At 31.5% G+C, this 57,671-nt stretch carries 60 protein-coding genes, 1 pseudogene and 3 riboswitches (2 of these 64 running past the window's edge); of the genes and pseudogenes, 21 read left to right on the forward strand and 40 right to left on the reverse strand.

Annotation, left to right across the window (positions count from 1 at the left end; all coding sequences use genetic code 11):
• A protein-coding gene (locus tag KVH43_RS03545) for a DUF2156 domain-containing protein (RefSeq protein WP_218283502.1) crosses the window boundary here: on the forward strand, positions 1 to 372 show its end. 549 nt of this gene lie to the left of the window's left edge; only the last 372 of its 921 coding nucleotides appear in the window; its start codon lies beyond the left edge, outside the window; its stop codon occupies positions 370 to 372.
• A 14-nt stretch (positions 373 to 386) separates the two neighbouring features.
• Positions 387 to 1,580, forward strand: a complete 1,194-nt coding sequence (locus KVH43_RS03550) for a GNAT family N-acetyltransferase (RefSeq protein WP_218283503.1) — start codon at positions 387 to 389, stop codon at positions 1,578 to 1,580.
• Positions 1,581 to 1,609: 29 nt separating this feature from the next.
• On the opposite strand, the gene KVH43_RS03555 is transcribed toward KVH43_RS03550, so the two are convergent.
• On the reverse strand, positions 1,610 to 2,779 hold the full coding sequence (locus KVH43_RS03555; protein WP_218283504.1) for a dicarboxylate/amino acid:cation symporter: 1,170 nt from the start codon (positions 2,777 to 2,779) through the stop codon (positions 1,610 to 1,612).
• A 156-nt stretch (positions 2,780 to 2,935) separates the two neighbouring features.
• Between KVH43_RS03555 and KVH43_RS03560 the strand changes: the two genes are divergently transcribed.
• On the forward strand, positions 2,936 to 4,369 hold the full coding sequence (locus KVH43_RS03560; protein WP_218283505.1) for a transposase: 1,434 nt from the start codon (positions 2,936 to 2,938) through the stop codon (positions 4,367 to 4,369).
• Positions 4,370 to 4,528: 159 nt separating this feature from the next.
• On the opposite strand, the gene KVH43_RS03565 is transcribed toward KVH43_RS03560, so the two are convergent.
• Positions 4,529 to 5,479 carry an L-threonine 3-dehydrogenase gene (locus KVH43_RS03565; RefSeq protein WP_218283506.1) on the reverse strand — a complete coding sequence of 317 codons (951 nt, stop codon included), beginning with the start codon at positions 5,477 to 5,479 and terminating at the stop codon, positions 4,529 to 4,531.
• A 44-nt stretch (positions 5,480 to 5,523) separates the two neighbouring features.
• The gene (locus KVH43_RS03570) at positions 5,524 to 6,714 is read right to left on the reverse strand and encodes a glycine C-acetyltransferase (RefSeq protein ID WP_218283507.1); all 1,191 of its coding nucleotides are present in this window, start codon (positions 6,712 to 6,714) and stop codon (positions 5,524 to 5,526) included.
• Positions 6,715 to 7,147: 433 nt separating this feature from the next.
• Positions 7,148 to 7,265, forward strand: a riboswitch (FMN riboswitch).
• A 114-nt stretch (positions 7,266 to 7,379) separates the two neighbouring features.
• Between KVH43_RS03570 and ribD the strand changes: the two genes are divergently transcribed.
• Genes ribD through ribH form a run of 4 tightly spaced genes read left to right on the forward strand, consistent with a single transcriptional unit; the run spans position 7,380 to position 10,836 of the window.
• Complete coding sequence (gene ribD / locus KVH43_RS03575; protein ID WP_218283508.1) at positions 7,380 to 8,480, forward strand: bifunctional diaminohydroxyphosphoribosylaminopyrimidine deaminase/5-amino-6-(5-phosphoribosylamino)uracil reductase RibD; 1,101 nt, start codon at positions 7,380 to 7,382, stop codon at positions 8,478 to 8,480.
• A gap of 1 nt (position 8,481) precedes the next feature.
• The gene (ribE, locus tag KVH43_RS03580; protein WP_218283509.1) at positions 8,482 to 9,132 is read left to right on the forward strand and encodes a riboflavin synthase; all 651 of its coding nucleotides are present in this window, start codon (positions 8,482 to 8,484) and stop codon (positions 9,130 to 9,132) included.
• 31 nt (positions 9,133 to 9,163) lie between these two features.
• Positions 9,164 to 10,372: a bifunctional 3,4-dihydroxy-2-butanone-4-phosphate synthase/GTP cyclohydrolase II gene (locus KVH43_RS03585; protein WP_218283510.1), complete on the forward strand. Its 1,209-nt coding sequence runs from the start codon at positions 9,164 to 9,166 to the stop codon at positions 10,370 to 10,372.
• A 2-nt stretch (positions 10,373 to 10,374) separates the two neighbouring features.
• A complete protein-coding gene (ribH, locus tag KVH43_RS03590; RefSeq protein ID WP_218283511.1) occupies positions 10,375 to 10,836 on the forward strand; it encodes a 6,7-dimethyl-8-ribityllumazine synthase in 462 nt (153 codons plus the stop codon).
• Positions 10,837 to 10,858: 22 nt separating this feature from the next.
• Here the strand turns inward: ribH and KVH43_RS03595 are convergent, their stop codons facing one another.
• The 3 genes and pseudogenes from KVH43_RS03595 to KVH43_RS03605 all read right to left on the reverse strand — a co-directional run bounded on the left by KVH43_RS03595 (position 10,859) and on the right by KVH43_RS03605 (position 13,930).
• Positions 10,859 to 11,191, reverse strand: a complete 333-nt coding sequence (locus KVH43_RS03595; protein WP_218283512.1) for a metal-sensitive transcriptional regulator — start codon at positions 11,189 to 11,191, stop codon at positions 10,859 to 10,861.
• 53 nt (positions 11,192 to 11,244) lie between these two features.
• Complete coding sequence (locus tag KVH43_RS03600; RefSeq protein WP_218283513.1) at positions 11,245 to 11,460, reverse strand: heavy-metal-associated domain-containing protein; 216 nt, start codon at positions 11,458 to 11,460, stop codon at positions 11,245 to 11,247.
• Positions 11,461 to 11,479: 19 nt separating this feature from the next.
• Positions 11,480 to 13,930 (reverse strand): annotated as a pseudogene (locus tag KVH43_RS03605) (heavy metal translocating P-type ATPase).
• Positions 13,931 to 14,143: 213 nt separating this feature from the next.
• Between KVH43_RS03605 and KVH43_RS03610 the strand changes: the two are divergent.
• Positions 14,144 to 14,461 (forward strand): hypothetical protein, encoded by a 318-nt coding sequence (locus KVH43_RS03610; RefSeq protein WP_218283514.1) that lies wholly within the window; start codon positions 14,144 to 14,146, stop codon positions 14,459 to 14,461.
• A gap of 35 nt (positions 14,462 to 14,496) precedes the next feature.
• On the opposite strand, the gene KVH43_RS03615 is transcribed toward KVH43_RS03610, so the two are convergent.
• From KVH43_RS03615 to KVH43_RS03630, 4 genes are all read right to left on the reverse strand, one after another.
• Positions 14,497 to 15,009 carry a YhcN/YlaJ family sporulation lipoprotein gene (locus KVH43_RS03615; RefSeq protein ID WP_218283515.1) on the reverse strand — a complete coding sequence of 171 codons (513 nt, stop codon included), beginning with the start codon at positions 15,007 to 15,009 and terminating at the stop codon, positions 14,497 to 14,499.
• 144 nt (positions 15,010 to 15,153) lie between these two features.
• Positions 15,154 to 16,350 (reverse strand): serine protease HtrA, encoded by a 1,197-nt coding sequence (gene htrA / locus KVH43_RS03620; protein ID WP_255547803.1) that lies wholly within the window; start codon positions 16,348 to 16,350, stop codon positions 15,154 to 15,156.
• Between the two features lie 303 nt (positions 16,351 to 16,653).
• Positions 16,654 to 18,069: a sensor histidine kinase gene (locus KVH43_RS03625; RefSeq protein WP_218283516.1), complete on the reverse strand. Its 1,416-nt coding sequence runs from the start codon at positions 18,067 to 18,069 to the stop codon at positions 16,654 to 16,656.
• The gene (locus tag KVH43_RS03630) at positions 18,062 to 18,754 is read right to left on the reverse strand and encodes a response regulator transcription factor (protein WP_218283517.1); all 693 of its coding nucleotides are present in this window, start codon (positions 18,752 to 18,754) and stop codon (positions 18,062 to 18,064) included. Before KVH43_RS03630 ends, KVH43_RS03625 begins: the two co-directional genes overlap by 8 nt.
• 191 nt (positions 18,755 to 18,945) lie before the next feature.
• Between KVH43_RS03630 and KVH43_RS03635 the strand changes: the two genes are divergently transcribed.
• A complete protein-coding gene (locus KVH43_RS03635) occupies positions 18,946 to 19,212 on the forward strand; it encodes a cysteine-rich small domain-containing protein (RefSeq protein ID WP_218283518.1) in 267 nt (88 codons plus the stop codon).
• Positions 19,213 to 19,230: 18 nt separating this feature from the next.
• Here KVH43_RS03635 and KVH43_RS03640 read toward each other — a convergent pair whose 3' ends face one another.
• Positions 19,231 to 19,572 (reverse strand): hypothetical protein, encoded by a 342-nt coding sequence (locus tag KVH43_RS03640; protein ID WP_218283519.1) that lies wholly within the window; start codon positions 19,570 to 19,572, stop codon positions 19,231 to 19,233.
• Positions 19,573 to 19,916: 344 nt separating this feature from the next.
• Here KVH43_RS03640 and KVH43_RS03645 point away from each other — a divergent pair, with 344 nt between their 5' ends.
• Positions 19,917 to 20,087: an aspartyl-phosphate phosphatase Spo0E family protein gene (locus KVH43_RS03645; protein ID WP_218283520.1), complete on the forward strand. Its 171-nt coding sequence runs from the start codon at positions 19,917 to 19,919 to the stop codon at positions 20,085 to 20,087.
• Between the two features lie 284 nt (positions 20,088 to 20,371).
• Positions 20,372 to 22,399, forward strand: a complete 2,028-nt coding sequence (locus tag KVH43_RS03650) for a methyl-accepting chemotaxis protein (RefSeq protein WP_218283521.1) — start codon at positions 20,372 to 20,374, stop codon at positions 22,397 to 22,399.
• Between the two features lie 29 nt (positions 22,400 to 22,428).
• Here KVH43_RS03650 and KVH43_RS03655 read toward each other — a convergent pair whose 3' ends face one another.
• The 4 genes from KVH43_RS03655 to KVH43_RS03670 form a co-directional block, all read right to left on the reverse strand.
• Complete coding sequence (locus KVH43_RS03655; protein ID WP_218283522.1) at positions 22,429 to 23,913, reverse strand: hypothetical protein; 1,485 nt, start codon at positions 23,911 to 23,913, stop codon at positions 22,429 to 22,431.
• A gap of 130 nt (positions 23,914 to 24,043) precedes the next feature.
• Entirely contained in the window at positions 24,044 to 25,153 is a 1,110-nt protein-coding gene (locus KVH43_RS03660) for a M20/M25/M40 family metallo-hydrolase (protein WP_218283523.1), read from the reverse strand.
• A gap of 82 nt (positions 25,154 to 25,235) precedes the next feature.
• Complete coding sequence (locus KVH43_RS03665; RefSeq protein ID WP_218283524.1) at positions 25,236 to 26,792, reverse strand: AbgT family transporter; 1,557 nt, start codon at positions 26,790 to 26,792, stop codon at positions 25,236 to 25,238.
• Between the two features lie 252 nt (positions 26,793 to 27,044).
• Positions 27,045 to 28,178 (reverse strand): YibE/F family protein, encoded by a 1,134-nt coding sequence (locus KVH43_RS03670; protein ID WP_218283525.1) that lies wholly within the window; start codon positions 28,176 to 28,178, stop codon positions 27,045 to 27,047.
• 169 nt (positions 28,179 to 28,347) lie between these two features.
• A riboswitch (cobalamin riboswitch) is annotated at positions 28,348 to 28,547 on the forward strand.
• 155 nt (positions 28,548 to 28,702) lie between these two features.
• Between KVH43_RS03670 and KVH43_RS03675 the strand changes: the two genes are divergently transcribed.
• Both KVH43_RS03675 and KVH43_RS03680 read left to right on the forward strand, forming a co-directional pair.
• On the forward strand, positions 28,703 to 29,935 hold the full coding sequence (locus tag KVH43_RS03675; RefSeq protein WP_218283526.1) for an aspartate-alanine antiporter-like transporter: 1,233 nt from the start codon (positions 28,703 to 28,705) through the stop codon (positions 29,933 to 29,935).
• Positions 29,936 to 30,004: 69 nt separating this feature from the next.
• On the forward strand, positions 30,005 to 31,369 hold the full coding sequence (locus tag KVH43_RS03680) for an aldehyde dehydrogenase family protein (protein ID WP_218283527.1): 1,365 nt from the start codon (positions 30,005 to 30,007) through the stop codon (positions 31,367 to 31,369).
• 143 nt (positions 31,370 to 31,512) lie between these two features.
• Here the strand turns inward: KVH43_RS03680 and KVH43_RS03685 are convergent, their stop codons facing one another.
• The 8 genes from KVH43_RS03685 to KVH43_RS03720 all read right to left on the reverse strand — a co-directional run bounded on the left by KVH43_RS03685 (position 31,513) and on the right by KVH43_RS03720 (position 36,303).
• Positions 31,513 to 31,833 (reverse strand): hypothetical protein, encoded by a 321-nt coding sequence (locus KVH43_RS03685; protein WP_218283528.1) that lies wholly within the window; start codon positions 31,831 to 31,833, stop codon positions 31,513 to 31,515.
• 63 nt (positions 31,834 to 31,896) lie between these two features.
• Entirely contained in the window at positions 31,897 to 32,133 is a 237-nt protein-coding gene (locus KVH43_RS13405; RefSeq protein WP_218283529.1) for a DUF2651 family protein, read from the reverse strand.
• 254 nt (positions 32,134 to 32,387) lie between these two features.
• Positions 32,388 to 32,537, reverse strand: coding sequence for a FeoB-associated Cys-rich membrane protein (locus KVH43_RS03695; protein ID WP_218283530.1), 150 nt, complete (start codon positions 32,535 to 32,537; stop codon positions 32,388 to 32,390).
• Between the two features lie 12 nt (positions 32,538 to 32,549).
• Positions 32,550 to 34,592: a ferrous iron transport protein B gene (gene feoB, locus KVH43_RS03700; RefSeq protein WP_218283531.1), complete on the reverse strand. Its 2,043-nt coding sequence runs from the start codon at positions 34,590 to 34,592 to the stop codon at positions 32,550 to 32,552.
• A gap of 93 nt (positions 34,593 to 34,685) precedes the next feature.
• Complete coding sequence (locus tag KVH43_RS03705; protein ID WP_218283532.1) at positions 34,686 to 34,910, reverse strand: FeoA family protein; 225 nt, start codon at positions 34,908 to 34,910, stop codon at positions 34,686 to 34,688.
• Positions 34,911 to 34,936: 26 nt separating this feature from the next.
• On the reverse strand, positions 34,937 to 35,158 hold the full coding sequence (locus tag KVH43_RS03710) for a FeoA family protein (protein ID WP_218283533.1): 222 nt from the start codon (positions 35,156 to 35,158) through the stop codon (positions 34,937 to 34,939).
• A 38-nt stretch (positions 35,159 to 35,196) separates the two neighbouring features.
• Positions 35,197 to 35,685 carry a Fur family transcriptional regulator gene (locus KVH43_RS03715; protein ID WP_218283534.1) on the reverse strand — a complete coding sequence of 163 codons (489 nt, stop codon included), beginning with the start codon at positions 35,683 to 35,685 and terminating at the stop codon, positions 35,197 to 35,199.
• Between the two features lie 9 nt (positions 35,686 to 35,694).
• Positions 35,695 to 36,303, reverse strand: a complete 609-nt coding sequence (locus tag KVH43_RS03720) for an HD-GYP domain-containing protein (protein ID WP_218283535.1) — start codon at positions 36,301 to 36,303, stop codon at positions 35,695 to 35,697.
• A 197-nt stretch (positions 36,304 to 36,500) separates the two neighbouring features.
• On the opposite strand from KVH43_RS03720, the gene KVH43_RS03725 reads away from it, so the two are divergent.
• Positions 36,501 to 37,604: a GGDEF domain-containing protein gene (locus KVH43_RS03725; RefSeq protein WP_218283536.1), complete on the forward strand. Its 1,104-nt coding sequence runs from the start codon at positions 36,501 to 36,503 to the stop codon at positions 37,602 to 37,604.
• Between the two features lie 60 nt (positions 37,605 to 37,664).
• On the opposite strand, the gene KVH43_RS03730 is transcribed toward KVH43_RS03725, so the two are convergent.
• Positions 37,665 to 37,964, reverse strand: coding sequence for a DUF2325 domain-containing protein (locus KVH43_RS03730; RefSeq protein ID WP_218283537.1), 300 nt, complete (start codon positions 37,962 to 37,964; stop codon positions 37,665 to 37,667).
• A gap of 180 nt (positions 37,965 to 38,144) precedes the next feature.
• On the opposite strand from KVH43_RS03730, the gene KVH43_RS03735 reads away from it, so the two are divergent.
• Positions 38,145 to 39,308 carry a M20 family metallopeptidase gene (locus KVH43_RS03735; RefSeq protein ID WP_218283538.1) on the forward strand — a complete coding sequence of 388 codons (1,164 nt, stop codon included), beginning with the start codon at positions 38,145 to 38,147 and terminating at the stop codon, positions 39,306 to 39,308.
• Between the two features lie 8 nt (positions 39,309 to 39,316).
• On the opposite strand, the gene KVH43_RS03740 is transcribed toward KVH43_RS03735, so the two are convergent.
• The 9 genes from KVH43_RS03740 to KVH43_RS03780 all read right to left on the reverse strand — a co-directional run bounded on the left by KVH43_RS03740 (position 39,317) and on the right by KVH43_RS03780 (position 47,831).
• Positions 39,317 to 40,282 carry a YeiH family protein gene (locus tag KVH43_RS03740; protein ID WP_218283539.1) on the reverse strand — a complete coding sequence of 322 codons (966 nt, stop codon included), beginning with the start codon at positions 40,280 to 40,282 and terminating at the stop codon, positions 39,317 to 39,319.
• Between the two features lie 148 nt (positions 40,283 to 40,430).
• Positions 40,431 to 41,315, reverse strand: a complete 885-nt coding sequence (locus KVH43_RS03745; RefSeq protein WP_218283540.1) for a LysR family transcriptional regulator — start codon at positions 41,313 to 41,315, stop codon at positions 40,431 to 40,433.
• A gap of 2 nt (positions 41,316 to 41,317) precedes the next feature.
• On the reverse strand, positions 41,318 to 42,775 hold the full coding sequence (locus tag KVH43_RS03750; protein ID WP_218283541.1) for a sensor histidine kinase: 1,458 nt from the start codon (positions 42,773 to 42,775) through the stop codon (positions 41,318 to 41,320).
• Positions 42,772 to 43,446, reverse strand: a complete 675-nt coding sequence (locus KVH43_RS03755; RefSeq protein WP_218283542.1) for a response regulator transcription factor — start codon at positions 43,444 to 43,446, stop codon at positions 42,772 to 42,774. The genes KVH43_RS03750 and KVH43_RS03755 overlap by 4 nt, the downstream gene beginning before the upstream one ends.
• Before the next feature lie 118 nt (positions 43,447 to 43,564).
• Complete coding sequence (locus tag KVH43_RS03760; protein ID WP_218283543.1) at positions 43,565 to 43,966, reverse strand: hypothetical protein; 402 nt, start codon at positions 43,964 to 43,966, stop codon at positions 43,565 to 43,567.
• 106 nt (positions 43,967 to 44,072) lie between these two features.
• Complete coding sequence (locus KVH43_RS03765; RefSeq protein ID WP_218283544.1) at positions 44,073 to 44,747, reverse strand: TMEM165/GDT1 family protein; 675 nt, start codon at positions 44,745 to 44,747, stop codon at positions 44,073 to 44,075.
• 251 nt (positions 44,748 to 44,998) lie between these two features.
• The gene (locus tag KVH43_RS03770; protein ID WP_218283545.1) at positions 44,999 to 45,790 is read right to left on the reverse strand and encodes a heme ABC transporter ATP-binding protein; all 792 of its coding nucleotides are present in this window, start codon (positions 45,788 to 45,790) and stop codon (positions 44,999 to 45,001) included.
• Positions 45,787 to 46,845 (reverse strand): FecCD family ABC transporter permease, encoded by a 1,059-nt coding sequence (locus tag KVH43_RS03775; RefSeq protein WP_218283546.1) that lies wholly within the window; start codon positions 46,843 to 46,845, stop codon positions 45,787 to 45,789. The genes KVH43_RS03770 and KVH43_RS03775 overlap by 4 nt, the downstream gene beginning before the upstream one ends.
• 47 nt (positions 46,846 to 46,892) lie before the next feature.
• On the reverse strand, positions 46,893 to 47,831 hold the full coding sequence (locus tag KVH43_RS03780) for an ABC transporter substrate-binding protein (RefSeq protein ID WP_476695946.1): 939 nt from the start codon (positions 47,829 to 47,831) through the stop codon (positions 46,893 to 46,895).
• 127 nt (positions 47,832 to 47,958) lie between these two features.
• Between KVH43_RS03780 and KVH43_RS03785 the strand changes: the two genes are divergently transcribed.
• A complete protein-coding gene (locus KVH43_RS03785) occupies positions 47,959 to 48,207 on the forward strand; it encodes a hypothetical protein (protein ID WP_218283547.1) in 249 nt (82 codons plus the stop codon).
• A 30-nt stretch (positions 48,208 to 48,237) separates the two neighbouring features.
• Here KVH43_RS03785 and KVH43_RS03790 read toward each other — a convergent pair whose 3' ends face one another.
• The 4 genes from KVH43_RS03790 to KVH43_RS03805 all read right to left on the reverse strand — a co-directional run bounded on the left by KVH43_RS03790 (position 48,238) and on the right by KVH43_RS03805 (position 51,385).
• Positions 48,238 to 48,444 carry a hypothetical protein gene (locus KVH43_RS03790; protein ID WP_218283548.1) on the reverse strand — a complete coding sequence of 69 codons (207 nt, stop codon included), beginning with the start codon at positions 48,442 to 48,444 and terminating at the stop codon, positions 48,238 to 48,240.
• 296 nt (positions 48,445 to 48,740) lie between these two features.
• Positions 48,741 to 48,923, reverse strand: a riboswitch (cobalamin riboswitch).
• A gap of 21 nt (positions 48,924 to 48,944) precedes the next feature.
• A complete protein-coding gene (locus KVH43_RS03795) occupies positions 48,945 to 49,670 on the reverse strand; it encodes an ABC transporter ATP-binding protein (protein WP_218283549.1) in 726 nt (241 codons plus the stop codon).
• Between the two features lies 1 nt (position 49,671).
• The gene (locus KVH43_RS03800) at positions 49,672 to 50,427 is read right to left on the reverse strand and encodes an ABC transporter permease (RefSeq protein ID WP_218283550.1); all 756 of its coding nucleotides are present in this window, start codon (positions 50,425 to 50,427) and stop codon (positions 49,672 to 49,674) included.
• A complete protein-coding gene (locus KVH43_RS03805) occupies positions 50,402 to 51,385 on the reverse strand; it encodes an ABC transporter substrate-binding protein (RefSeq protein WP_218283551.1) in 984 nt (327 codons plus the stop codon). Before KVH43_RS03805 ends, KVH43_RS03800 begins: the two co-directional genes overlap by 26 nt.
• Before the next feature lie 274 nt (positions 51,386 to 51,659).
• Here KVH43_RS03805 and KVH43_RS03810 point away from each other — a divergent pair, with 274 nt between their 5' ends.
• The 3 genes from KVH43_RS03810 to KVH43_RS03820 all read left to right on the forward strand — a co-directional run bounded on the left by KVH43_RS03810 (position 51,660) and on the right by KVH43_RS03820 (position 53,395).
• Positions 51,660 to 52,256: a DUF3793 family protein gene (locus tag KVH43_RS03810; protein WP_218283552.1), complete on the forward strand. Its 597-nt coding sequence runs from the start codon at positions 51,660 to 51,662 to the stop codon at positions 52,254 to 52,256.
• 114 nt (positions 52,257 to 52,370) lie between these two features.
• The gene (locus tag KVH43_RS03815) at positions 52,371 to 52,787 is read left to right on the forward strand and encodes a flavodoxin (protein WP_218283553.1); all 417 of its coding nucleotides are present in this window, start codon (positions 52,371 to 52,373) and stop codon (positions 52,785 to 52,787) included.
• Positions 52,788 to 52,930: 143 nt separating this feature from the next.
• On the forward strand, positions 52,931 to 53,395 hold the full coding sequence (locus KVH43_RS03820; protein ID WP_420829646.1) for a DUF3189 family protein: 465 nt from the start codon (positions 52,931 to 52,933) through the stop codon (positions 53,393 to 53,395).
• 12 nt (positions 53,396 to 53,407) lie between these two features.
• Here KVH43_RS03820 and KVH43_RS03825 read toward each other — a convergent pair whose 3' ends face one another.
• Both KVH43_RS03825 and KVH43_RS03830 read right to left on the reverse strand, forming a co-directional pair.
• Positions 53,408 to 53,683, reverse strand: coding sequence for a metal-sensitive transcriptional regulator (locus KVH43_RS03825; protein WP_218283555.1), 276 nt, complete (start codon positions 53,681 to 53,683; stop codon positions 53,408 to 53,410).
• 129 nt (positions 53,684 to 53,812) lie between these two features.
• Positions 53,813 to 55,504 (reverse strand): FAD-dependent oxidoreductase, encoded by a 1,692-nt coding sequence (locus tag KVH43_RS03830; RefSeq protein WP_218283556.1) that lies wholly within the window; start codon positions 55,502 to 55,504, stop codon positions 53,813 to 53,815.
• A 188-nt stretch (positions 55,505 to 55,692) separates the two neighbouring features.
• Between KVH43_RS03830 and KVH43_RS03835 the strand changes: the two genes are divergently transcribed.
• Entirely contained in the window at positions 55,693 to 56,103 is a 411-nt protein-coding gene (locus KVH43_RS03835) for a DUF3842 family protein (protein WP_218283557.1), read from the forward strand.
• Between the two features lie 138 nt (positions 56,104 to 56,241).
• On the forward strand, positions 56,242 to 56,676 hold the full coding sequence (locus tag KVH43_RS03840) for a rhodanese-like domain-containing protein (RefSeq protein ID WP_218283558.1): 435 nt from the start codon (positions 56,242 to 56,244) through the stop codon (positions 56,674 to 56,676).
• A 54-nt stretch (positions 56,677 to 56,730) separates the two neighbouring features.
• On the opposite strand, the gene KVH43_RS03845 is transcribed toward KVH43_RS03840, so the two are convergent.
• On the reverse strand, positions 56,731 to 57,671 hold the 3' portion of the coding sequence (locus tag KVH43_RS03845; RefSeq protein ID WP_218283559.1) for a DUF7922 domain-containing protein. Its footprint extends 337 nt past the window's final position; the window shows 941 of its 1,278 coding nt (coding positions 338-1,278); its start codon lies beyond the right edge, outside the window; it ends in the stop codon at positions 56,731 to 56,733.

The raw sequence follows: 57,671 nt of genomic DNA on the forward strand, positions 1-57,671 counted from the left end.
GAAGCTAAGACTTATAGCACATTAGAAGCTCATTTGATTGATTTAGAGCAAATGGCAGTTTATGAAGCACTCAAAAATATGAAAGCATTAGATGCTCGTGGTGGTGCAATTTTAATAAATGACAAGGTTGAAGCCTTTACTTTAGGTGCAAAGCTAGATGCAGAAACAATGGTTGTCCACATTGAAAAAGCCAATACAAATTATAGAGGCTTATATCAAGCTATCAATCAGCAATTTTGTAAAAATGCTTGTTTAGATGTAAAATATATAAATCGTGAAGAGGATATGGGTATTCCAAATTTAAGGAAGGCAAAAGAATCATATCGTCCTATAAAAATGATTGAAAAGTATGATGCAACCTTTCATAAATAGGTAGGAGGAAAAAAATGATTGCAAAATTATTAACAAAAAAAGATATCCCTGCTGCAAAAAAATTATGGGGATATGCTTTTGAAACAGATGAACCATTTTACAGCTGGTATTTTGAAGAGGTTTTTAGCCCTAAAAATGCTGTAGGTATTTTTAACAAAGGTCAGCTTATTAGTTATTTGCAATTGAACCCTTATACAATTTACCTTAATGGAGCATCCTTTGAAGCCTCTTATGTAGTAGGTGTTATTACTAGCCCTGAGTATAGAAACAAAGGACTAATGAAAATATTGCTCCCAAAAGCAATAGAAGAAATAAATAAAAGAAATCATAGCGTTTCTATCCTAATGCCCTTTGATACTACCTTTTATAGTCCTTATGGGTGGGAGCTATGTTATCGTCAATTAAAATATACTGTTCCTATTGATATAGTAGGTCATTTTGCTTCTGGAGAAAAGTATGGAAATTTCCATAAAATAGATATAAATAAAGACTTTGAAGCTTTAAACATTGTCTATGATTCCTTTTTAAAAAATTATCACGGATATGTAAAAAGAAATAGAAAAAATTGGGATTATATTTTAAAGGACCTTCAATACTATGGTGGATATGCTTGTCTTTTAAGAGATCAAAAAAACAATCCAATCGGCTATATTCTTTATTTTTTAAAGGACAAAAAATTTATTGCAAAGGAAATTGCTTATACGAATATAAAGGCACAAAAATCTATATTTAGCTTTATATATAGTCACAAATCTCAAGCAGTAGCTGTGCAGTGGTCTGCACCTTACAATGATCCTACACAGCTATTTTTAAGAGATACAATTCAACCAGAGCCAACAAATAATCTAAGAATTTATCCATTTATGTGTGGTAGGATCATCAACTTTAAAGATGCTATTGAAAACAGTTCTTTCTCAAAGGATATAAATTTTTCATTTTCAATAAGAATAAAAGATTCATACGCTCAGTGGAATAATAATACCTTTATAATAAAAATATCAAACGGAAAAGCTTCTGTAAAAAAAAGCAATACAGCTTCTGCTGATATGGTATGTGATATTAATATTTTTACACAGCTTTTCTTTGGTGCTATATCTATTGATCAAGCTGTTTTTTTAGAAAAAGTCACCATTAACAATCAGGCTATATTAAAAAATTTCTCTAAAAGTTTTCATTTTAAAAATAATTATATAAATGAATTTTTTTAAAAAAAGAGAATCTAATTTAGATTCTCTTTTTAAGCTTTTAATTTTTTGCCTGAAATTCTATTGACCATAATAGCAATAGCTCCATCTCCAGTTACATTACATGCAGTTCCAAAACTATCTTGCGCAAGATATAGAGCAATCATTAAGGATGTTAAGGTAGGAGAGAAATGAAGCATTGACTCTAATAGTCCTAATGCTGCCATCACCGCTCCACCAGGCACCCCTGGAGCTGCAACCATGGTAACCCCTAGCATCATAATAAATGGAAATATTACTCCAAAAGAGCTTTCCATACCATTTAACATCATTACAGCCATAGCACAGCTTGTAAGGGTGATGGTACTTCCAGATAGATGGATTGTTGCACATAAAGGTATTACAAATTCTGCTACGCCATCATCTACCCCATTTTCTTTTGTCTGATTTAAGGTAACTGGAATAGTAGCTGCTGAAGATTGTGTACCAATAGCTGTAAAATATGCAGGAATCATTGTTCTAATTAATCTAATAGGATTTCTTCCTGCAATAGTTCCTGCAATAAAATATTGCACAAGGATAATAACAATATGAAGAATAATAATCATTAAAAATACTTTAGCAAATACAGACATAATAGTTGCAACTTGTCCTGCATAAGTCATATTTGCAAATATCCCCAATATATGTAGTGGTAATAACGGAATAATAATATTTGAAATAAGTTTTTCAATAATGCTTTGAAATTCTCCCATAAATTTTCTAATCGTATCTCCATTGATAGATGCTATACCTAGTCCAAATATAAACGCAATTAAAAGAGCTGTCATAACACCCATAATAGGAGGCATATCAACTCTAAAAAATGGTGCTACCAAACCTTCTTCTGGATTTGTTGCATTCATCGCCAAACTCCCTACTTGTAAAAAATTCGGAAGTACAATGCTACTTGTAAAGTATGCTAATGATCCTGCAATAATGGTAGATACATATGCAATCCCTGCTGTAATTGCAAGTAATTTTCCTGCACCCTTTCCTAACTCTCCAATACCAGGTGCCACAAAACCAATAATAATCAATGGAATAGCGAAACCTAAGAAGTTTCCAAAAATTCCATTAAATGTTGCAAAGCATTTTACGATTCCCTCTGATCCACTCTTACCAATTAGAATACCCAAAATGATCGCAATAATCAACTTTGGCAACAATCCTATTTTTTTCACTTTGTTATCCCCCTTTACTTTCTTATCTTAGCTCGTTGCAGAATACTACAACTCGCATAAATACTACATTTAAATCTATTGAAATGGCTAAGTTTCCCCCATTTTGGGTATATATACAGTAGATAATTGTTAATAACTCAAAGAAAGGAGAAACCTATGCCAATTTCAACTAAACAGTTACACTTTCATGATATTTCATCTGATTTTAATGATTTTTTTGATCAAAATCAAAGTAATTTACTTTCTTTACTAAATGAATTTATTGATATCTCTGAGTTCATTCCTTTTTCTTTTTCTCAAAAGTATTATTCTAATCTAGGTACTAATAGGAATTTTTCTCTTGAATCAATGCTCTTGGCTTTTATTCTAAAAAATATTTTATCTATCCCTACTATTGACCTTCTCATTTCTTTACTACATATTTCTCTTGAAATGCGTAGCTTTTGTGGTTTTCTTAGGGTTCCTAACAAATCTCAATTTTCAAGGTTTAAATCAAACTTCTCTGATGAGTTAAGGGATATGTTCCATCATCTTGTTGATGTTACTGAAGAATTAGCTAAGGAGGTTAATCCTTTTCTTTCTTCTATCTTGATTACTGATACTACTGGCTTTGAACTCTATGTGACTGAAAACAATCCTAAGTTCTATCAGTCCCAACTTCGCAAAGCGAAGGCTTATGCTAAAACTCTTAAGAAAGAAGATCCTAATTCCACTTTTGATATAGAAAAATATGCTCAGAGTAAGATGCCTAAATATGCTTCTTCTAATAATGATGCTAAGCTCTGCTACCTTAATGGTCATTTTGGCTATTTTCAAAAATCAGTTATTTCAACTAATGGTTTCGGTCTTATTAGAGATGTTAATTTCTATGATTCTGATAATAATCTATCCTTTGACCTAACACCACAGGAAACCAAGGATTTATATGATGCTAAATCTTTAATTCCTACTCTTGAAACTTTCTTTAGCATTCATCCCGATTTTGAATATAAATACTTTCTTGGTGATGCTGGTCTTGATGCTGATGATAACTATGCTTATCTACATGGAAAAAACATTATGCCTATTATTAGCTTGAATCCTAGAAACTCTTCTGATTTACCTCAACCTGATTTTAATGAAGTTGGTGTTCCTCTTTGCCCTTTAGACCCTTCTTTGCCTATGGTTTATGATGGTATTTCTAGAGAAAAGGGACGTGCTGATAGAATTAAGTATATCTGCCCTAAGGTAAAGAAAACCATTGTGAAGGGCAAAACTACTTATATTCTTAATTGCGATAATCCTTGCACTAAGTCAAAGTGTGGCCGAATTAAACAGCTTACTGTTCACCATAATTTTAGATTCAACACTTCTTTTCCTCGTAACAGTTTGAAATGGATATTGCTTTTCAAACAAAGAACTATTATTGAAAGATCTATCTCACAAATTAAGAATTTTATTCAAATTAAAGCTTCTAAGGTTAGAAGTACCGTATCTTTGAAATCCGATATTTTCTTAGCCTGTATATCTCAATTAGTAGCTTTTATACTTTTGTTTAAATCTCAAGAAAAACATAATAATCCTCTGGCAATAAAATCTTTAATAGCATAATTAAAGTACAATCAAATATTGATAAAATTTAGGGTTTAACTAACCTTCGGTTTGTTATGCCTTTTTTTATGTGTATTTCTCTATGCTATCGCATTTTTATCCTGTTTTTCCTGTGGATAAATTGAAATTATATTTTGCAACTACCTATTTCTTATCTTTTTATATCCCTTTTTCCTTTAATTTTATTAGCATATCCTCTGTCATTTTAGCTAAATCGTATTCAGCCTTAAAACCCCATTCCTCTACTGCTGCTGTTGAATCAATTGAATTTGGCCAACTTTCAGCAATAGCTTGTCTTACAGGATCTACATCATAATCCATTTTAAAATCTTTTATATGCTTTCTGATTTCAGCAGCAATTTGTTCTGGTTCAAAGCTCATAGCAGTAATGTTAAAGGCATTTCTATGCTTTAGCTTTGAAGGATCTGCTTCCATCAATTTGATGATTGCATTAAGTGCATCCGGCATGTACATCATATCCATATATGTTCCCTTTGCAATATAAGAAGTATATTTTCCACTCTTTAATGCCTCATAGTAAATATCTACTGCATAATCAGTTGTTCCACCACCTGGAGGAGTCACATATGAAATAAGCCCTGGAAATCTAACCCCTCTTGTATCTAATCCAAATTTGTGGAAATAATAATCGCACAACAGCTCCCCAGAAACTTTATTTACACCATACATAGTTGTAGGTCTTTGTATTGTATCCTGTGGTGTATTATCCTTTGGCGTTGATGGTCCAAAGGCTCCAATAGAACTTGGAGTGAAAAATTTACAATCTAGACTTCTTGCTGTCTCTAATGCATTTACAAGACCACCCATATTTATATTCCAAGCAAGCATTGGATTTTTCTCTGCAGTTGCTGAAAGCAATGCTGCTAGATGAATAATAGTATCTGCTTTATGTTTCTGGGCAAGCTCATGCATTTTTTTTCCGTCAGTTACATCTAATATTTCAAAAGGACCTGATTGTACAACTTCATGATCCTCCACCCTTCTTATGTCTGTTGCTACTACATTATTATTTCCATATACATCTCTCATTTTCATAACTAGCTCTGAACCGATTTGTCCTAATGCACCAGTAACAAATATTTTTTTCATTGAATATACCTCCATTTAAAAAACTTATATTCCCTTATTAAAATTTAAATTATTCCCATTTCTTTTCCGACTTTTTCATATATTGCTAATGCTTTATCCAACATTTCCTTTGTATGTCCTGCTGTTGGCATATTTCTCACTCTTCCTGTACCTCTTGGAACAGTTGGGAATACTATTGACTTTGCATATACTCCTTCTTCGTTCAATCTCCTACTGAATTCTTGTGTTTTTGTTTCTTCTCCTATGATACATGGTGTAATCGGTGTTTCACTCTCTCCAATATCAAAGCCTAAAGCTTTTAACCCTTTCTTTAAATAATCTCCATTTTCCCACAGCTTATCATGTAGCTCTGTACTTTCAGTTAATATATTAATAGCTTCAATACATGCAGCAGCAGCTCCCGGTGTTAGAGAAGTTGAGAAAAGGAAAGGTCTAGCTCTAACCTTTAACCAATCTATTAAATCCTTTTTCCCTGCCACATATCCGCCAACAACTCCTATTGCTTTTGATAAAGTTCCTATTTGAAAATCAACCTTATCAGATAATCCAAAATGCTTCACAGTCCCTGCACCTTTCCCTAACACTCCTGAACCATGTGCATCATCTACATATGTGATCAGATCAAATTCTTCAGCGATTTCTATTATTTCAGGCAATTTAGCAATATCTCCATCCATTGAAAATACTCCATCTGTAATAACCATTATTTTATTGTATTTTCCTGATTCCTTAGCAGCTTTAGCTTTTTCTCTTAAATCATCCATGTCCGAATGCTTGTATCTTATAATTTCTGCCTTTGATAATCTGCATCCATCAATAATAGATGCATGGTTTAATTCATCAGATAAAATAGCATCATTTTTATCCATTACTGCACCAATGGCACCCATGTTGCAGTTAAAGCCAGATTGGAAAACGATTGCAGCTTCTGTGTGTTTAAATTCTGCTAATTTTTTTTCTAGCTCAATATGAATATCTAATGTTCCATTTATAGTTCTAACAGCTCCCGCTCCCACTCCATATTTTTTTGTCGCTTTAACAGCAGCTTCTATTAATCTTTCATTAGTAGCCAGCCCTAAATAGTTATTTGATGATAAATTGATCAATTCTCTTCCAGAAATTTTTATAATAGCACCATTTGCTCCTTGTAGCGGGTCAATTACATTATAAAGCCCTCTACTTTTTAAATCCTGTAAATTTTCTTTGAGAAATTTTTCCAAATTTTTACTTGCCATTTTCATACCCCCTAAAATATATTAATAATTTTTGTACGCTATACAAATACATTTGTTTTGCTTGTGAAAAATATAAAGCATATTATAAAATAGCTTTTGCCTCTTCATAAACTTTTATTTTACAAAATAGTTAACTTCTTTTAAAAATAAATTACTATTTATAATTGCCCGCATTCTACGGACAGTATATCACTATATACTTCATATTTCAATATAATTTCTGAATATTTCTTACTTTTTTGAATCATTTTCCAAATTATAAATATTCTTTAATAGAGAATATATATAACATGAAAAATATGTTAGTAGCCTTCATTGTTTGAACGAAGTAATCTTTGAAGTTGTTTACCTATATATTATAATTCTACATTTTATTATTTAATTTAATATTGACATATAAAAAAAACAATGTTAAGATATCCATAAAATTACATAGTATCTTCGGGGCAGGGTGAAATTCCCGACCGGCGGTATAGTCCGCGAGCCACAAATGTGGTTGACTTGGTGAAATTCCAAGACCGACAGTAAAGTCTGGATGGTAGAAGATAAAAGGTATAGTCATATTATGATATGTCTAGTTTTTGGCGTATTATAACATAGAATTCAACAGCCCTGAAAATAATATTTTCAGGGCTTTTTATTTTACCTAAAATGGAGATGAAAAAATGGATATAAAATACATGAAAAGAGCATTAACACTTGCAAAAAAAGGAATAGGATATACAAACCCTAATCCTTTAGTTGGTTCAGTTATAGTAAAAAACAATAAAATCATTGGAGAAGGATACCATAAGGTATACGGAGGATCACATGCAGAAATCAACGCTTTTAATAATGCAACAGAAGACGTTACAGGCGCTACCATGTATATCACATTAGAACCCTGCTCTCACTATGGCAAAACACCTCCTTGTGCTTATACCATTGTAAAAAAGAAAATAAAAAGAGTTGTCATTGCAATGAAGGACCCTAATCCATTAGTTGCTGGAAAAGGCATAAAAATCCTTAAAAGCAATGGGATAGAAGTCGTTACAGGTGTTTTAGAAAAAGAAGCAAAAAAGCTAAATGAGATTTTTATAAAATATATTACTACAAAGCTTCCATTTTGTATATTAAAAACTGCCATGACACTAGATGGAAAAATCGCTACCCATACAGGTGATTCAAAATGGATTAGTAATGAAGGTTCTAGAAGAATTGTTCATAAACTGAGACATCAGGTATCTGGTATTATGGTTGGAATAGGCACAGTTCTTGCGGATAATCCAATGCTTACTACAAGACTTGATAATAAAAAAGGAATTAATCCAACAAGAATTATTGTAGATACTCGTGCAAGCATTCCTTTAAATTCCAATGTCCTGAAGGATTGTAAAAACATAAAAACAATTATTGCTACAACAAAGCTTGCAGAAACAAAAAATATAAAAGCTATTAAAGAGAAAGGAGCTGAGGTAATCATTACCCCACTTAAAGAAAACTTAGTAGATTTACCTTTCCTAATGCATTATTTGGGAGACAAAAAAATAGACAGTATTTTATTAGAAGGAGGCGGAGCCCTTAACTATTCAGCTTTAAAGGAAAATATAGTTGATAAGATAATATCTTTTATCGCTCCTAAAATAATCGGTGGAATAGATGCTAAAAGCCCTGTAGGAGGAAAAGGAATAGCATTTATGAAAAATGCGATTCTATTAAAAGAAATGCAAGTATCTACTATTGGAGATAATCTAATGGTTGAAGCCTATTTGAGAAAGGAGGGTTAATATGTTTACTGGCCTTATAGAAGAAATCGGTGTGATCCAGTCCGTCTTAAAAGGTCCAAAATCAGCAAAAATTGTTATAAAGGCAAATAAAGTTTTAAAAGGAGTTGCTTTGGGAGATAGTATTGCTACAAACGGCGTATGCCTTACTGTAACAGAATTTACAACAAACACATTCTCTGGAGATGTAATGGCTGAAACCATTAGAAAAAGCAACTTAAAAGCTTTAGTCCCAGGAAGCAAAGTAAATCTTGAACGAGCTTTAAAATTAGGAGATCGCTTAGGAGGTCACTTAGTAAGCGGTCATATAGATGGAACAGGTATCATTAAGGATTTTAAAAAAGAAGACAATGCCATATGGGTATCAATTTCTACATCATCCAATATTTTAAAATACATCGTTCAAAAAGGTTCAATTGCCATCGATGGCATCAGCTTAACAGTTGCTTATGTAGATTCTACCAGCTTCAAGGTTTCAATCATCCCCCACACAAAAGCTAATACAACTCTTTTGATTAAAAATATTGGAGATAAGGTTAATCTTGAATGCGATATTATTGGAAAATATGTTGAAAAACTTTTATCTTTTAAAGAAAAATCTATAACTGAAAGCCATATTGATATGAATTTTTTAAAACAACATGGCTTTGCTTAAAAAACATACCCTATTAACAAGAGGTGATAATATGTATAAATTTAACACCATAGAAGAAGCTATGGATGATGTAAAAAATGGAAAAATCATAGTGATTGTAGATGATGAGGATCGAGAAAATGAAGGAGATTTATTCATGGCTGCCGAAAAGGTAACGCCTGAAGCTATAAACTTTATGGCTAAATATGGTCGTGGCTTAATTTGTATGCCCGTTACAAAAGAAAGATTGAAAGAACTAAATATGCCTCAAATGGTTGCTCATAATACAGACAATCATCAAACTGCCTTTACTGTATCTATTGATGCAACAGATACAACTACAGGAATTTCAGCTTTTGAAAGAGCTCATACAATAAAGAAGGTATTAGATCCGTCTTCAAAGCCAGATGATTTTAGAAAACCAGGGCATATATTTCCTCTAGCAGCAAGGTCAGGTGGAGTATTAAAAAGAGCAGGTCATACAGAAGCCGCTGTAGATTTAGCTAAGCTTTCAGGACTTTATCCAGCTGGAGTTATCTGTGAAATAATGAATGAAGATGGAACAATGGCAAGAATACCTCAATTGATGGAATACGTAAAAAAACATAATTTAAAAATCATTACCATTGCAGATTTAATAACCTATAGAAGAAAAAATGAATTCCTTGTAGAGAAAATAACATCAGCAAATATGCCTACAAAATATGGAAATTTCAAAATTATAGGTTATCAAAACAAGCTAAATGGCGAACACCATGTTGCATTAGTAAAGGGAAATGTGAAGAGTGGCGAACCTATTTTAGTCCGTGTTCATTCAGAATGCTTGACTGGTGATTGCTTTGGTTCCCTTCGCTGCGACTGTGGAGATCAATTAGCTACAGCTTTAAAAAATATAGAAAAAGAGGGAAGAGGAGTACTTTTATATATGCGTCAAGAGGGAAGAGGCATTGGGCTTATCAATAAATTAAAAGCTTATGCCCTTCAAGATAAAGGAATGGATACAGTAGAAGCTAATTTGGCTCTAGGTTTCCCTGAAGATCTAAGAGATTATGGAATAGGTGCACAAATTCTTTATGACCTAGGAATAAAAAAAATAAAGCTTATGACCAATAATCCAAAGAAGCTATCTGGTCTTTCAGGCTATGGACTTGAAATTGTTGAAAGAGTACCTATTCAAATAGATTATAATGATCAAAATGAGTTTTATTTAAAAACAAAGCAAAAAAAAATGGGACATATGCTAAACTTTGAGGAGGAATAAATATGAAAATTTATGAAGGTAAATTAATTGCAGAAGGTTTAAAATTTGGTATTATCGTAGGAAGATTTAACGAGTTTATTGGTGGAAAGTTATTATCTGGTGCATTAGACGCTTTAAAGCGCCACGGTGTTGAAGAAGAAAATATTGAAATAATCTGGGTTCCTGGTGCTTTTGAAATTCCACTAGTTGCAAAAAAAATGGCAAAATCAAAAAAATATGATGGAGTTATTTGCTTAGGTGCTGTTATAAAAGGTGCTACCCCTCACTTTGATTATGTATCTAATGAAGTTTCAAAGGGTATTGCGCATGTATCATTAGAAACTGAAGTTCCTGTAATATTTGGCGTACTTACAACAGATACTATCGAACAAGCAATCGAGCGTGCTGGTACAAAATCTGGAAACAAGGGGTATGATGCAGCTGTTACAGCTATTGAGATGGCAAATTTATTAAAAGCATTTTAAAAAGGTGGGAACTTCCCACCTTTTATTTAATCATTCTATCAATAGTTTTTAAAAATTCATCTACTACATCTTCATCTCCTGATTTAATTTTACTTACAATACAGGTATGCATATGACTTTCTAGCAATAATTTTGCGACGCCCTTCATAGCAGATTGTACTGCAGCTATCTGAATAAGGATATCATCACAATATACATTTCTTTCAATCATTCCTTTAATCCCTCTTACCTGTCCTTCAATTCTATTAAGTCTTTTGATTAATGCACCATTTACTTTTTCTGGTCGGTCTACATGTCTTTCATTTAGCTTTTTTTCACAATGCTTGTCTACTGGATTTCTTTCAATTTTACCCATTTCGCTCCTCCTTATAAGAAAAGTCTTAGAGAATCTCTAAGACTTTTTTGACACTAAATAACTTTTATTTCTGCAACATCATAGCCTGCTTCTTCTACAGCCTCTTTTAATGCTTTATCTTCAACCTCTTGCTTTAATTCTACCACAGCATTTTTTCCTTGTAAATCTACAGTTGCTGTCTTTACTCCCTCTAATTCCTCTAGTGCATTTTTCACATGATTTACGCAGTGCATACAGCTCATACCTTCGATTATCATTAGCTTTTTCATTCTATTTCCTCCTCTTATTTTATGGTTTAAATCTTTTTAATCTAAGTGCATTTGTAACAACAGATACAGAGCTTAATGACATAGCAGCTCCTGCAAACATTGGATTAAGCTTAGGACCTCCGAATGCATAAAACAATCCTGCTGCTAACGGAATTCCTAATGAATTATAAAAAAACGCCCAAAATAGATTTTGTTTTATATTTCTAATGGTACTTTTACTCAACTTTATTGCAGTAACTACATCTAGCAAATCACTCTTCATCAATACAATATCTGCTGATTCTATGGCAACATCTGTGCCTGACCCTATAGCTATACCAATATCTGCTGAAGCTAATGCAGGTGCATCATTAATACCATCACCTACCATCGCTACAACTTTCCCTTCTTTTTGTAGCTTTTTTATATTTTCTGCTTTATGCTCTGGAAGCACTTCTGCAAGAACTCTATCTATACCCACTTGCTTTGCTATACTCTCTGCTGTTCTTTTATTGTCTCCTGTAATCATAACTACCTCTATACCCATTTCATGAAGCTTCATAATAGCTTCTTTGCTGCTCTTCTTAACAATATCTGCTACAGCAATAATCCCTGCAAGCTCATTGTCTACTGCTATATACATAGGCGTTTTTCCTTCAGCTGCAAGTCTATTTGAAGCTTCTTCTAATATAGATAAATCTATACCTTTATCCTTCATTAACTTATTATTTCCCAATAATACATTTTTATTTTCTACTGTTACTTCTATTCCATGCCCGGGAATAGCATAAAAGCTTTCTACTTTTAATATTTCAATATTTTCTTTTTCTGCACCTCTTACAATAGCCTCTCCTAAAGGATGTTCAGAACCCTTCTCCGCAGAAGCTGCGATTTGAAGCAGCTGATTTTTATCTATTTTTCCAGTAGTTATAATATCTGTAATCTCTGGTCTTCCCTCTGTAATCGTTCCTGTTTTATCAAATACTATAGTCTGTATTTTATGTGCTCCTTCTAGAGCTTCTCCTCCCTTGATTAAAACTCCATATTCTGCACCCTTTCCTGTTCCAACCATAATAGCTGTTGGTGTAGCAAGTCCTAATGCACATGGACAAGCAATCACCATCACAGCAATGAATATAGTTAAAGAAAATACTGGTGTAGCACCACTTATATACCAAATTAGTGCAGAAAGTAGCGCAATACCAAAAACTACAGGTACAAAATAAGCTGAAACAATATCTGCCATTTTTGCAATCGGTGCTTTTGATCCTTGTGCTTCCTCTACCAATTTTATAATCTGAGCAAGGGCCGTATCACTTCCTACCTTTGTTGCTTTAAACATAATCGCTCCTTGCTTATTAATACTTCCTCCTACAACTCTATCTCCTATCCTCTTTTCTACAGGAATACTCTCTCCTGTAAGCATTGATTCATCTACTGAAGTATGTCCTTCTACAACCTCTCCATCTACAGGGATCTTCATTCCCGGTTTTACAACAATCATATCCCCAACGTCTACTTCTTCTATTGGGATTTCTATTTCTCTACCATTCTTCATTACAATAGCTGTCTTTGGTGCTAATCCCATCAATTTTTTTATGGCTTCAGATGTTTTTCCCTTGCTGACAGCTTCTAAGTATTTTCCTAATAAAATCAGAGTAATAATCACCCCTGCTGATTCAAAATACAAATCATGAGCATAGGAAACATCTCCAGTAAAAATTCTATAAGCTGCATAAAAACCATAAATAACCGCCGCTCCAGTTCCCATAGCTACTAAGGAATCCATAGTTGGACTTTTTCTAAAGATAGCACTAATTCCTTTAGTATAAAACTTATTTCCTGCAAACAGTACAGGCAATACCAAAAGTATCTGCACCAACGCAAAGTTCAATGGATTTTTCATTGGATCTATGCTTTCTGGCAAGCTTAATCCAATCATAGGTCCCATAGCAATATACAATAAGGGCACTGCAAATATGAAAGACAGTATAAATTTTTTCTTTAAAGTATACATTTCTTTTTCTTGAGTTTCTTTGTTTTTATCCTTCATATCCTTTTTTTCAATTTCAGCTGGAGTATAACCTGCTTTTTTTATTGCTCCCTTTATATCTGATATTCTCACCTTGCTCGCATCATAAACTACAACCGCCTTGTTTGTAGCAATATTTACATTTACAGACTTTATTCCATCTAATTTGTTGATTGCCCGATCAACAGCTCCTACACAAGCCGCTCAGGTCATTCCTTCTATTCCTATAATGATTTCCTTTGTATCTTCCTCATCTGTTGCTTCATATCCTGCTTTTTTTACAGCACTTTTTATATCCTCTAGCTGTATTTTTGTCTCATCGTATGTGACAACCAACTTTTCTGTAGCAAAGTTTACATTCGCATCTGTCACACCCTCTAGCTTTTTCACAGCTCTTTCAGCTGCTTTTGCACACGCTGCACAACTCATTCCCTCTATTTTAAGTATTTTTAACAACATCTCGCACCTCCTTATACTATACCCCCCTACGGTACATATTCATATTATAATTCTTTTTTTGGTTTGTCAAGTAGAATTAACACTTTTAGTTTTTCCAAAACTAATTTACTTATGTAACCCACTTTTCATTTTTGTTGTAGCACAACACTTTTACATTGCATATGTTATAACTGAGAGAACAAAAATAATCTAAAATTACAAGGGGGAAATACAATGTCTAGATGTGATGATTATATGAAGGATTATGATAAGGATTACGGCAATGATTATGAATGTCCAATGTATCCTCAGATGCCTATGATGGGTGGTATGCCTTGTCCTCAAATGCCTATGATGGGCGGAATGCCTTATCCTCAAATGCCCATGATGGGTGGTATGCCTTATCCTCAGATGCCTATGTGCCCTCCTATGATGGGAGAAGAAGACATGAAGGATTTATGCTGTGCAGAACACATGAATGAATATATGGCTTATATGTGCAAGGCTGAAGCTTGCAAAATACGCGCTATGCAATGTATGTATAAAAAATAATCGAAAAGGTTTCTCATAATCGAGAAACCTTTTTTCTAGAATAAAGCTTTTATTTGATTTACAAATTCTCTAACATCTCTTCCATTCATAATACTAGTTCTAAAGCCTCTTAATCTTTTTACTCTATCTTCCTCCGATGTAACATATACTCTTACTATACTAGGCATTTTTTCTCTTACTTTACTTGCAATTCTAGTTTGCATCGCCTTCATATTCTCAATAGGCACTCCAGTATCAGTATCTACTCCTACATAACAAGTATCCCTATCTAAAATAACTACTGCATCTTCTATTCCTGACATTCTTTCAATTTCTCTTTCTAAAGCTACATTTTCACCTTTCTTATTAACAGCATAATCTCTCATCCTATTTGGGATATTATCATAAGTTAAATTTCTTTGATCATTATATCTTTCTGGAACTACTTTATTTTTATATCTATCTACTTCTGGAACAGGTCTTCTAGCTGGTGTACAGCCTAAAGCCAAAAATGCTGCAAAAATAGAAATCACTGCGATTACAAAAATACATTTTATCCTTTTGCTCAAAGCAATTCTCCTTTCTATTTTTATTATTCTACATTATTATTTTCTGTCTTTTTTCTTTTTATATGGCTTGAAACTTTAACTAATATTTGTATTATTTCTCAAATATAAAAAACACAAAAAAAATAAGCCAGCATTTTTACTGGCTTAATAATTTTTTGGTATTCTTTCTAATTTTATTTTTAAAGTCTTTTCTTCATCATTTCTCATAATTTTAATATTTGCAGTATCGCCTGGTCTATATTTATATAACTCTTTTACCAATTGAGTCATGCTATTTATTTTCTTGTCCTCTATACCAATGATTACATCACCTGTCCTTAAACCTCCCTTTGCTGCTGGAGAACCTTTATATACCCTTGCTATATATATTCCTTCATCCGTAATCAAATCTATTCCTGTACTTCTTTCAAATATATCTACATTTATCCCCTGAATACCCATATATACCTTTCTGAATTCTCCTTTTTCTATAAACTGATCTACAATAGGTTTTGCTATATTGATTGGAATAGCAAAGCCTAATCCTTCTCCAGATTTGATTTTAGCTGTATTGATTCCAATAACTTCTCCTTTGCTGTTGAGAAGTGGTCCTCCACTATTTCCTGGATTAATAGAAGCATCTGTTTGGATTAAATTTTCAATTCTTTCATTTTCATTTATTTCTACACTTCTATTTAGTCCACTAATAATTCCTGATGTAACTGTTTTTTCAAACTCCATTCCTAAAGGATTACCTATAGCAATAGCAATCTCTCCAACCTGCAAATCATCAGAGTTTCCTAAATCTGCTGGGACTACCTTGACACCATCTACCTTTATCACTGCTAAATCTAATGCAGCATCGCTCCAAAGTATTTTTGCATCTTTTTTCTTTCCATTATCAAATAATACCTTTAACTCTTCAACATTTCCATTATGCACCACATGTGCATTTGTAAGTATATAGCCTCTTTTATCTACTATAACACCTGTTCCTAATCCTTTTGCTGTTCGTGGTCCAAAGAAAAAATCTCTTTCAATACTTGTTGTTGTAATCCCTACAACAGATGGCATAGCCTTTTTGGCTACAGCAGATACTAAAAACTCTGTACTCTTAGGATTTACATGAATTACTTGCTTTATATCTGGACCAAAATAATTTTGTGGATAAGGAATCAACTTTCCAAATACATATACAGGCATTACATAGCTTGAAATGACTCCCCCTATAAGTGCTGAAATCAAAATAACCACCACAAGGCTTAAATTTCTTCGTTTTCTAGGCTTTTTTTCCACTTTGTCTTCTACATAAGTAATTACAGGTACATCAATAATTTCTTGCTCTCTTTGTCTATTTTCCATAAAATCACCACCTCGTATAATATAGATAAACAACATCAACATTAAAAAGAAATATATAAAGATAAGTGAATGACTTCGATAACTTTTGTAAAAAAACTTACTGAAATTTCATGAAAAATACGTTAAGAACCTTCATTGTTTGAACGAAGTGAGTTTTGAAGGTTTAGTATTTTTCATGGAATGAAGTTTAGTTTTTTCAAAAGTTATCTGGAATGAACTGTTCTTTATATTTCGTTTTGATATCGTCCATCTTTATTTTAAAAAAAGGTTATGAACAAAATATGAATAAATTGTGAACAAAAACTAATTTTCCTTTACTGCTACAGAAAATGTAAAGGTTGTTCCTAATCCCAGCTCACTTTCAACCTTTATTGTTTCTTTATGACGATCGATTATTTTCTTTACAATATATAATCCTAACCCTGTACCTTTTTCATTTCTATCTCTTGATTGATCTGCTTTATAAAATTGGTCCCATATCCTTTGCTGTACTTCTTTTTTCATACCTATTCCGTTATCTTGAATTTCCACCCATACTTTATTATTAAGAAAATATGTTTTTATATTTAGTTTTCCAGCTTCCTTCATAAACTTCATCGCATTATCCAGCAAATTGATGAGTACCTGCTCATAAGCATCTTTATCTGCAAAAACCATTTGTTTCTCTTTTTGAAGATCAATATTTACCTCTATTCCTTTTTTATTGATCTCCTCTTCATATTTTATAAGTGTTCTTACAATAAGCTCATTTATATCAAATATCTGAGGATATATTGGATACTTATCAGACTCCATTTTTTGTATATCTAATAAATTAGCTATTAATTGATTCAGTCTCTTTGTTTCTCTTAAAATAATATTCAAATACTTCTCTTGTTCATTCTCTTTTATAGTTCCATCTACCATTCCCTGTACAAAGCCTTTTATTAATGTTAGAGGAGATCTCAATTCATGTGCAACCGAAGATATAAAGCTTCTTCTATTTTCTTCTATTTTCTCTAATTTATCTGCCATAGCATTAAAAGTCTTTGTAACCTTACCAATCTCATCATCATTTTCATAGCTTTTAACCCTTTGGCTAAAATCACCCTCTGCCAGTTTTTGAGCTACTTGTCCCATTGCTCTTATCGGTGCTGATAATTTTCTTGAAACAATATATAATATAATAAAGGATATAAAAAATGAAACCATCATAGCAGTCCATATAATTTTATGGACTTCTCTTATAGCTTTTGTAATTTCATACAAAGGCGAATGCATAATGATTGCATTATCCACTCTTCCATTTACAAATATGGGTACACCAACGGTTAACATAGGAGTTTTTCCAATCTCTTCATAAGTTCCTTTTTTTACAATAGTATGTCCTTTTAATACCTCTAGCATGTCTTTTGTTGTAATCTGTTTTCCAATCCATTTTTCTTCATCGCTAGAAACCCCGTAAATAATTCCACGTTTGTCAATAATCCATATTCGAGTATTTAAAAAACGCTCTACTGCTTGTAGCTCTAGGTTTAATCTTTCTTGACTAATATATCCATTTAGATAATCGATTACTAGATCATTTATCTTGTTGCCTTCTTCAATTAATAATCGCTCAGTTTTATTGAAGAAATAACTTCCAAAAAGCTGCGAAAAAAGCAATCCTAAAAGCAAAAAAGTTATCACAATAATGACAAAATACGTGCTTAAAAGTTTCTTAAAAACAGTATTAAACATTCCCTTTCACCTCAAATTTATATCCTACCCCCCATACAGTCTTTATTTCATACTGATCTTTTAAGATCTCTAATTTTTTACGTAATCTTTTAATATGTACATCTATAGTTCTATTGTCTCCATCAAAATCAAAGCCCCATATATTTTCAATAAGCTGTTCTCTTGTAAAAACTCTATTTCGATTTTTGACAAGAAAATATAAAAGCTCCATCTCTTTTGGAGGCAATGAAAAGGTCTTATCTTGTATTTTTACTACATAAAGATCCATATCAATGAAAAGATTAGGTAAAATAATCTGTCTTTCAGCCAAGCTTTGGTTGTTTGTTCTTCTTAAAACAGCTTCCACTCTTGCAACTAATTCACGTGCATCAAATGGCTTTACCATATAATCATCAGCACCTAATCTTAGTCCTAAAACCTTGTCAAATGTATCTCCCTTTGCAGTAAGCATAATAATAGGTACATTGCTTATTCTTTTTAACTCCCTGCAAACATCCCATCCATCCATTTTAGGTAGCATAATATCTAGAATGACAAAATCAGGTGTCTCTTCTTTAAATGTTTTTATTGCAGCTAGTCCATTATGAACACTGATTACCTTATACCCTTCTTTTTTTAAGTAAAGCTCTATTAATTCACAAATATTATGATCATCATCTACTATAAGTATTTTTTTATCAGACATACCTCTCCCTCCTCTATATGATTTTATTATATCACTTATAGGAGCTCTTATATTTTTATCCTATGTTAAATAACAACCTGTGCTTATTCCTAAGTTCATTCCAATATGTTACAATTATAATTGAGACAATACAAAGCTATAATTTTTAATCATTATAAAATAACTAAAAATCTATTTAAGGAGATGAGCCTATGAGCGAAAATTTTAAATTCTATCAAAACAGTAAATGTGAATATTTTCCCTGTCACAAAGTAAAAGATGAAAAAAGCTTCAATTGTCTGTTCTGCTTCTGTCCGCTATATATGTTAAAAGATAAATGTGGTGGCAATTTCACTTATACAAATGGTGTAAAGGATTGCAGCAATTGTTTGATTCCTCATAGCAAAGGAGCTTATGATTACATTATGTCTAAAATGAATGAAGTCATTCGTATTGGTAGTGAACGTGATGAAGAATAACAGGTAGAAAATTACCTGTTATTCTATTTTTTCATCAATAATATATTCATCTAATATTTCCATTAACTCTTCCATACATTCATCCCATATCTCAAAATCTAAGTCATAGGAATATTCCTCCCAATTAGAAGAAAGGATAATTGTAGCATTTGTTACATTTTCTAAGTTTTCTGTATTCACAATCATCATTCTTTGTGATTTTCCCCTTGAATAAAATTTTTCAAAAACGACACTTCCAAATCCAATATTTTCTTTAATTTGATGATATTCGTAATGTATCAAGTCCCCATCTATTTCCCCCATTAAAAGCTCTAACGCTTCTTTCGGAGTTATTGATAGAGATACTATTCTGATACACATAATATACCCTCCCTAAACGCTTTATTTTATCTATATTCAAAAAAACACAAAAGTTTCAATGAAATTAAAATGTTTTAGTATTTTTCATCGTGTAAAGGGATGCCTCAAAATCAATAATTCATAAATAGTACAAAAAATTTAAAATACTCCTGTATTTTCAGTTTCTATTCTGCCACATATAAACAACAATCAACAAGGAAATTATTCATAATAGAATAATTTTTTGAAATTATTTACAAAATCCAAAAAAAGTAGTATCATATATATAGTAGATATTAAGAAAATTTGTTTGATTGCGCACTACATTTTGTATAATGTCATTTTAAGGGAAAAGGGATGGGATTATGGAAAAAACAAAAGAAATGAGGCGAAAAATAGAAGATTTACGCAGAAGCTTATATGATTTAATCGGACAAAACAATAAATTAGTTGCAGCAGAAGTAGTTTTTGTCAGTCAAGAATTAGACAAGGTGTTAAATGAATATGATATGATTATAAAAACACAGATCGCATAAAAGCTATCAATTTTTTCCTTTTTCAATTTAGCATTCGTTGTATTGAGGGATTAAACATTAATTTAGAAGATGTATTTAAATAATAAACCAGGTGGGAATACCTACCTGGTTTGTTTTTTTATAAAAGTTATCAAAGTCATTCACTTATATTTATATATTTCTTTTTTACTGTTAATGTTGTTTATCTATAAAAGAATGTAAATTTATAGAGGAAACAAATAAATTCCATAGAATATTATTATTATATTTTTTATAATATTCAGATTTCAAGGAGGTGCATAGAAATGCAATGTGAAAAAAATAACAATATGTTCAAAAGAATTATGATCCTTATTTGTTTTTCTTTAATTCTAGCAATTTGTAGTATATCCTTCATTTCTATCAAAATATCCACTAATGCTTTGTACTCCCAAATGCATAAAAATGGAAATGAGATTGCAAATATTATTTTAGCACAAGTAAAAAACACAAATTCTATAGAAAAAGATGTTGAACATATATTAGACACTTATCTATATGATATAGCTACTGTAATTGGTAATCAAAATAACTTCAATAATGAAATGCTCGTAGCTTTAGCTGAACAAACAAATTTAGCAGAAATCAATATTATCGATGAAAACGGAAAAATTATTTTTTCAAATTTACCTGCTAATATCGGTTATATCTATGGAGAAAACCATGCTATGCAAAAAATTTTCAAAGGTCATACAGAAAAAATTGCAGAAGCTATAAGAAAAAGTGAAGTAGATGGTCTCCTTTACAAATACGGCGGTATAAAATTAAACAAAGGCTACATGCAAATCGGTTTTCCTGCAAACACAGTAAAACAAATGAAAAAAACACTAAATATACAAAATTATTTAGAAAAGCTCGCAGCATCTGATAATATTGTATATGCATCTATTTTAAATAAAAACTATGAAGCCATTGCACATAGTGATGCTCAAAAAATCGGTACTGTTTATACTAATCCAGCTATGCAATCTGCAATCTCAAAAGGAGAAACATATTCTTACACAACTACTAATCCAAATGGAAAATTTGAAATTTATACAGTCAACGTTCCTTTAACAAATACTAAAAATGAAATCATTGGAGTCGTTCAAGTAGGTCTATCTACAATGCCTTTAATCACTGCACGTAATCACTTGATCTTTCAAGGGATTTTCATATCAATCATTGTACTTCTTATTATTACTATATTTATATACTTATTTGTAAAACACAGTATTACCAATCCTATTAACAAATTGTTAATACTAATTGACAAAACATCTAACTTTGATTTAGTAGATAATTCGTCCATACATTTAAAAAAGAATAAGGATGAAATTACTATTATGGCAATATCTATTGAGCATATGAGAAAAGCTTTAAAGGATATGGTAAATAATATAAAAGATGTATCTAGCAAAATAGGTCATTATGCTGAAAGTCTATCCAACACAACAAATGAAGTATCTATGTCTATTGAAGGCGTAGCCTCCGCTACCGATGAACTCGCTCAAGGAGCTGCTGATCAAAATAAAACTACACAAGAAGGAGTTGAAAAGCTAAATCATCTTGCTAAAACTATAAACATCGCTGTCAATCATTCAGAAAATATTAGAGAAAATATCCAAAACGTCATCGCAGCCAATAAGGATGGAACAGAATCTATCAATAGATTAAAAAATTCCTTTAAAGAAAATAATGAAATTACTAAAAAAATCACATCTCAAATAGGCATATTAGATACAAAATCAACTTCAATAGTTGCAATTAGCAATACCATTTCCTCTATTGCAGAAAAAACAAATCTTTTAGCGCTAAATGCCGCTATCGAAGCAGCCCGAGCAGGAGATGCAGGGCGAGGATTTGCAGTAGTTGCAGATGAAATAAGAAAACTAGCAGAACAGGTTACTTTCAATGCTAAAGAAATAGAAGCAACCATAAATGATATGGTAAAAGAAATGAGTTATGCAAAGCTTCAAATGGATACTGCAAGCACAATTGTAGGAAAAAGTAATGATGAATTAATCCATACAGAGCAAAGCTTTAAAAAAATTAATGAATCCATTGAGAATACCATCGCAAAAATAGAAGAGCTAATCACAAACATAGAAAAAATTCATCAAGATAAGCAGAGTGTTACAACCGCTATAAAAGAAATAGCATCTATTACAGAACTATCTGCTGCTTCTACTGAAGAAGTTGCTGCCTCTATAGAAGAGCAAAGTTCAATGATGGTTGAAATTTCAGATAAAACTCATGAACTAAATGCAATATCAGCAAAGCTTGAAAAAATTATAGATCAGTTTAATGTATAAATAAATGCCCTCCTGTACTAAGAGGGCATTTATTTATATGTAGCAAATTCTATATCATCTAACCATACCATTGATGCATCATTCAATATAATAATTTTCACTTCATCTACCTGCTCCATATCATCATCAATACGCAGCAAATCCCATGTATTTACTTTGCTAGGCTCATAAACTACTGATTTTGTAAATCGTAATTTTTCATTTTTATATGCTTCTATTTTTATCTGCACAGGCTCAGTAGCATCAGACATAAGCCACATAGACATCACATTTGATATATCCAATTTTAAATCTTTAATACAAATAGCATTTTCCTCATCCTTCATCTTTGCAACCTTTATAGAATATTCTCCATTTCTAAACAAATCATAATCCTTTATGATATTATCTTCATATACAATATTCAAGCTTTCCAACTTTTCATCTGAAGGAATATATACAGCTTCTTCTATTTTTTCATTTTCTTGTGGTTTTGTAATATTTACTTTTTCAATATATTCCTTACTCCATTGATTTTTCTGATCCTGCACTTTTAAGACAATATTATATTCACCAGGCTCTTTAATATCTACTATTAAATCCTTTACGGAATATGTCTTAACTGTTTTATTTCCTTTCCTAACCTCCCATATATACTTCTTAATACCTTCTCCTTTACTCTTATTAATAAACTGCCACTGATTTTTCATTTTTATTTTTTCAAAATAAGCTGTAGGACTATCATCTGCCTTTCTTCCTATAAACCATTGATGCATAAAATTTGCATATGCTAAAGTGCCAATTGCTATAATAACTAATCCTATAGTAACCTTTGAAAATAACCTTAGGTAATTTTTTCCTCTGATTTTTGTATTAGCTTTACGCTCATTATATAAATATAAACCTTTAAAATCATTATAAATTTCTTCTAGATTTTTATATTCTCTCTTGCCTCTCTCGAGTTCATAAACAAATTTTAATATGTTCTCATCTATATTTTTTTGATCAGCTTCATCCAATATAGGATAAAGTAATATTTTTTTAACTACTCTTCCAACTTCCTTTGCAACTTGCTGAAAATCATCTATATTGGTAAAAAGCTTATCTATTATAAGCAGTTCATTTAATGATAATCTCCCTTTTTGTACAACAATCTGAGATTCATTAATCAAATTATTTTTAAACCCATGCTCTAATACATCGTATCTTTTAATGTTTTTTAAATACTGAAAAACCATGCTTAATCGATTTTCTACATTTATATTTTCTTCTTCAAGATAAGCTTCTAATGGTATCCCTTCTTGTGTTTTTGTAACAACAACAAGATCTCCATCTAATTTTTCTATATGCTTTAAAGTTTTTAATGCTTTTTTAAATTTTCCCATATAGGTTCTTATACTTTTTATGTTATGTAATATATTTATAGTCACTAATTCTTCTGGATGATCTTTTAATGACCCCATAAAAATATTTTGATCAGTATTCGTCTGCAATGTTTGAATAATATTAAATTTGTCGACATACGATTGATTCATTGACAGGACCTTCCTTATATGTGCTATTTTAAGAATATTTTACCATATAAAGCAAAAATATAAAATTCCCTTTTCTTCTATACAGCAAAAAAGAGACTACTTAAAATAGCCTCTTTATCCTATTAAATCTTTATACAGTCCTAATAATTTCTACTACAAGTCTTGCACTATTTACCAAATCTTCTATTTTTAAATGTTCTTCTAAAGTATGTGGCTTTTTCTCTCCAATGCCTAAATTTACAGCCTTAATACCATGACCATTTAAAATATTGGTGTCACTGCCACCTCCAGAAGCTTGAGTAAATGGCTTTAATCCTATATTTTCACAAGCCTTTCTTACTATATTTACAATTTCATCATCTTCGTCAATGCTAAAAGCACTGTACATTCTCTTTGTATCAATTTCAACCTCTGCTTTAAATTCCTTTGCAGCTTCTTCTAAGCACTTCACCATATGAGCTGTCTGTTTATCTAATTTTTCATTATTTAAGCTTCTTGCTTCTGCTTTTATTTCTACTTCTGGACAAACAATATTTGTTACTTTTCCTCCTTGAATAACACCAACATTTGCCGTTGTTTCTTCATCAATTCTAAGCAAATTCATACTGCTTATTGCTCTTGCAGCAACTTGGATAGCACTGATCCCTTCTTCTGGACATACTCCTGCGTGTGCTGGCTTTCCAATGATTTTTGCATTTATTTTATCCTGCGCAGGTCCCTTTATGATTATTTGTCCTGGATCTCCACCACTATCTAATACAAATGCACGTTTAGATTGAATTTTGGTATAATCCAAGTTTTTAGCCCCGAATAATCCACCTTCTTCGTAGATACTAAACACCACTTCAATTGGACCATGTTCTATATTTTTTTCTTTTATCACCTTTAGCGCCTCTACAACAGCAGCAATACCTGCTTTGTCATCTCCTCCAAGCACTGTTGTTCCATCACTATAAATCACACCATCTTTTACTACTGGTTTGATCCCCTCTCCAGGACTTACTGTATCCATATGACAGCTGAATAAAATTGGTTCAATGTCTTTGCTTCCTTCAAGTCTTGCAATAACATTCCCTGTATCTGAACCTACCTTCTCTCCTGCATTATCTATATGTACCTCAAGACCTATATTTTTTAGTTCCTTCGCAATAAAATTTGCAAATTGTCCTTCTCTTTTTGTAGGACTGTCAATTTGTACATATTTTAAAAATTCATTTACAATCCTTTCTTTGTTTATCATTTTACCCCTCCTAAATGAGCGAGAATCCTTTTTGATCTAAAAAGAATTCTCGCTTTGTTTTGTCTATATCTAGAAAAGTTCTCTACATAGCCAAATGGATAAATGCATCTGGTCCAATAGGTGCTCCTACAAGATACCAAACAATCATCAGTGCTGTCCATCCTAATAAGAATGCTATAGAATATGGAAGCATTGTAGAAATTAACGTACCAATTCCAGTATCTTTATCATATTTTTGTGCAAATACTACTATTACCGCAAAGTATGACATTAGTGGTGAAATAATGTTTGTACAGGAATCTCCTATACGATATGCAAGCTGAGTAAATTCTGGTGTAAATCCTAATTGATACATCATTGGTATAAATACAGGTGCCATGATTCCCCATTTAGCAGATGCAGAACCAATGAATAAGTTAATAAATCCAGCAACTACAATAAATGCAAGGATTAATGGTAATCCTGTAAATCCAATAGCTTTTAAGAAGTTTGCACCACTTACAGCTAATATAATTCCTAAGTTTGTGTATGAGAAATATTTAATAAACTGAGCAGCAAAGAAACATAATACTAGATATCCTCCTAAACCACTCATAGCCTTGCTCATAGCTTTGATTACATCTTTATCGTTCTTAATTGTTCCTGCAACAATACCATAAACCAAACCCGGTACTAAGAAAAATAACATGATTGTTGGAACTAATCCATTATATATAAATTGCTTTAATGGGTTTTCTGCTTCTGGTACTTTTAATGCTGCATTTTCAGGTAATGTTAAGAAGATCATCACTGCAACAAAAATTAGTAGAGAAATACCCGCAGCAACTAAACCTTTTTTTTCTACTTCTGTAACTTCCATACTATCATCTGCTTTATATTCACCTTTGTATTCGCCTAATCTTGGTTCTACAATTTTTTCAGTTACATATGTTCCTATAAAAGTAATTAAAAATGTAGATGCCATCATGAAATACATATTAGCTGTTGGCAATATACTTAACTCAATTCCACCAGCAGTCAAAGCCTCATTTGTAATACCTGCTAGTAGTGGGTCTAATGTTCCTAATAAAAGGTTCGCTGAAAATCCACCTGATACACCTGCAAAAGCAGCTGCCATACCAGCAAGTGGATGACGTTTAAAGCTTAAAAAAACAATAGCGCCTAATGGAACTAATACTACATACCCTGCATCTGATGCTATGTTTGACATAACTCCAGCAAATACAACTACAGCAGTAATTAATCTTTTAGGTGTACTAAGTACCAATTTCTTAAGTGCTGAATTGATTAGTCCTGTTCCTTCAGCAATACCTACTCCAAGCATAGCAACTAAAACAGTCCCTAATGGATGGAATCCAGTAAAGTTTTTTGTTGCTGTATTAATCATATACCTTAATCCTTCAGCATTTAATAGAGAAATTGCTTCAACAGTTTTTTCCGTTTTATACTTAGCATCATAAAAATTAACTGCTAATCCTGCACGAGATGCAATTTCTGAAATAACAATTACAGCAACTGCTAACAGTAAAAATATCGTAACTGGATGCGGTAGTTTATTCCCTACTGTTTCAATGACATTAAGAAATTTGTTAAACAATCCTTTTTTTGACGGTTGAGAAGATTTTGAAACGCTTGCCATATTATTCCTCCTTTTTAAATAGTTCTTTTAGTTTTATAATTCTGACAATTCTGCGTATAGATACAATTCATGATTATTTTTTATAATTGCATAAATATAATTTGTCATATTAGGAAAATGTTATCATATGTCTATACGCATCATTCATGATAACATATTTTCGTTGATAAATGTTTTAAATTTTTGTAATATGTAAATATGAGTGAATGACTTTGATAACTTTTGTAAAAAAATACATAAAAATAGAGATGCTTATTCTGCATCCCTATTTTTATTCTTTTTCATTAGCATACTTGCTACAAAAGCTGTTAATGGAATTGTCAATACTAATCCAATACTTCCTGCTAATGATCGAATAACCTCCGTAGCAATAATATCTAGATTTAATATTTTAATAATGGAGGTTTCATGAGCCATAAACAATAAAAGCAATGGAATAGAGCTTCCTGTATAAGCAAGGATCAGGGTATTTGTCATTGTTCCCATAACATCCTTTCCTACATTCATTCCTGCAGAAAACAACTCTTTTCTTGTAAGTGATGGATTAGCATTATTTATTTCTTCTATAGCAGAAGAAATAGACATTCCTATATCCATAACTGCTCCTAATGCCCCCATTATAATTCCAGAGAATAGAAGACTTTTAAAGTCAAAGGAAACTTTTTGAGGAATATTCATAAGCATAACCGCTTCTTCGCTACTAAGTCCTGTTAATTTGACCATACTTCCAATATAATAAGCAATGACCCCTGCAATAATTACACCACCAGTGGTTCCAATAATACCTGCAATACTTTTACTATTAATACCTCCAATAACAAGCATAGTCATTATTGTAATAGCTACAGAAATCGCTATAGTAATAGGAATAGGATTCATTCCCTTTAAAATAGCTGGTAAAAGTATTTTTAGAATTGCAAACAAAGTAAGAGAAAGAGTTACAACAGCCTTTATACCTTTCATCTTTCCAATAATTATAATCAATACAATAAACAATATATATAAATATATTATATAATGCTGTCGCATGTAATCTGTTATAGCTACATCTAATCTTCCATCAGTATATTCATCAATATTGATTACAATTTTATCATCTTTCTTTACTTCAATAGCAAACGCAGAATTACATGGTATATTATTCTCTATTTCTAAAACCTTTCCTTTATATTTTCCACTAGTAATTTTCAATTTTACATGCTGCTCTTTTTCTTTAAAGTCCCCGTATTCTTGAACAATTTTTGCCTTACTTGCTTCTAAAACCACTCCTGTTTCTGTATAACTCGTATAATCTTCATATACATTTAACGGATCTTCTTGTTCTCCATAAACACTAAAAGAACATAAAAATATAAATAAAATTGTCATCCATAATATTTTTTTCATAATTGCCTCCATATAATACTTTTTGTCCATAGTATACCATTTTTTGCGCTTTTTGAAAACATAAATACTTTTGCAGCATTTTCTAAATATTCTTTCAAAATAAAAACTATTACAACATTTTGTATATTCATTGACATTGTTTCAGCAGTTTAATACAATGTGTTTGAAAAGTTAATCACTTCAACATGGTGTTGTTAACAATAGATTAACAGCTTAAAAGGGAAGCTCGGTGAAAATCCGACACGGTCCCGCCACTGTAACGAGGAATGCAGCTATATATATACCACTGTTTTCATTTAATGGGAATGGGAAGGTGATAGCTGTGTAATGAATCGAAGTCAGGAGACCTGCCATGCTTGATGATACCGTTATCACTTACGCGGATAAGGAGGTGTTATTGATTCGCAAAGAGCATTACTGTCTCATTGCTTTTCAATATACTTATTGTTAAGATCGAGCACCTTTTTATACAAAGGTGCTTTTTATTTAAAAGGTTCTATAACAAAATGAAAGAAGGAATAAAGATGCATTTTAATTTTACAACCTTTATAACCAACTATTTTGTACTAATCTTCTTTTCTGTTGTAACAGGATTATTCATCGGAAGAATTGAATTTGGAAAAATCAAGCTAGGTACTTCTGGAGGCTTATTTACAGGTCTTGTTATCGGCTGGTATATCTATGGGAAATATGCTCTTCCTTATAAAAATACAGAAAACCTACCTTCATATGCAGAAAGAATACTAACTGAGGGCATCATTCCAAATGAACTTTTCCTATTTAGTCTTATACTATTTGTAGCTGCTGTAGGTCTTTTAGCCTCTAAAGATCTAGGCAAAGTATTAAAAAAATATGGATTAAAATTTGTGTTGTTAGGCTTTGTTATTACTTTTACAGGAGCTGCAATTTGCTACATCATGACAATGCTCAGTAAAGGGCAAAATCCATATGCTGTTTCAGGTGTTTATACAGGTGCTTTAACTAGTTCCCCAGGACTAGCAGCTGCATTAGAAGCTGTTACTTCATATGGTAACGAAGCAGAAAGTATGGTTGGCTTTGGCTATGCTGTAGCATACGTTCCTGGTGTACTTATCGTCATTGTCTTAATGCAATTTTTACCATTGATTTTTAAAATAGATCTAGAAGCAGAAAAAGAATTATTTAAACAAGAGATGTCTTCCCCAGAAGACCCTGTCATGAATTTCGAAGTAAAGTTTGACCTTATTGCATTTGTCTTCGCCTGTTTGATTGGGTTGCTATTAGGTAAAATGAAAATTTATTTAGGTTCTATAATAGGATATTTTAGTCTTGGTTCAACAGGTGGTATTCTTATAGCATCTCTTATATTAGGTTATATAGGAAAGCTCGGGCCAATGCATTTTAGAATGAGTCCTAAAATTTTAGGCACAATACAAGAACTAGCTCTTGCATTCTTTCTTTCTATGGTCGGTTTAAAATATGGATACACAACTATTCATTCAATAACTCACTCGGGTGCTTACTTAGTATGCATATCCTTTCTATGTGGATTCTCTGCTCTATTAGCAGGCTTTATCATCGGAAGGTATGTCTTTAAAATAAATTGGATTATGCTTTCTGGCGCACTTTGCGGTGGAATGACTAGTACACCAGGACTAGGTGCTGCCATAGAAGCTACAAAAAGTGATGGTGTTGCAGCAGGTTATGGAGCTACTTATCCATTTGCCCTTCTTGGGATGATTCTATTTACTATACTGCTGTATCGAGTACCAGTATAAATTTGTTAAAAGAATCTTTTCATACTAGAAAAGATACTTAAATTATAAATATAAATGGAGGGATTGAGTATGGAAGCAAAGGCTTATATTGATGCTTTAGTTGAAAAATCAAGAATTGCTCAAAAGGAATTTGAGAATTTCACACAAGAACAAGTTGATGCAATTGTAAAAGAAGTTGGTAAGGTAGTATATGACAACGCAGAAGAATTAGCAAAAATGGCTGTTGAAGAAACAGGCATGGGTGTTTATGAGCATAAAGTACTTAAAAATAAAGGAAAGTCAAAAACTATTTGGAACAGCTTAAAAGGAAAAAAATCTGTTGGCATTATAAATAGAGATGAAGAAACAGGAATCGTTGAAATTGCAAAACCAATGGGAGTTGTTGGAGCTGTTACACCTACTACAAACCCAATCGTAACACCAATGTGTAATGCAATGTTTGCATTAAAGGGAAGAAACTCTATTATTATAGCACCTCATCCAAGAGCAAAAAAATGTAGTGCAGAAACTGTAAAAAGAATTAACGAAGCACTAAAAAAACATAATGCTCCAGAAAATTTAATTCAAATCATTGAAGAACCATCTATTGAAAAAACAAATCTACTAATGAACGCTGTTGACGTAGTTGTAGCTACAGGTGGTATGGGAATGGTAAAAGCTGCATACAGCAGTGGAAAGCCAGCTTATGGTGTTGGTGCAGGAAATGTACAAGTTATTGTAGATAGAGATGTAGATTTTGATGATGCTGCGAAAAAAATTATTGCAGGAAGAACATTTGATAATGGTATCATCTGTTCTGGAGAGCAAACTGTTATTGCTCATGAAGATGATTATGATAAAGTTATCAAAGCTTTTGAAAACAATGGAGCATACTATGTAAATGATCCAGAAACAAAAGAAAAATTCAGAAAAGCTATTTTTGTAAATGGTACAATTAATAGAGACGTAGTAGGACAATCTCCACAAAAGGTTGCAGAGTTAGCAGGTGTTGAAATTCCAGCAGATACAAAGGTAATCCTTATCGAAGCAGATGGTATTGGTGCAGAGGATGTACTTTGCAAGGAAAAGATGTGTCCAGTAATGGCTACGTTTAGATATAAAACCTTTGAAGAAGGAGTAAAAATTGCACAAACAAACCTAGAGCTTGAAGGAAAAGGACATAGTGCTGCAATTCACTCAAATAACAATGAACATATCGACTATGCAGGAGAGAATTTAACAGTAAGTAGATTAGTTGTAAACCAACCATCTTCAACTACTGCAGGAGGAAGCTTCTTCAATGGCTTTGCACCTACAACTACATTAGGTTGTGGATCATGGGGAAATAACAGTATTTCTGAAAACTTTACTTACAAGCATATGATTAACATTTCAAGAATCGGTCATTATATGGCAGATAGAGTAGTTCCTTCTGATGAGGAATTATGGGCATAATTTCATTTGATTAACAAAAAAGAGGCTGTCGGTAAATCATTAAATTGATTAACCGATAGTTTTTTTTCAAAAAAAACAACTTGATTTTTCTAGAATAGCTTAAATTTTTTAGTGAGAAATCTATAATTATGTTCATATAATAATTATTTGCTTTTTATATTTAATAATAATTTACCTAAAACAATAATGATACCTACACTCATTCCCATATACTTGTTTATATATTTAAAAGCATGCGGGACATATACACCAAAAGTTAAAAAAATCATTGTATACCCTATAATTTTAACATATATAGCTTCTCTATTAGTTAAATATCCAGCTATAAAAATAACTAACAATATAGCACATGAGAATATAACGGATTTTAAAATAGAATTATGAAAAGAAAATAAGATTGACATACTAATTATACTTATTAACAAAAGAGAAATTAATAGTATTTTATTTTTATCAATATACATAAATTTAATTCTCCTTACTATACTTAAAATTAGAGTAATTAGAAAAATATACAATCAGCTAAATTATTTAAAATCATTATTTCTTCTTGATCTAACAGTTAAACTAATAATTAAAGAGAAAATGGTATAAATTATTACCCAAATAAAGAATGAGCCTCCGAATAGAGTTAGTGTTAATATAGTCAAAATTGTAAAAACTATTAAAGGAATTACATAACATTTACTAAACCATATGTATCCAAAAACTGATATGATCAGTATACTTAAAGGACAAATTAAAAAAATAAAAACAAATTCCAAGATATCACCACTTTCTATACTATCTAATTATATTATTTTGAATAAATGAATCTTTGGATATACTAATCATATCAGATGCATCCTAAGGTATTGTTCTTCATAAAATTAATATTCCTAGGATTGAAGTGTCTTATTTTGTTATTTATTAGTTACATTTTATCATATAACTAAAAAAAGGACTCATCTCTTTTTTGAGATTTGTCCTTTTTTCTTTTTTAAAGGGCTAATTTTTATTTCCCGACAGCCCCTTTTTTCTATTCCTTTCTAGAAGGACAGCTATATTCACTGCAACCACTACAGCTACTGCAACCACCTTTAACTTCGTTTTTTACACCTTTTATCAGACAATATGCTCCAAATCCAATGATTGGTATCCCTATTATCCACGTAAGCAAACTACCCACAAAATCATCTCCTTAAAATCCAAGTAATCCTCCTATTTGATATACAAGGAAAGCAACTACCCATGCAACAACAAAAGTATATACAACAGAAAATCCTGTCCATTTCCATGAATTTGTTTCTCTCTTAATTACACCAATTACTGCAAGACAAGGTATATAAAGGAGTGAAAATACCATAAATGATATTGCACTAAGACTAGTAAAACCAGCAGCCTTTAATGCACTAGCAAATCCTAAAACGTCTCCATCCATAGCAGCTTCACCTACTGCTTCTCCTAATCCATATATTACAGCCATACTACTTACAACAACTTCCTTCGCCATAAGTCCTGTAATAAGAGATAATGCAGCTTGCCAAGAACCAAAGCCTAATGGTTTAAATATTGGTGCCATAGCTCTACCAATACCAGCCCCTATACTATCTACCATATCCACAGAACCTGAGAAATTAAAGCCTAATATAAACCAAATTAAAATAGAAGCTGAAAAAATAATTGTACCTGCTCGTAAAATGTACGCTTTTACTCTTTCCCATACAGCAATTCCTGTACCCCTGAAGGTTGGAAATCTATATGGTGGAAGCTCCATAACAAATGGTGTCTGATCTCCTTTGAATAAAGTTTTCTTAAAGATTAATGCACAAATAATTGCTACAATGATCCCTAAAATATATAAAGCAAATATAATATTGCTTTCATTTCCCGGGAAGAAGACTCCGGCAAACAAAATATAAATAGGCGCTCTAGCACCACAAGACATAAATGGAACTACCATAATAGATGTTAATCTATCCTTTTCATTTTCAAGAGTTCTTGTTCCCATTACAGCTGGAACAGAACAACCAAAGCCTATAATCATTGGAATAAACGCCTTACCACTAAGTCCAATTTTTCTCATAGCTCTATCCATAATAAATGCTACCCTTGCCATATATCCGCTATCCTCAAGGATTGAAATGGCAACAAACAAAAATGCAATCTGCGGTAAGAATGTTAACACACCACCAACCCCACCAATAATACCATCAGCTACTAAAGATACTAACCAATCTGCTGCACCTACTCCTTCTAATGAAGCTGCAGCCATCTCTCCCAAAGTACCAAACCATCCATCAATCATGTCTAAGAATACTTCTCCAAAAGTAATAGCAAACCAAAATACAAAATACATAAGTCCAGCAAATATAGGAAGTCCTAGCCATTTGTTTGTAAGTACTTTATCAATCTTATCAGAAGTAGTAAGCCCCTGATCTTTTGGTTTTTTTACTGCTTTTGAAATAATATTTGCAACATAAGTATATTTCTTATCTGCTATAAAGCTTTCATAATCATCTTCTAGTGAAATTTCATCTGTAGCTGCAATCTCATCATTTTGCAACTGAGGCGCAATACCCAACAAGTCTAAAACTGCCTCATCTTCTTCAATAACCTTTAATGCTAACCATCTTAGATTGAATTTTGAAGCTTTTTTATTTTCTCTTAACATTTCTATGGTCTCTTCTATTTTTTTCTCTAAATCTTTTCCATAGTTTACTTGATTTGGATTATACGAAACCTTCCCAAAAACAATGTCCAAAGCAGTATCTAGTAGCTTTTCAATACCCTTTTTTTGTGTTGCAATAATAGGAACTACTGGCACTCCTAATGCTTCCGATAATTTTTTCTCATCAATCCTATAGCCTCTTCTTTCTGCTACATCCATCATGTTTAAAGCAATGATCACAGGCTTTCCAAGCTCGATTAATTGAGTAGACAAATATAAGTTTCTTTCAATATTAGAAGCATCTACAATATTCACTACCACATCAGGAGCTTCATCAACAATATAATTTCTAGCAATCATTTCTTCTATTGAATAAGGTGATAAACTATACGTTCCCGGTAAATCAACTGCTATAATGTCATTCTCTTTATATTTAAGCATTCCTTCCTTTTTCTCCACTGTAACACCAGGCCAGTTTCCCACAGAATGCCTAGCACCAGTCAGAGCATTAAACAATGTAGTTTTACCACTATTGGGGTTTCCCGCCAAAGCGATGGTAATATTTTTTGACATTGATATTCCTCCTTATTTGAATATGCAAATCATTATCGTTTTATGTGTAAAAAAAAAATGAAATTAAAACTCATTATCAATTATTAAGCATGATTATTCTATAATAATCCTTTCTGCATCTTCTTTTCTTAAAGTAAGACTATATCCCTTTATTTTTACTTCAATAGGATCTCCAAGAGGTGCTTTTTTCTCTACATAAACCTCTGTCCCTCTAATAACCCCCATATCCATCAATCTTCTTTTTAATGCACCCGTTCCCATTATCTTAATAATCTTTCCACCTGTCTTTGGTTTTAATTCTTTTAGTGTTCTTTCCATACTTTTACCCCCTAATTCCAAATATATTATGCTAAATCAACCATGATCTGTTGTGTTACAACACCACCTAAAACCAATCTAGAACCCCTTACGTTTATTATAAATGCCCCATTTGTATTATTAGATATAACATTAATTTCAACACCTGGAGTTAAACCCATATCTTGCAATTTTTTCTTTAGCTTAGGACCCCAACGAATACTATTTAAAATAGCATTCTGTCCTGGATTTACCATAGATAACGGCATACAATACCCTCCTAACATTATTTAAATGTAAATTTATATTATTTGTTTATATGTAGTAATTGATTGCAATTATCAATATCAACGATATTATATGCTAATTGATTATAATTGTCAATAACTTTTGTAGTTTTTTCCATGCATTTTTTACAAAGTCCATAAAGCTTTATCCAGCCACCAGTTATTTTAACCTTTTCATCTCGTCGATTTAGTTGCTTCCATTTACATATATCATCAATATTTATAACTTTTATAGCTGCACATTTTTTACAAACCAACAAACAATGATTCTGTTCAATCAATTCAAAGCTTCTCATTCCCTTATACATATCACTACAATAAATTTTCCCTATATTCATCAATGCTTTAAGAATTCTATATACTGTTCTTTTACTGATTTTTTTATCTTTTTCATTTATCAATTTCATAATCTCTTTTATATTTAGTTTTTGATATGAATTTTCTTTAAAAATTTGATAAACAATTAATTGATTTTTAGACAATTTATCTTCTATTTTCATGTCTATCATTTTCCTCTCCTAAAAGCATAATCTTATAAACAATCCTACTAATTCTTGATCAAACTGACTCCCTGCTCCTAGCCTTAACCTTTCTAAAGCCTCTTGCTTTGATAATGCAACTTTATAAGGTCTATCTCCTGTCATAGCCTCATATGCATCACAAATGCTAAACAATCTCACTTTATATGGTATTTCTCTTTCTCTTAATCCTAAAGGATATCCTTTTCCATCTATTCTTTCATGATGATATAAAACATAAGGCAAAAGACTTCTTGGAGCCTTCATTTCCTTTAAAATTTTATATCCTGCCAAAGAATGTCTTTTCATGATCTCATATTCATTATTTATCAACTTTGATTTTTTCAATAAAATTTCATCTGGAATAATTATTTTTCCTATATCATGAACAATCCCTGCATATTCTAATTCCTGTAAATCATCTGAAGAAAAACCTAATTTCTCTCCAAATTTTTTTGCATATACTCCGACCATAATAGAATGATTTTTAGTAATATCATCTTTTTCTTTTAACATATTGATAATCGTATTTATGTCAAATTCATTTTTTGATATGCTTAATTTTTGTTGCATTGTATTCATATGGATTCTTTTTAAGGGCAATGCCATTAATGAGCCTCCCCTCTTTTTGTAATATAATTGCTAACGATATTCATTATCAATTATATTACCATAATATTCTTTTAATGTAAAATGAAATTTAGAACTCTTTTTGATAACCTTTTTCCTTGACAGGTATAATATGGTATTCTAAAATATAAATGATAATTATTTTCAATTATATTGAAAAGGAGCTTGATTTGCATATGTTGGATATTAAAAATTCCAGAATGAAAATATTAGAAGAACTCTATCTAGGAATACAACTCATCATATTATTGTTCGGCATTTTAACTTCACATATTTTCACAACATCTGACTCTTACTTTCATATAAAAGCTTTCTTATTGATTTATGGTTTGTATTTATTAGTTTTACTTATATATTTTATCAGAAAAACATATTTTCAAAATGTTTATACCTTTCATCCTAATTTATATCTATCTTTTATAGATGGCATATTTTTAACAATATTTTTATATCTATCAAATGATATTTTTCATCCTGTATTCCATTTATTTTATATTTATATCACACTACAAACAATTCGATTTGACCATAAAAGCTCTTCCCTTTTCAGTTCTTTTATTACTATATGCTATACGATTGTTACTATCATGAGGCATCCAAAGGACATAATTTCTTTAGAATTTATTATGAACGTCTTTTCTTTTTATCTGCTTAGCTATATTTTATCTTCTGTTATGAAAGAAATTTATAGATTAGAAACACAGATTTACTTTATGCTCGAAGAAATCAAAAAGAAAAATGCTGTTTTAAAAGAAATTTCTTCAAAAGATTATCTGACCAATATGTATAATCACAAAAGCTTCTACAAATATCTAAAAGATGTTATTGAAGCTTCAGAGAAAAAAAATACACCTTTTTGTTTGACCATAATGGATATCGATAATTTTAAAAAAGTAAATGATACTTATGGGCACTTGGTAGGAGATGCTATTTTAAAAGAAATTTCTTCAATAATACATGATCACATAAGGAAAACAGATATTGGAGCTAGATACGGCGGTGAAGAATTTGCAATCATCTTTCCTAATGCATCTATAGAAGAAGCTAAGAAAATTTGTGAACGCATAAGAAAAGCAATTGAAAACCATACCTTTGATGTAAATAATCAAAAAATAAAAATTACAATCAGTGGAGGAATAGGAAGTGCGATTATCAAACCTTCTTCTTCAAACCAGCATAATTTTGTAGCATTTGTGGACAATCTCTTATATGAAGCAAAACGCTTAGGAAAAAATCAGCTTCAATGCTCTAAAGAAATAATATATTTAGATTCATATTGATAAAAATAATGAGGAAAATGATCAATCATTTTCCTCATCATTTTTAATACATAAATGCTACTATGTACAACATCTTCTACAATATTTGCAAACATCTAACTTCATAGCCAAATCACTTCCTGCTCTTTTTGCAAATATGCAAGGCACCTCCATACTTTTAGCTTCTTTTTTTATAATATTTGTTAGATTATGCTCTATAAAATCATACAAAACGATAATCATATCAATATTTGTAGGGATCGTTTTATTTCTCATTCCCTTTTTTCGTCCTGTCCAATGTATATAGTTTTCAATTCCTCTTTCGTTTAATACTTGTGGTATACTTCCTAACCGATCTCCTCCCACGATCAATGCAGTCAATTTTATCCCTCCTCTTTAAATGATATTGATTATCATTATTATATAGACTATTAATTTTCTTGTCAACCCTAACTACTGAGCATAGATGAATTTTTGAATAAATATAAATTATATATGTAAAAAAATTCACAAAAGTAGTATAATAGAAAAAAAATAGATCAAAATAGGAGGCTTTTACAAATGCTCAAAAAAGTATTACATCTTGTAGAAGAGATAAAGGATGAATTGATTATACTGAATGAATATATTCTAAACAATCCTGAATTAGGAAATAAAGAGATAAAAGCTTGCAAAGCTCATATTGATTTGTTAAAAAAACATGGATTTGCTGTTGAAGAAAAATATCTAAACATAAAAACAGCCTTTCGTGCTGTATTTAAAAGTTCAAAGCCAGGTCCTACAATAGCATACTTAGCAGAATATGATGCACTACCTGAAATCGGTCATGGCTGTGGTCATAATATTTTGGGAACAACAAGCACAGGCGCTGGTATTGTTTTAAGTAAAATCCTATCAACCATAGGAGGAAATGTAGTTGTATTTGGAACTCCTGCTGAAGAAACATGCGGTGCAAAGGTAGACATGGCAAACAAAGGTGCTTTTGATGATATTACTGTTGCAATGATATCACATCCAGCAGATAAACATTATAAAAGCGGAAAATCCTTAGCAATGGAAGCTATAGAATTTACCTTCAAAGGGCGTACTGCCCATGCAGCAGCATGTCCAGAGAAAGGAATCAATGCACTAGATGCTGTAATCAATACTTTCAATAATATTAATGCATTAAGAGAGCATATAAAATCAGATGCTAGAGTTCATGGTATCATTAAAGAAGGTGGAAAAGCTGCAAATATTGTTCCAGATCTCGCTATTGCTCAGTTTTATGTAAGAGCAACAACCAAAAGCTATTTAAAGGAACTAGTAGAAAAAGTAAAGAATTGCGCAAAGGGAGCATCTATAGCCACTGGCACAGAGCTTGAAATCCGTAATTATGAATATAGCTATGATAATTTAGTTACTAATCAAAAATTGTCTGAAGCTTATTGTAAAAGGCTCAAGGATATGGGTATAGAAAAAATTTATGAGCCAAAAGAAAGCTTTGGCTCATTAGATACAGGAAACGTAAGTCATATATGTCCTACAATTCATCCTTATTTTAGTATAAGCAAAACCCCTATTGCTTCACATACAAAAGAATTTAGAGATGCTACCAATAAACCTTTTGCTTATAATCAAATGTTTAAAACAATTGGCGCTTTAGTACTTACGGGTATTGATGTCATAGAAAATCATGACCTTTTACATAATATACAAAAAGAATTCACATGTGCAAAAAAATAAAGCTTTATTTAGAAAAATTTTAAAATAATAAAATACGTTGAAACAGATAATATTGAAAATAAAGTACTTCCCAAAAAAACAACTTTTATTCCTTTATCCTTAATAGCTTTGAATTTTACCATCAGTCCCATACTAATCATAGCCATAAGAATAAACCAACTGCTAAGCTTTGTAAACAACATTATTAAAACTGGTGGTAAAATTCCTAAGGATGACACTATACCCGCTACAATAAAATACAATACATACATTGGAAAGCTTGCTCTTTTTCCTTCTCCTGAACTATTAAAAATAAATCCTAACACAATAGACACAGGCACTAGCATAAGTACTCTCGCCATTTTTACAAAGGTACCAATCTCTCCTGATCCTTCTCTTGCAAAGGCTGCTGCCAGTGCATGTGCTACTCCCTGAAGTGAAACTCCAGACCAAATACCGTATTGAATATCTGTCATAGGGGATACTACAGCAATAGCAGAATAAACTAAAACCCCTATTGCTCCTAATAAAGATATTATGGATACAGCTAGTACAGAATCTTCTTCTTTTGCATCTATACAAGGCGTTAGTGCAACAATGGCAGATGCCCCACAAATACTTGAACCTACTCCAATTAAAGTAGCTAGCTTTGTATCTATCTTAAATACTTTCCCCAATAAATTTACTAAAACCAAAGCAATGCACACAAAAGAAACCACCATTAATAAAACGCTAGGTCCTAAGTTAGCTATAGCAGAAAAGTTCAATTTAAACCCTAAAAGTACAATTCCTACCTTTAGTAATTTTTTAAGAGAAAATTTTACTCCTGGATTTAAGCTCTCATTCACCCCAAAGGTATTCTTAATCAGCATCCCTAGCACAATACCAATAGTTAATGCTTCTAATTGAATGCTATGAGACAGCCATTCATTAAGTAATTTTGATAACGCACCAATCAAAAAAACAAAAATAAGTCCTGGTATATATTTTTTCAATATCTCCACCTCCTTATCTTAGGATAACAAAAATTATGTATTATTAAAAATTATTAATTATAATGTTTATATAATATAACATTATATATTCGTCTTGTTTTAAATTCCTAAAATAAAAACCACATACACAACAATCTATATAAGACTGCTATAAAGTTGAAATAGAAAACTTTATAAAATCTTCAATAAAACTACTTTTTTCCCCTTTTCTCCAAACAAAATTAAATTCTCTTTCAATCATAAGACCCTCGACTTCTATAATGCATAAGCTTTTCTCTTCTATCTCTTTTTTTATAGCTTCTCTAGAAATAATACTATAGCCTAGATTCCATTTAACTAAAGACTTTATAGCAGTAATATCTCCTATTTCCATGAATATCTTGTACCTATCCTTGTTATATCCTTTTGTTTTCAAATAGTTTTCTGTAATGGTTCTCGTTCCTGAGCCTAATTCTCGAATAATCAAATTTTCATTTAATACGTCTCCTAATTTTACTTTTTTTCTTCTTGCAAAAGGATGACAAGCTGAAAAAACAGGTACTAATTCATCCTTTTTTAACAATTTATAATCATATTTTTCTTTCTTAAAAAGTCCCTCTACCAAAGCCAAATCTAATTCTCCATCTTCTAACTTATTTAATATATTTTCTGTATTTCCAACCTCTAAGATAACTTCTTGATTTGAAAACTTCATTTTATATTTCCCTAAAATATCTGGGATCAAATAAGCACCAATCGTTTTTGTCGCTCCAAGCCTATATCTTTTAATAATATTGCTTTGGTTTTTTAAAATATTAGTAATTTGCCTTTCCATAGCTAATATCTTTTTAATATGTTCATAAAGAAATTTTCCTTCTTCTGTTAAAAATATTTTTCTGCCTTCTTTTTTAATCAATGAAACTCCATACATTTCCTCTAAATATTTAATATGCTGTGAAACTGCCGGCTGGGTAATATTAAGCTTCTCTGCTGTTTTTGTAAAGCTTCTCAACTGTGCTAAAATATAAAAAGTATTTTTTCTACTGCTAAACATAACTAATCTCCTTTTCTCAATTCAAACCAAAATTCTACACCATTTTCCCTATTCAAAACACCAAAATCACTATTATGCAGCTTAAGAATACCTCTTACAATAGATAATCCTAACCCTGTTCCTCCATATTCTCTATTTCTAGCTTTATCAAGCTTATAAAAGCTGTCCCAAATTCTTTGAAGTTCTTTTTCCGGTATATGCTCTCCTGTATTGTATACTGATATTCTTACTTTTTCATTATCCCCTTTGATACTAAGCTTTATATTTCTTTCTCCTCCTATATGATTTATTCCATTATTTATAAAATTAATCAGCACTTGTTCTATTTTAGAGGATTCTCCTATAACCTTTAAATCTTCATCACATTTTTCTAGTATCCCATGAATATTTTCCTCTTCAAAAATAGGCTTGTATTTGTTATAAACCTTTTCAACAAGTTCATATATATCAAAAGTTTCCATATCGATGGTAATATTTCCAGACTCCATTTTTGATAATTCTAACAAATCCTTTACCATTTTTCCCATTTTCTCTGCCTCATCAATAATCACTTCACAGTAAAAATCTTTACTTTGTTCATCTGCTACATTCTCCTTGAGTCCTTCCGCATATCCTTGTATAAGTGCTATTGGTGTTTTCAGTTCGTGAGAAACACTAGATATGAATTCTTTTCGCATAAGATCTATTTTTCTTTCTCTCTCAATATCTTCTTGAAGCTTTTTATTTGCTCTATTCAACTCCGATATAGTGTGGTCTAATCTGTCTGATAAATAATTCATAGTTTCTCCAAGCTGAGCTATTTCATCTTTGCCTTTTACATTATATTTTTTGCTAAAGTCCAGCTTTGCCATATATTTTGCAACCCTGTTTAACTCTACAATTGGTTTTGTAAATCTTTTTGAAAACCAATGAGCAAGTATTGTTCCTAATACCAAAGCAATCATTCCTATATAAACATAAAAATCCTTTGCAATTTCTACACTTTCTTTGATAGCACCAACAGAGGTTTCAAGTATCAAAATTTTATTTCCTTCAAGAGGTACTGCATGTACTAAAAATTTCATCTTAAATTTTGGATGTACGAAGGTTTCTAATACCTTATTCCCAGCTAATACCTCTTCTATTCCCCTACTTGACAACAGCATCCTTATTCCCATTTTGCCAAAGCCATTTCCGCCTCTATGAAAAGATGAATAATACAGCGTTGATCCATCTGCTGAAAATATAATAATATTTCCACCTAATGTATTTTCTATTCTTCCCAATTCGCTATTTATATCCTCTACATTATCCTTAACCATGTTTTTGATCTCTTTGCCATATTTAATAAGGGTTTCCTCTTTCTTCTCCAAATAATATTTTTCTAAATATTTAGTGTTTAATGTCCAAGATAAGCCCACAATCATAAATGTAAAAAATATAAGCGCCATGAACAATTTTATTCTTATAGAGTTTTTCATTTTTTCACCTCAAATCGATACCCAACTCCCCTTACAGTCTGAATAATATCATTTTTATCCTTAAGCTTTATTCTAAGCCTTTTAATATGTGTATCCACCGTTCTTAAATCTCCATAATAATCATATCCCCATACACCATCTAAAATCTGCTCTCTACTTAATGCCTTCCCTTGATTATTTGCCATATAAACTAAAAGTTCATATTCCTTAGGAGTCATATCTATTTCTTCTCCATTAATAATTACTCTGTGTGCATCCATATCTATCTCTAATCCATCAAAAATAATTGTTTTTTCAATATTCATGCTTCTCCTCTTTAGCAAAGCTTTTACTCTTGCTACTAAAATCTTTGGTCGAAAGGGTTTTGTCACATATTCATCTGCTCCTAATTCAAATCCAAATAATTCATCAGACTCTTCACTTCTTGCAGTAAGAATCACAATCGGCACATCAGATACCTTTCTTATTTTTCTACAAACAGTCCAACCATCAATTGCAGGCATCATAATATCAAGAATCACTAAATCTATATTTCCCTCTTCAAAAATACGAAGACCTTCTTTTCCATCTTTCGCCTCCAGTACATGATAGCCTTCTCTTTTTAAATAATCTCCTATTAATCTTCTCATTCTGCTTTCATCTTCAACAACTAAAATTTTCTTCCGAATCATTTTTTCACCCCCACAGCTTATTTATTTTTATTATACACAAAATTTATATGTACTTGTCTATACATGCTATATCAAAATTTTTACATATAAAAAGAGCAGATTTACTCTGCTCCTTAGATTATGATTGATTTGCAAATCTCATACCTCGACCCATACCTCTACCTGATCCATCCTTTGCACCTCTACCTTGTCCAAAGCCTCTTCCAAAACCAATTCCTAATCTTTCATGCTTTTCTCTATTTTCTCCTACAGTACTACAATCTTTCATTCTTTCTGTAATTATTTTTTTGTATTCTTCTCCTTTTTCTTTTGAAAATCTTCCTTCTTTTACAAGCTCATCAATTCTCTCTAGCTTTACCTTCACCAGCTCATCTACTGAAAGATTTTGCGTGGATAATCTCATGCCACCTCTTCCATAAGTTTCCCTTGTTTGTGTATCTCCTTCAGCAGCAAAGGAAAATCCTATGCTAGATACCACCAAAAGTGCTCCTAATGCTAAAGTAATGATTCTTTTTTTCATAAAAACTCATCTCCTTTTTTTTATTTTCTTTGATGAGTTTATTATATCCATCCAATGTGACAGCTTTGTGACAATTATAAGTATTTATATTGTCAAAATTAAGCTTTTAGAAAAGCCTTCGTCTTTTTCTTGCTTTTAAAGCAGGTTTTAATAAAAGATATATACTAACTATTATTACAATAAAAAATATGCTTATATTTACAGTAGTTAAATATTCCTCTGGTAAGGTTTTATAAAGCTTTTCTATGCCAAAAAACATAAATATACTAGCAGCAACCCATTTCATTGTAAATTCTGAAACCTTCTCACCAATTTTACTCCCTACAAAAATACCTAATGCACTAGTAAATACCATCCCTGATACCGTCCCGAGTAAAACAAATATTGGAAAATTTGCATCTACAGATAAAGTAATTGCTGTAAGCTGTGTCTTATCTCCCAGCTCCCCTATGAAAAATGCCAGTGCGACTGTTAAAACAGGGCCATAATTTTTCCCTTTATTTTCCTCTTCATCCTCCTCATCCATTTTCAAAGTCCAAAGAGCAAAGCCTACAAATAAAAATCCTGCAATAATTTGAATCGTATTTATTGAAATTAGCTTAGATAGATAAGTACCTAATGCTACAGCAATCCCATGATTTAAAAATGAACCTATAAATACACCTAATAATACTTGATAAACTTTAAACCTAGTTGCAAAAGCCATAGCTAATATTTGTGTTTTATCTCCCATCTCTGCTATGAATATTAAAAATAATGATCTAATAAATTCTTGAAGCATTTTTATCCTCCTTTTTATCAATTGAAAAAGCGAAACCCATAGCTTAATAAAGCTACTATATAGTAGCTTTATTAAGCTATAAGTCTCGCCCCTTTAAATGCTAAAGTAAATAGAACCAGGTATTTTCACCAGTATGTTGATTCATATTTATGGAAGTTTTCCATGGCTACTCCCTTATAGCTTATTTTCATCGATTTTCAATATATCATATATTATTAGTTATTTCAATATGGAAAAAATAATATGATCCTTTAAGAAATTATCGGAATAATATGAGGCTTTCCAGTTATAGGATTTTTCATCATATAGACATCTATATTGTATACCTTCTTTATGTTCTTTTTCGTAATCACTTGTTCTGGTAAACCCTCTGCAATAATCTCTCCTTTATTTAAAAGAATTAAATAATCGCTATATTGTATCGCAAAATTCAAGTCATGCAAAACTGCAAGTACTGTAATATTCTTATTTGTACACAATTCTTTCGCAATATTTAAAACCTCAATTTGATGATGAATATCAAGATTTGAAATCGGTTCATCTAAAATCAAAATTTGAGATTGCTGTGCTAAAGCTCTAGCAATAATAACTCTCTGCCTTTCTCCTCCACTGATTTTATGGATTCCTCTATCCTTTAAATGCCACGTATTTGTTAGTTGCATTGCTTTTTTTACGATTTGAAAATCCTCTTCACTTTCTACTTCAAATCTTTTCAAATGAGGACTTCTACCCATTAAAACAATATCCATAACTGTAAAATCAAAATCTACCATCGTATTTTGAGGAACAGCTGCAATTTTCCTCGCTAAATCTTTATATTTTAAATTCACCACATCTTCACTATAAATATAAATAGACTTTTTATGAGGCGATAGAAGCTTTAATATATTTTTTAAAAGTGTTGACTTGCCAGAACCATTTGGTCCTATAATACAGGTAAACTTTTTTTCTGCTATTTTCACACTAATATTTTTTAATATGTTATTTTCTCCAAAGCTCCAGTTCAGATGATCTATTTCTATTGGATAGGTCAACTTTTTCACCTCATAGCATTTTGTTTTTTACTTTTATAAAGGATATAAATAAAAAAAGGTGTACCAAACAATGATGTAATAACTCCTACTGGAATTTCTGTTGGAGGCATTAAGGTTCTTGCTAGGGTATCTGCTATAACCATAAATATTGCCCCCATAACCAATGTAAAAGCAATTAGCACTCTATGATCTGGACCTATTATTATCCTTACAATGTGTGGAATGATCAGCCCTACAAATCCAATAATTCCACTTACTGAAACTGCTGATGCTGCCACTATAGAAGCTAAAATAAGAAGGAGCTTTTTTATTTTTTCTACTTCTACTCCTAAACTTTTTGCTGTTTCTTCTCCCATCAGCATCAAATTCAAATCCCTAGCAAACATAGTAAAAAATATACACCCTATTAATACAACAGGAGCACAAAATATCACATGCTTCCAACTTGCAGAAGAAACACTTCCCATCGTCCAAAAAACAATCTTTTCAATTTGTTCTTTGTGAAATGTCATTATTAATGATATTAGTGAAGACAATAAAAAGCTTAAAGCTATTCCTGCAAGTAAAAGTGTTATTATAGGGGTCTTATTTCCAATCTTAGCTATATAATAAACACTTAATGTCGCTGTAATAGCACCAATAAAAGCCATAATAGCTATTGCCCAAAAACCTATGAAGGTTGCTTCTAAGCCAAATACAATTGCAATAGTTGCACCAAAAGCAGCTCCTGATGATACCCCCAACACATAAGGATCTGCCATAGGATTTTTAAAAATACCTTGAAATATTACTCCCGATCCTGCTAAAGCCATACCAATCAATGATGACAATATAATTCTTGGTAATCTGATCCCTAAAACAATTAATTTTTTTGACTCATTAATAGCATCTGCTACAACATATTTCCCTATAAATGGAATATTGCTACATAAGATTTTAACTGCTTCCACAAAAGATATATCAGAAACACCAAGAGTACTTACAAATAAAATTAATACGCACAATAAAAATAATAGAAAAATAAATAAAATTTTATAGCCTTTCCTTTTCTGTATGTAGGTCATATACTTTCCTCACTTTAAAGCATAACAAGCTTTATTATCATAATCTGCTATTTAAATAATTCTGGATGTATTATTTTTGCTAATTCATAAAGACCATCTGCAAGTCTTGGTCCCTGCCTATCGAGAAGATTATTATCTATCTCAAACAATCTTCCTTCTTTCACTGCTGTCAAATCCTTGTATCCATTTGTATTCATAATTCCCTTCTTTGCATCATAATACTTTGAGCATATTAATATATCTGGGTCCTTCTCTATTAATTTTTCTAAGCTATACTTCCATCCAGTTGTATCTCTAGCAGCATTTTTCCCTCCTGCCAAGTTTATCATTTTATCAATAAATGTTCCCTCTCCTGCAGTATAATCTCCACCTGCTCCATAGCTTACCACATAATAAACTTCTGGTCTTTCTGCATTTTTTACTTTATCTATAACATTTTTAACTTGATCCTTCATACTAGATATGATTTTTTCTGATGCTTCTTGTGCATTAAGCACCTTCCCTAATTTACCGATTATTGCATAAGCTCCTTCAAAGCTTTCCTCTCCATAAAGAACAATAACCTTTACATTCAATTCCTCCAATTTGTTTAGTACATCTTCCTTAAAATGAGTAGATGCAACTACTAAATCAGGCTTTAAAGCTACAATTTTTTCAATATTTGGTTCCATAAGACTTCCTATACTCGCTATCGATTTTACTTTTTCTGGATAATCACAGTAATCTGTTCTTCCTACTAATTTTTCACCTGCCCCTAAAGCAAATATAGTTTCTGTTATATTTGGAGCAATAGATACAACTCTCTTAGGCTCACTTTCAATTATAACCTCCCGATTGTAAGAATCAACAATTGTAAGTGGATACTGACCCTTTTTTTCAGCTTCTTTTTGTTCTTCTACTTTTTCATTTGTTTTAGCACAAGAACAAAACAATATTATAGAAATGATGATCATAAATATTGATATCCATCTATTCTTTTTAAGCACAACTACACCTCCATCCTATTTTGCATTTATTATATTTTGTGTAATTTTTATTTATCTATTCAAATGCTTTATTTGGAACAAGCTTTATGTTTTTTCATATATTATTACAAAAGGAGGTACAAGCTAAATGAATTATTATCCATATAATTATGATCTATATTTAAAGTATCAAAAATGTCTTTATCGTGTTTGGCAATTACAGTATATCACTTATCAGCAATATCAACAATTAAATAAAATCCCACCCTTTGCTAAGCTCACTGATGAAGAACTAAAAAAAATTCAGCAATGCGAAAAAGAATTAGGAAACAAATATTATTTAATTGCTTTTGAAAAAACCGTAAAAAATCTTATGCAGCGGCTAAAAATTCAATAAAAAAGAGCCTTCACTAGCAAGGCTCTTTTTTTATCTATATATAAGATTTTTAATGGGCCTTTCATTATGAATAAAAGATTGCTTTAATTCCTTCCAAAAAACTTCCTTTAGTTCTCTTTTATTTTTTACAGACTTTCGAAGGAATAAGTTTTCATACACTTTATCTGCTTTCATATTTCCTGTTATCATTCTACTGTTGCTTTTTAATTTTTTATACATAGACATACTAACCACCATATTAAGCTCTCCTTTCAAATTCAAATCAATATACCATCTTTATAAGACTTGAACTTGATTAGGTGGTTCTGGAAAGTGGCCATAAGAAACAAATTTTAGTAGTTTAATATAATTGTCTGAAAATATGGTATCTAGTGGGAAAGGGATTAATGTGCTTAATCCATATACTAAATCATTCATTCCTATCAGCCTCCTTTCCTAAAACAATAAAGTCCTGTCAGAAGACAGGACAAAACATACTCCATATAAAATAATATGTAAGCTTTTACTTTGTTTCCTGGCCTTCCCACCGAAGGTAGTAACATACACAATAGGCAGGTCTCCTGACTCATGAATCTTCCTACTCCCTCTCCCCTTCCCGTTTTCACAGTGGGTTGCTTGAGGTTTCGTCATCATTTACAGTAGCGGGGGCTGCGCCGGATTTTCACCGAACTTCCCTATTAAACCTTAAAAAAGGTACCTAATGCAATCACCATATTTAATTTCATCTCATTATACCATTAAGTATCCAAATCGTCAATAAATAAAATATCATGAATCTCTTTTTTTATCTTTATTAAGCTTTCATCCTCTAAGCTTCTTTTCTCTTTCGCAGTAGCAATCTCAAAGCTCTTTTTTATTTTGACAGGTGCCTTACTAAAAATATAAATCCTATCCCCTAAGCTTATGGCTTCTTCTATGTCATGTGTTACAAAAATCACTGTTCTCAGATCTTTCATCCATAGCTTAATAAAAGCATCAATAAGCTCTCTTTTTATCTTTAAATCCAATCCCTTAAAAGGTTCATCCATAAGTAGAATATCAGAAGGATATGCAAAAGCCCTAGCAATAGCAACTCTTTGCAGCATTCCACCACTAATATCCTTTGGATAATAATCTTCAAAGCCTTCTAAATTCACCATTTTTATATATTGGGATATGATTTTTTCCCTTTCTTCCTTTGAATAAACATCCTTTAATACAAATTCAATATTCCCCCATACACTCTTCCACGGTAGAAGCCGTGGTTCCTGAAAAAGATACCCAATAACTTTATCACCAAATCCTAAAAATTCTCCTGCTTCAGCTTTAACAATTCCACTAATCGTATTTAACAAAGTAGTTTTTCCACATCCTGATGGACCCAAAATACAAGTAATATGTTCTTGTGGAATATTTATATTAAAGTTTTCAAATACTACAAGCCTTTGATAGCTTTTATATAACTGTTGAATCTTTAGGGTCATATTAACCTCTCCATCGCATAATCTTTTTTTCTAATATTCTTATAGCTCTTTCAAATATAAAGCTTAATAACACAGCTATCACTGTCCATGCAAAGACATTTTCTGTTTCAATATAAACCTTTGCATTGTAAAGGCTTGTACCTATCGCAAAATTTGGCTGACTTAGAACTTCTGCTGCAATAACAGCCTTCCAGCCTATTCCCATAGCAGTAGAAACGCCTGCTAAAAAATAACGTGAGATCGCTGGAAGATATATTTCTAAGATAATTCTATATTTTCTCACATGGTATATTTTAGCCATCTCTAAAAGCTTCACATCTACACTTTTTATTCCTTCAGAAACATTTACACATATAATAGGAAAAGCCACTAAGAAACTAACAAAAATTGGTACATACTCTGTCTTAAACCAAATTAATGCTAAGATAATAATAGACATAATAGGGGTAGATTTAATAACCACTAAAATAGGCTCTATAAGCCTTTCTAAAAACAGATGACTTCCTGTTAATAAGCCTATCAAAAGTCCTAAAGAACAAGATAAAAAAAATCCGATGCATCCTCTTTTTATAGTCATTAGCACTATTTTAAAAAAATTCTCTGATTTCATCAAAATCAATAAACTTTTACATGTAGCTTCAGGAGAAGGGAGAATGATCTTCGAAGCAATTATTTCCGAGCTCATTCTCCAAATAAATAGTAAAAGCAATATAGATAATATTGTAGGAAGCTTATTTTTTATAGTAAAAATTCTCATCTGGAAGCTTTCCTCCCACAGCTTTTGGTGAAAAATCATAAAGCACCTTCAAATATCCCTCTACTGTTTTTTGCGATTTTTGTGCATCCTGAAAAACAATATTGCATCTCGGAATAGCTAACTCAGCCATTTTTGCCTTCATACCAATACCATGCTTTTCAACTAGCTTTCCAGCCTCTTCATTGTTTTTATTTACCCAATTAACAGATTTTTTATATTCTTCCAAAAAATTATTCACAATTTCTGGATTTTCTTTTGCAAACTCTTCTCTTACAACCAAACAGCCTTGCACTAACGCTGCACTTTCCCCTAGTACAGCTTGCCATTCCTCTTGAATATTCATGGTAATTTTTGCATTTTTATTTTTCATACTAACCATTGTTACAAATGGCTCTGGAAGTACTGCTATATCTACCTTCCCAGCAGCTACAGCTTGTGCAAGCTCAGCATGAGATAATGTATAATCTAGTACAACATCTTTTTCTGGGTCTAATCCATTTTTTTGTAGTAAATACTTAAATACTACATCAGGATTTGAACCTTTTGCTATAACGTTAATCTTTTTCCCCTTTAAATCATCCCAATCATTAATAACCTCTTCTTGACTCATCATATAAAGAACACCCAATGTATTTACAGCCACAAGCTTATAACCTGCTCCCTTATTATAAAGCTTTGCTGCTACATTTGTAGGAAGAGCTGCAAAATCAACCTCTTTTGATAATAGCTTCGAAACCAAAAGATCAGGACTTGCTACTACCTCATAAGAAGTATCTATATTTTTCCCTAATGAAGGTTTTTCTTCAAACATTTTTATCATCCCTATAGAAGTAGGTCCTTTTAGCCCAGCAATCTTTACAGCTTCTTTTTTGTTTTCATATTTAGCTTCTTTTTTTGAACAACCTACAGCAGTAAAAAGCAGCACTAAAATCATCATAAAAGATAATACTTTTTTCATAAAAATCCCTCCTCATTAACATTAAAAAAGAAATCTATAAAGATAAGTGAATGACTTCGATAACTTTTTCAAAAGTTATCTGGAATAAACTATCTTTTATATTTCGTTTAAACAACAAAATAACTATCCTCAGTATAACACAATTTTTAATTGGAAGCTTAAAACCATTTTTAATTTTTTAATTGATAATGATAATTATTATTGACAAAACAGTTGTAGTTTGTTATTATAAACACAAGTGATAATTGTTATCATTTAGAAGGGTGGCGTTGGTATGCTTCAAATAGAAAATAAACCTGTTTGTTTTAAACAAAGCAATGATAATTTTATAAAATGGCTTGTTCAAATTTTAGGTCCTGTTATTCTCGGAGCAAAGCCATCAGAGCTTTTAAGCTTTCCAAACAATGATAAAGCTTTTGATGAAAAAATACATAAAATTCATTATTATTTTAGAAATTGCAAAAAAATATCCTATAAAATATTTCCTTTTTCTCATCAAAGTACAAAAGTATTTTTTTATCAGACTAAATCTTTAGAAGCTGTATTAAAAGATCCTAGAAATGCAAGATTCTTAAAAAGCATAGGCTATCCAAAAGTATATAATTTAGAAGATTACCTCAATCATATGATTGATAAAATAATGCAAGGAACAATGCCTGATGAAATAGGTCTTTTTCTTGGATATCCTTTGAAGGATGTCATTGGGTTTATGGGACATCCATCTTTAAGACTTACTAAAGTAAATGGTTGGAGGGTATATGGAGACGCTACTCTGTCAGATCAAACATATAATGAATTTTTAAAGGCAAAAAATCAAATCAAGAAATTATTAGCCTTTAGTCATATAGATCAAATATTATCTTATGCATAAAGTCTATTAAATAAAAGCATTTACCATTTTCGATAAGATAAACAACTTCTTAATGTTGATGTTGTTTATCTATAATCGAAAATGAAAATAATATAATAGAAAGAAGGGTTTATTATGAAAAAAATAGCTGTAATTTATTGGAGTGGGACTGGAAATACAAAATTAATGGCAGAAGCTGTAGCACAAGGGGCTGGCAGTGATGCAAAATTATTGAGTGTTGAATCTGCAACAAAAGATGATGTACTAAATGCTGATGCTATAGCTTTAGGTTGTCCTTCTATGGGTGCCGAGGTTTTAGAAGAAACTTTTATGGAGCCTTTTATTGAATCTATTGCAGATTGTGTTTCTGGAAAGCCTGTTGCTCTATTTGGTTCATATGATTGGGGCGATGGTCAATGGATGAGAGATTGGGTAGAAAGAATGCAAAGCTACGGTGCTAATGTAATCGGAGAAGGAGTAATAATTCGTTTAACGCCTGATGATGAAGGACTAGATATTTGCAAAGCTTTAGGAGAAGATTTAGCAAAATAGTATACAACATACCCCCTAATTTTAGGGGGTTTATATATTTCGTTTTGAAGTTAGATCCCTATATATAATATAAGAAGTATATATTTATACAAAGTGTCAAATCCTATATATGATAAATACTTCATATAAAAATAGAAAAGGTGATGCTTTTGCATATAATATATCACGATGTAGGAGGAACGCATTCCACTATTATTGCAGCTAGTATACATCTTCATCGGCTACCAATAAATCGTCTGCCTACAAAAGATGAAATCCTTAGTATCCCTTTATTTGATCGCTTAGAAAAAAAAGATATCGGCAGACTGATTTATCACGGAAATGACGAATATAACAATTCTGTTTATACGCTCAGCAGACAATACGCTCCCCATTTAGCCGTAAACAGCATCAAAACAGTACTTGATATGATCAATAAAGATCAAAGAGAAGCTTTATGTGTAGACACTTCTCCTGCTGTCAATAATATTATGCGCATTGGTGGAGGAAGCTCCAGAAGACTAGGCTTAGTAGCTTTTGGACGACCTATTGTTACCTACGGTACAATAAAAGCATATCCAAAAATTATCGAAATTGTAAAAAAGACAAAATTAAAAATAGCACCGTAAATTTATAAGGTGCTATTTTACAAATTTTGCAATCGTTTTTAGAACTTTTTCTACTTCTTCTTTGCTTATATAATCCCCTTCCTTTTGATTAATAAAGCAATCCTTTGCATAGTTTTCTAATATAACTAAGCCTACCTTATGAACAGAAGCTCTAATTGCAGCAATCTGAAGCAATATATCATCACAAGTTTTTGTATTATCTTCTACCATTTTCTCTATTCCTGCTATATGCCCCTTTATAGTTCTTAATCTATTGATAATATCTTTTTTTGCATCTTCTGTAGACATAAAAAATCATCCCTTCTTTCATAAAAATATCTTCTTTCTTCTATAGTATATAATATCAGATGTAAATAAATGTATTAAAAAGTTTAAGCATCTGTCTTGATGAAGTTGACAGATGCTTATTAAGAGTTTTTACATATTACACTCAAATGGCCAGCTTATAATTCCACCATCCATAAATTTCACATTCTCAAAACCTTTTTCCTCTAAAATTCTTTGAGCTTCATAGCCTCTTAAGCTGATCTTGCAAAATGCTATGATCTCTTTATCCTTTGGAAGCTCAACATATTTTTTTCTTAAAGCCCCTAAAGGAATATATTTAACATTTTCATATGGTAAAGACATAGTCTTCACTTCTTCTGGTCCCCGAACATCTAATAGTATAAAATCTTCCTTATTATCTAATTTTTTCTTTACATCCATAACAGAAACAGCCTTTGCCATTCCATCAATCTTATTTTGCATAATATTTGCAGCAACAATTAAGTTATCCATTGCAGGTGAGAACGGTGGTGCATACGCAAAATCCATTTTTGCTAAATCCTTCGCTTTAATTCCATAGTAAAGACCAATACTTACCATATTGATTCTTTTTGCAACATCACCATAGCCTACAATTTGCGCTCCTAAAATTTTTCCTGTTTGTCTTTCTCCTATCAACTTAATGAAAATAGGTTTTCCAGTTGGATAAAAATGCGCCTTATCAGGAGAAGCTGCAAGAACAGTAACAAAATCTATTCCTTTTTTCTTTGCCATTTCTTCTGTCATTCCAACAGATGCTACATTAAAATCAAAAACTTTACAAATACTTGTTCCTACAGTACCAGGAAACTTTTCTTTATTTCCATGAATATTATTAGCGATAATTCTACCGTGAATATTAGCTAAGTCTCCAAGAGGTGTATATAAGCTTTGATTGTATACAAGGTTATAATTATCTATACAGTCTCCTCCTGCATAAATATCTGGATCACTAGTTTCAAAGTATTCATTAACCTTTATTCCTCTATTATCACTTATTTCAAGACCAGCTTCTTGAGCAAGCTGAATATTAGGTCTAACACCAACAGAAATTAAAGCTAATTGTGCATCAATCTTTCCTTTATCTGTAACTACAGCTTTTAAATTCCCATCAGAATCGCCTTCAAATTCTAATACCTTTGTACTAGTTAGAACATCTACATTATTCTTTTTCATATCCTTCATAAGAAGCATACTCATCTCAACATCCAGCATTTTAGGAAGCACTTTATCTATCATTTCTATAACCGTTACCTTAACTCCCTGTTTTGTTAAAGCTTCAGCAACCTCTAAGCCTATCAAACCTCCACCTACAATAACAGCTTCTTTAACTTTACCAGCTTCCACTATGCCTCTCATTTTTTTCGCATCTTTTGGATGATAAAGCTCAAAAACATTGTTTAGGTCTATTCCTTTAATTGGAGGCTTATTAGGTACCGCACCAACTGCTAATACTAATTTGTCATAAGGAATCTCAAACTTCTCATTTGTTTTTAAATCCATAACTTCAACTTTTTTCTGACTTCTGTTAATTTTTTCTGCTAATGTATTGCTAAGTACATTGATATTCTTAACGTTTTTAAAAAACTTTTCATCTCTTTGTACTCCCACAGGAGTAGACCATAATTCCTCTAAATCCTCAACCTCTCCAGAAAGATAATAAGGAAGTCCGCAACCACCGTAAGATAAAATATCTCCCTTTTCTATTATTGTAATCTCAGCATCCGCATCTAATCTTCTTAGCCTCGCAGCTGCCTTAGGTCCACATGCTACTCCTCCGATAACAACATATTTTTTTGACATAGTTCTCCTCCTTCTTCCATCCCACACGGGTGGGGGTTATCTTATTTATATAGTACTTCTACTTTGACAAAAAGTCAACTATAACCTTCAATTTACTAAAAATCAATTGACTAAAGTTTGTACTGCCACAATCATAGAAATATGATATAATAATGAGCATGAAAAAGCATATAAAGGGGGGTATAAAATTGAAGGTTGCTATAATTGATGGACAAGGTGGAGGACTTGGCAGATCTATTGTTGAGAAAATTAGAGAGCATATAAAGGACAATATAGAAATCATAGCTTTGGGAACAAATTCTCTCGCAACCTCTAATATGCTTAAAGGTGGAGCTCATAAAGGAGCAACAGGAGAAAATGCCATTAAGGTAATGAGTCAGAAGGTAGATGTAATAGTAGGACCTATAGCTATTATTGTAGCAAATGCCATGATGGGCGAAATAACACCTGATATGGCTCAAAATATAGCAGATAGTAATGCAAGGAAAATTTTGTTGCCAATGAACAGATGCAATATAACTATTGTAGGAACTATGGATTTTAAAATAAATGAGATGATTATGGCTATTGTTGAAGAACTTTATAATTTTAATAATTAAACCATGAAGATTTTAACAAAGAAAATCTTCATGGTTATTTTAATGGAAAATTTTAATTCATATGAACAAAATTTCAGGAATAAGACAAGCTCTGTACAAATATATTATTAGTACGATGCCACAGTGTGAGGTGATAATATGTTAAAAATTCTTGTTTTTAAAAAAAGAACGCTTTATATTGCTTTAGCCATTTTTATAATTCTTATTATTGGAATCCTCGTATTGGTCATGTCAGGCTCTGATGAAACCTTTTCAGAAACTATGAAGTATGCTTACAAAACAATATCTGCTGAACAAGCAAAGGTACTTCTAGATAAAAATTCAGATATTACCGTTTTCGATATAAGAGATGAAGAAGAATATATAAAAAGTCATCTACCAAGCGCAACACAATTAACATATAAAGAGCTAAAGAAAAAATTGGACTATTATGATAAGGACAGCATATATATGATCTATGGAAAAGATGATAAAAAAAGCGCAAAAGCAGCTGAGATGATGGCAAACAATGGTTTCTCTAAAATATACATGCTAAACGGAGGCATTGAAAAATGGCCTTATGAATTAGAATAAAATAAATCCTTTCATCTAAATTTAAGATGAAAGGATTTATTTGATGTTGAGCTTCTAACGTGGAGGAATAGTTGGTTTTAATGGAATAGCTACCTTACCTGTCTTTGCATCTATATGCAATATCCAATATCCATAATCTCCTTTTTCTGGACTTTTATCTTCTATAGGATGCCAATAAACAAATCCAGTCATACCTTCATAAGGCTGATCATTAAATATAAACCTTCCTGGTATGCCATAAAGATAATAAATAGGATCATTATTTTTATCACTCTTAATCCCAAAAATATAGTGTTTATACTTATAAACTTGTTGTGGATAATACCCCATATAGTGCTTATAAGGAATATAACAATACATATTATTCACATATCCATAAAAAGGCAAGAAATTTCTATATAATGTTTGCTGACTAAAATCAATCCTCCACCATCTACAATCATCTATATTCTTTTCAAATGGTTCTATTTCTTTATAGTATTTTAGTATATTCTCCACATATCCACATATCATCTTAAAATATTGATGATAATATTGATGTGGGTTTTTACAATCATAATACTTCATTTCACCATAATCTATACGCTCATGCTGATCATTAGAGTCTTTATGTGGATACTCCTCTGTAAATTCTTCTTTTTTTACCTTTACTTCCTTTTGTCCTTCTGTTTTCTGTTCCATTGGCCCAATAGCTTCTACACTTTCTTCTTTTAAAGCTTCTTTATGAATATCTTCTACTTCTTTTTCAATATGTTCTACTTCCTCTACTTTCAAATCCTCCTTTTCTACTATTGCTTCCTTAACTTCTTCATTAGAGTCATGTATTTCTTGTACTGCTTTCTTCTCAATTATCTGCTCTTTTGATACCTCTAATTTTTCTTGTATTTTATGCCCATTTTTTAAAACATGCTTCCAGTCTACTCTCTTTTTGTCTATAAATCCTACTAAAGGAGCCTCCCATTTCTCTCTTTTCTCAGCTGACTCTGCTACAATAG

This window comes from Crassaminicella indica, from assembly GCF_019203185.1.
GTDB lineage: Bacteria > Bacillota > Clostridia > Peptostreptococcales > Thermotaleaceae > Crassaminicella > Crassaminicella indica.

Bases quoted from the DNA above. Each gene is read 5' to 3' on its own strand.
- KVH43_RS03550 (WP_218283503.1), top strand. From the start codon at position 387: ATGATTGCAAAATTATTAACAAAAAAAGATATCCCTGCTGCAAAAAAA.
- KVH43_RS03560 (WP_218283505.1), top strand. From the start codon at position 2,936: ATGCCAATTTCAACTAAACAGTTACACTTTCATGATATTTCATCTGAT.
- KVH43_RS03565 (WP_218283506.1), bottom strand. From the start codon at position 5,479: ATGAAAAAAATATTTGTTACTGGTGCATTAGGACAAATCGGTTCAGAG.
- KVH43_RS03570 (WP_218283507.1), bottom strand. From the start codon at position 6,714: ATGGCAAGTAAAAATTTGGAAAAATTTCTCAAAGAAAATTTACAGGAT.
- ribD (WP_218283508.1), top strand. From the start codon at position 7,380: ATGGATATAAAATACATGAAAAGAGCATTAACACTTGCAAAAAAAGGA.
- ribE (WP_218283509.1), top strand. From the start codon at position 8,482: ATGTTTACTGGCCTTATAGAAGAAATCGGTGTGATCCAGTCCGTCTTA.
- KVH43_RS03585 (WP_218283510.1), top strand. From the start codon at position 9,164: ATGTATAAATTTAACACCATAGAAGAAGCTATGGATGATGTAAAAAAT.
- ribH (WP_218283511.1), top strand. From the start codon at position 10,375: ATGAAAATTTATGAAGGTAAATTAATTGCAGAAGGTTTAAAATTTGGT.
- KVH43_RS03595 (WP_218283512.1), bottom strand. From the start codon at position 11,191: ATGGGTAAAATTGAAAGAAATCCAGTAGACAAGCATTGTGAAAAAAAG.
- KVH43_RS03600 (WP_218283513.1), bottom strand. From the start codon at position 11,460: ATGAAAAAGCTAATGATAATCGAAGGTATGAGCTGTATGCACTGCGTA.
- KVH43_RS03610 (WP_218283514.1), top strand. From the start codon at position 14,144: ATGTCTAGATGTGATGATTATATGAAGGATTATGATAAGGATTACGGC.
- htrA (WP_255547803.1), bottom strand. From the start codon at position 16,350: ATGGAAAATAGACAAAGAGAGCAAGAAATTATTGATGTACCTGTAATT.
- KVH43_RS03625 (WP_218283516.1), bottom strand. From the start codon at position 18,069: ATGTTTAATACTGTTTTTAAGAAACTTTTAAGCACGTATTTTGTCATT.
- KVH43_RS03630 (WP_218283517.1), bottom strand. From the start codon at position 18,754: ATGTCTGATAAAAAAATACTTATAGTAGATGATGATCATAATATTTGT.
- KVH43_RS03635 (WP_218283518.1), top strand. From the start codon at position 18,946: ATGAGCGAAAATTTTAAATTCTATCAAAACAGTAAATGTGAATATTTT.
- KVH43_RS03640 (WP_218283519.1), bottom strand. From the start codon at position 19,572: ATGTGTATCAGAATAGTATCTCTATCAATAACTCCGAAAGAAGCGTTA.
- KVH43_RS03645 (WP_218283520.1), top strand. From the start codon at position 19,917: ATGGAAAAAACAAAAGAAATGAGGCGAAAAATAGAAGATTTACGCAGA.
- KVH43_RS03650 (WP_218283521.1), top strand. From the start codon at position 20,372: ATGCAATGTGAAAAAAATAACAATATGTTCAAAAGAATTATGATCCTT.
- KVH43_RS03655 (WP_218283522.1), bottom strand. From the start codon at position 23,913: ATGAATCAATCGTATGTCGACAAATTTAATATTATTCAAACATTGCAG.
- KVH43_RS03660 (WP_218283523.1), bottom strand. From the start codon at position 25,153: ATGATAAACAAAGAAAGGATTGTAAATGAATTTTTAAAATATGTACAA.
- KVH43_RS03665 (WP_218283524.1), bottom strand. From the start codon at position 26,792: ATGGCAAGCGTTTCAAAATCTTCTCAACCGTCAAAAAAAGGATTGTTT.
- KVH43_RS03670 (WP_218283525.1), bottom strand. From the start codon at position 28,178: ATGAAAAAAATATTATGGATGACAATTTTATTTATATTTTTATGTTCT.
- KVH43_RS03675 (WP_218283526.1), top strand. From the start codon at position 28,703: ATGCATTTTAATTTTACAACCTTTATAACCAACTATTTTGTACTAATC.
- KVH43_RS03680 (WP_218283527.1), top strand. From the start codon at position 30,005: ATGGAAGCAAAGGCTTATATTGATGCTTTAGTTGAAAAATCAAGAATT.
- KVH43_RS03685 (WP_218283528.1), bottom strand. From the start codon at position 31,833: ATGTATATTGATAAAAATAAAATACTATTAATTTCTCTTTTGTTAATA.
- feoB (WP_218283531.1), bottom strand. From the start codon at position 34,592: ATGTCAAAAAATATTACCATCGCTTTGGCGGGAAACCCCAATAGTGGT.
- KVH43_RS03705 (WP_218283532.1), bottom strand. From the start codon at position 34,910: ATGGAAAGAACACTAAAAGAATTAAAACCAAAGACAGGTGGAAAGATT.
- KVH43_RS03710 (WP_218283533.1), bottom strand. From the start codon at position 35,158: ATGCCGTTATCTATGGTAAATCCAGGACAGAATGCTATTTTAAATAGT.
- KVH43_RS03715 (WP_218283534.1), bottom strand. From the start codon at position 35,685: ATGATAGACATGAAAATAGAAGATAAATTGTCTAAAAATCAATTAATT.
- KVH43_RS03720 (WP_218283535.1), bottom strand. From the start codon at position 36,303: ATGGCATTGCCCTTAAAAAGAATCCATATGAATACAATGCAACAAAAA.
- KVH43_RS03725 (WP_218283536.1), top strand. From the start codon at position 36,501: ATGTTGGATATTAAAAATTCCAGAATGAAAATATTAGAAGAACTCTAT.
- KVH43_RS03735 (WP_218283538.1), top strand. From the start codon at position 38,145: ATGCTCAAAAAAGTATTACATCTTGTAGAAGAGATAAAGGATGAATTG.
- KVH43_RS03745 (WP_218283540.1), bottom strand. From the start codon at position 41,315: ATGTTTAGCAGTAGAAAAAATACTTTTTATATTTTAGCACAGTTGAGA.
- KVH43_RS03750 (WP_218283541.1), bottom strand. From the start codon at position 42,775: ATGAAAAACTCTATAAGAATAAAATTGTTCATGGCGCTTATATTTTTT.
- KVH43_RS03755 (WP_218283542.1), bottom strand. From the start codon at position 43,446: ATGATTCGGAAGAAAATTTTAGTTGTTGAAGATGAAAGCAGAATGAGA.
- KVH43_RS03760 (WP_218283543.1), bottom strand. From the start codon at position 43,966: ATGAAAAAAAGAATCATTACTTTAGCATTAGGAGCACTTTTGGTGGTA.
- KVH43_RS03765 (WP_218283544.1), bottom strand. From the start codon at position 44,747: ATGCTTCAAGAATTTATTAGATCATTATTTTTAATATTCATAGCAGAG.
- KVH43_RS03775 (WP_218283546.1), bottom strand. From the start codon at position 46,845: ATGACCTACATACAGAAAAGGAAAGGCTATAAAATTTTATTTATTTTT.
- KVH43_RS03785 (WP_218283547.1), top strand. From the start codon at position 47,959: ATGAATTATTATCCATATAATTATGATCTATATTTAAAGTATCAAAAA.
- KVH43_RS03790 (WP_218283548.1), bottom strand. From the start codon at position 48,444: ATGGTGGTTAGTATGTCTATGTATAAAAAATTAAAAAGCAACAGTAGA.
- KVH43_RS03795 (WP_218283549.1), bottom strand. From the start codon at position 49,670: ATGACCCTAAAGATTCAACAGTTATATAAAAGCTATCAAAGGCTTGTA.
- KVH43_RS03800 (WP_218283550.1), bottom strand. From the start codon at position 50,427: ATGAGAATTTTTACTATAAAAAATAAGCTTCCTACAATATTATCTATA.
- KVH43_RS03805 (WP_218283551.1), bottom strand. From the start codon at position 51,385: ATGAAAAAAGTATTATCTTTTATGATGATTTTAGTGCTGCTTTTTACT.
- KVH43_RS03810 (WP_218283552.1), top strand. From the start codon at position 51,660: ATGCTTCAAATAGAAAATAAACCTGTTTGTTTTAAACAAAGCAATGAT.
- KVH43_RS03815 (WP_218283553.1), top strand. From the start codon at position 52,371: ATGAAAAAAATAGCTGTAATTTATTGGAGTGGGACTGGAAATACAAAA.
- KVH43_RS03820 (WP_420829646.1), top strand. From the start codon at position 52,931: ATGCTTTTGCATATAATATATCACGATGTAGGAGGAACGCATTCCACT.
- KVH43_RS03825 (WP_218283555.1), bottom strand. From the start codon at position 53,683: ATGTCTACAGAAGATGCAAAAAAAGATATTATCAATAGATTAAGAACT.
- KVH43_RS03830 (WP_218283556.1), bottom strand. From the start codon at position 55,504: ATGTCAAAAAAATATGTTGTTATCGGAGGAGTAGCATGTGGACCTAAG.
- KVH43_RS03840 (WP_218283558.1), top strand. From the start codon at position 56,242: ATGTTAAAAATTCTTGTTTTTAAAAAAAGAACGCTTTATATTGCTTTA.